Raw genomic sequence first — 50,519 nt, 5'->3', positions numbered from 1 at the left:
CCCAGGTGCGCCTGGGCCGCACGCTGCGTGACGACCTGCCGCTGACCGCCGCCGCGGCCGCAGCCGGAGAGATCGGGGTGGAGCACGCGCACGTGCTGGCCGCGCTGGCACCCACTAGCGAACGCCGTCGCGAGGCGCTGGCCAGCCCGGATGTCGAGTGCGACGAGGCGTGGCTCGTCCGGCAGGCCAAGCTCAACACGGTCGACGACCTGCGGACCGTCGTCCGGCACTGGGCCGCGGCTGCGGACACCGACGCAGACGACCGCGGGTACGTGCAGGCGTGCGAGCGTCAGCACCTGCAGGTCTCCCCAACGCTGGGCGGGTACCACGTGCAGGGGTTCCTCACCGTGGATGTGGGGCAGGCGCTGGTGACGGCACTCGAAGCCGTCACTCCGGTCCCGGCCGCCGGGGACACCAGCACCACCGACCAGCGGCGAGCGCAGGCGGTCGGCGTCCTGGCGAACCTGGTACTGGACAAGGGCCTCGCCGGTGAGGGGCGCGCGTCACGGCCCCGGCTCAACGTGCTGGTGTCCTACGAGACGCTGCAGGCCGTCACCGAGCGGGCGATGGCGCGCCAGGACGCCCGGACGTTGCCCAGGTTGGGGTCGGTACTGACGGCAGAGAGCGTGCTGCACGGTCCGCAGTTCGAGGACGGCACCCCGATCCCGCGCATTCTGCTGGACCGGCTGGCGTGCGACGGAGAGTTCAACCGCGTGATATTCGGGCCACAATCCGAGATCCTCGATGTGGGCCGGGCGGAACGGACCTTCACCCGGGCGAGACGAAACGCGATCATCGCGCGCGACCGGCATTGCCGGTTCCCTGGCTGCACAGCACCACCGACCTTGTCGGAATGTCACCACGTCCGACATTGGGCACGAGATCACGGCAGCACCTCCGTCAGCAACGGGATCCTGCTGTGCTGGCACCACCACGGCTACGTGCATGCGCGTGGCATCGAGATCCACCGGCAGGGCGGGCGGTGGGTGTTCACCGACGCCGCCGGGCGCGAGCTGGGCGATCCCTGCCCGGACGACGAGGCGGGGTGACGCCGGTCGACACCAGCGGGCCTGACCCGGGACGCCACGATCCGGCTGGTCGCCTCGGGCGCGCACCGCCGGTCGGACGCCCTCACTGCCCGAGGAGGTAGCGCAGGGTCGAGGCGTTGCGGACGGCGTTGGCGTCGCCGTCGTTGTTGAAGTACGCGAAGACCTCCCGGCCCTGGCTCTCCCACTCGCGGAGGCGGTCGGCCCACCAGCGCAGGTCGTCGTCGGAGTACGAGCCGCCGTACAAGTGGTGCTGGTCGGGACCGTGCAGCCGGACGTAGACGAACGGCGCGGTCGCGCGCAGCCGGCACGGCAGGTGCGCCCCGCTCATGACGCAGTAGGCGGCGCCGTGCCGCTCGAGCAGCGCGTAGACGTCGTCGTGGTCCCAGCTGGGGTGGCGCAGCTCCACCGTGACCCGGACCCACCACGGCAGCCGGGCCAGGAAGTAGTCCAGCCGCGCGTCGTCGCGGGCCAGGGTCGGCGGCAGCTGGACGAGCAGGACGGCGCGCTTGTCGCCGAGCTCGTGCCAGCAGGCCTCGATCCGCTCGACCCACGGCTCGGGACGGTAGAGCCGGCGCGCGTGCGTCAGCCCGCGCGGCGCCTTCACCGACAGCGCGAAGCCGGGCGGCAGCACCCGGCGCCACCGGGCGAAGCTCGTCGGGCGCGGCCAGCGGTAGAACGACGCGTTGAGCTCCGCCGTCGCGAACCGCTGGACGTAGTGCCCGAGCCGGTCCTGCGGCGGCGAGCCGTGCGGGTACAGCTCGCCGTGCCAGTGGTCGTAGGACCACCCGGACGTCCCCACCCACACCGTCACGCGGCGACTCTCCCACGCCGACCCGCGCTGCCCCTTGCTGCCCCGTGCTGCCCCGTGCTGCCGGACGCTCCGGGGCGCCCGCCGTGGCCCGCAGTGCCCGGCAGGCGTCGAAGGGCGTCGTCGGACCGGCGCGGTGATCATGGCGGGATGCGCGCGCGCCCGGACCCCGCACCGGAGCCCGCCGGCTCGCGTGGGTCCGCCCCGGACGACCGCCGGCCCGCCTTGACCGACGGGCGCGGTCACGCGGAGCGCCTGCGGGACGCCGTCGTCCGGCAGGGCGGACGCTGCTTCTGGTGCGGTCGACCGTTCTCCGACCTGGTCGCCCCGACGACCGACCACGTGGTCCCGCGCGTCAAGGGCGGACCGTCCTGGCCGGAGAACGAGGTGGCGGCGTGCCGGCGGTGCAACGCCGAGCGCGGCCACACCACCCCGGTCGACTGGCTCGAGGAGTGCGTCCGCCGGGGCTGGCCCGCGGACCCGTCAGCGCTGGACGCGACCCTCGCGACGCTGGAGACGGCCATCGTCCGGCGCGGTGGTCAGCGCCGCGCACGGCCCTACGTGCACAGCCAGCGTCGCCGGCTGTCCCGCAGCGGCCCCGGTCAGGAGCGCTCGACGTAGTACTCGGTGAACTCGCGGCACCGGCCCGCGCCGTCGAACCGCATGACGAAGCAGTTGTCGTAGACCCTGACGACGGGTCCGTCCGGCGTGTCCCGGTAGCGGGACGTCCCGGTGGCCACGACCGTGTCGCCGTCGACGGCGACGGGGGCGTAGTCCGCGTCGTAGGTGCCCGGCGCGTCGCGCGTGGAGGCGCCGTCGGGCGAGTCGGTCCCGAGCCACGACGCGACGACGGCGTCGCGCCCGGTGACCGGGTCGTCGCCGGGGTGGTAGCGGTACGCCACGTCGTCGCTGAACAGATCCCCGATGGCGTCCGGGTCGTACGTGCGCCACGCGTCGACGTAGCGCCGGAGCCAGTCCTGTGCACCCTCGCTGTCCACCCGGCCACGGTAGCCCGCGTACGGTCGCGCGGGCAGGAGGTCGTCGGACCACCGGGTTAGGTTCGTGCGGTGATCCCTGCCGACCTCGCCCTGCTGCGCACCCCCGGTACTCCCGCCCTCAGCCCGGACGGGACCACGGTGGTCGTGTCCGTCACCTCCCCCGACCCCGGGACGGACGAGTACGTGGGCCGGCTGTGGACGGTGCCGGTCCACGGCGGCGCGAGCCCGTCCCCGCTCACGCGCGGGCACCGCGACACCGCCCCCGCCTGGTCGCCGGACGGCCGGTGGATCGCCTTCCTGCGGGCGGAGCCGAAGGGCAAGCCGCAGCTGCACGTCGTCGAGGCGGGCGGTGGGGAGCCGGTCCGGCTCACCGACGCCCCGCTCGGTGTGGCCGAGCCGCGCTTCTCCCCCGACGGCACCCGGATCGCCTACCTCGCGCGGGTGCCCGACGAGGGGCGCTACGTCGAGGGCGAGGACGCCGGCGCGGAGCCGCCGCGGCACATCACGACGTACCAGTACCGCGGCGACGGCGTCGGGTTCTTCCGCGACCGCCCGCAGCACCTGTTCGTCGTCGACGTGCCCGCCGACCCCCAGCCCGGCCGGCTGCCCGAGCCGGTCCCGCTGACGGCCGGTGACGTCGAGCTCAGCGCGCACCGCTGGCTGCCCGACGGGGACCACCTCGTCGCGGTCGCCGCCGTGCACCCGCGTCGCGAGGAGGACCTGCTCGCCGACGCGGTCCTGGTCGACGCCAGGCCGTCGACACCGGACCCCGGGGTGCCCGCGCCGCTCCCCCGCCCGCTGACCGGCGCCGCCGAGCGGTCCACGCTCGCGGTCGACACGGTCCAGCCCTCGCCGGACGGCCACACGCTCTGGCTGCTCGCCTCCGACCAGGGGCCGACCGGGCTGGAGTTCGTCGCGTCCCAGACCGGTCTGTTCTCGCTCGACCTCGACGCCGCGCTGGAGTCGGACTCGGGCGGTGAGGCCCACGCCGCCGTGGTGCCGCGCCGGCACACCGACGTCGACGCCGTGGACCTCGTCCCAGGGGTCCTCGCGGTCGCCGGCGACGAGGTGCTGGTCGCGGACCAGCGTCGCGGCGCCGTCGTCCTGCTGGCGCTGCCGGCGGACGGCGCCGGGAGCGCCCCGCACCCCGGCAGCACCGCCGCCGCCGCCGAGGGCCGGGTGCTGCTGGACGCGCCCGCCGTCGTGCTCGGCGTCGCGGCCACGCCGGACGGCTCCGCGGTCGTCGTGGCCGCGGCCGCGCCGGACTCGGCCGGCGACGTGCTGGCGGTGGACCGCGCGTCGGGGGCGACCACGCGGCTGACCGACCTGTCGGCGGACCTGCGCTCGACCGGCCGGCTGCACGCGCCGAGCGAGCTGACCGCCACCGCGCCGGACGGGTACCCCGTCCACGGCTGGGTCGCCCTGCCCGACGCCGACCGGCACCCGGGCTCGCACCCGGTCCTGCTGATGATCCACGGCGGCCCGTACGCGCAGTACACCCACGCCCTGTTCGACGAGGTGCAGGTGCTCGCGGAGGCCGGCTACGCCGTCGTCCTGGGCAACCCGCGCGGCTCCGCGGGCTACGGGTCGGCGCACGGACGGGCGATCCAGCGGGCCTTCGGGACGGTCGACACCGACGACGTCCTGGCCCTGCTGGACGCCGCCCTCGCCGACCCCGCGCTGCGGCTGGACGGCGCCCGCACCGGGGTCCTGGGCGGGTCCTACGGCGGCTACCTGACCGCCTGGCTGACCACCCGGACCGACCGGTTCACCGCGGCGATCGTCGAGCGCGGGTTCCTCGACCCGGTGAGCTTCGTCGGGTCCAGCGACATCGGGTGGTTCTTCGGGCAGCAGTACGTCGGCGACACCGGCACCCCCGAGGGGGCCACCGCCGTGGCGACGCAGTCCCCGATGGCGCACGTCGGCAGGGTCCGGACCCCCACGCTCGTCATCCACTCGGAGCACGACTGGCGCTGCCCGGTCGAGCAGGGTCAGCGCTGGTTCGTCGAGCTCAAGCGGCGCGGGGTGCCCAGCGAGCTGCTGCTGTTCCCCGGCGAGGGTCACGAGCTCAGCCGCTCCGGCCGGCCGCGGCACCGGGTCGCCCGCTTCGAGCACGTCCTGGACTGGTGGTCGCGGCACCTGCCGGTCTGAGCTCCCGTTCGCAAGCGCCGAGCCCCCAGGCAGGCGGCGGAGCGCTGCGGCGGGGCGGCGGAGCCCTGCGGCGGGCGGCGGAGCGGGCGGAGCCTTCAGGCAGGGCGGGCGGCGGAGCGGGCGGAGCCTTCAGGCAGGGCGGGCGGCAGGGCGGGGCGGCGGAGCCCTCAGGCCGGGGTGAGCGCACGCACGACGGCGGCCGCGCCGTCGCCGTCGTGCAGCTGGTACAGGCACGCGGTGAGCTCGGCGAGGGCGACGAGCATCCCGTCGGGGTCGCGGGTCAGGTGCTGGACGGTGCGCGGGTCGACCTGCGCCCCCTGACCGGCGAGCTCGCCGGTCACGATCTCCAGCGCCGCCGCGCGCTGCCAGCCGCCCGGCGACCCGCCCGCGGACCCGTCCACGGCGTCGGCGGCCCGGCGCAGGAGGTCGTGCGGCTCGGGCGCGTCGGCCAGCAGCCGGGCGGCGCGGGCGCGCAGCCACACGCAGGCCAGGCCGAGGTCCACGGCGACGAAGCCGGGCCGCTGCACCGGTGACCGGTGCAGCGCCTGCGTCAGCATGGCGTGCGCGGTCAGCTCGGGTCGGTGCAGCACCCAACCGACAGTAGGCGCCGGACCACGGTGCCCGGCGCCGTCCGGGGCCCGGTGCGCCCGATCGGGCGACCGTCCGGCGGCAGGGTTCACCCGGCTACGGTCCTCGGGTGGACACCAACGCGCAGCCGGTCACGCCGACGACTCCCTCCGCCCAGCCCGCCCCGCCCGTCCCCGTGGCGACCGGCCCGCAGCCGACCGCGCACACCGGCGGCCACCCGCCGCTGCTCGGTGCGGAGACCGTGCGCTGGGGCATCATCGGCGTCGGCGACGTCACCGAGCGCAAGAGCGGCCCCGGCTTCCAGCAGGCCGACGGCTCACGGCTCGTGGCGGTGATGCGGCGGGACGGGGCCAAGGCCGCCGACTACGCCCGCCGCCACGGCGTCCCCCGCTGGTACGACGACGCCGACGCGCTCGTCGCCGACCCGGACGTCGACGCCGTCTACATCGCGACGCCGCCGGACTCCCACCGCGACCTCACGCTGCGGGTCGCGGCCGCCGGCAAGCCGGTCTACGTCGAGAAGCCCATGGCCCGGACCGCCGCCGAGTGCGAGGAGATGCTCGCGGCGTGCGACCGGGCCGGTGTGCCGCTCTTCGTCGCGTACTACCGGCGCGCGATGCCGCGGTTCGTCGCCGTGCGCGACCTGCTCGCCGACGGCGCGATCGGTGCGCCCCGGACGGTCGCGGTGCGGCTGCAGCAGCCGGCCGAGCGGTTCGACGACGGCGTGGTGCCGTGGCGGCTGCGCCCGGAGCTCTCCGGCGGCGGGCTGTTCGTCGACCTCGGGTCGCACACGCTGGACCTGCTCGACCACCTGCTGGGGCCGGTGACCGAGGTCTCGGGGTCCGCGGCGAACCAGGGCCGCCACCACGCGGCCGAGGACGTCGTCGCGGGCGCCTTCACGTTCGCCTCCGGCGTCCACGGGGTGGGGCTGTGGTCCTTCGACGCCTACGAGCGGCGGGACGAGGTGGAGATCAGCGGGACCGCCGGGACCCTGCGGTTCTCCTCGTTCGGTCAGGAGCCCCTCGTGCTCACCACGGCCGCTGGGACGCGGGAGATCCCCGCGGCCGCCCCGGCGACCGTGCAGCTGCCGCTCATCCAGACGGTCGTCGACGCGCTGACCGGACGCGGGACGTGCCCGAGCACCGGCGAGAGCGCCCTGCGGACCGCCCGCGTGGTGGACGCGCTGCTGGCGGAGCACCGGGCCGCCCTGAGGACCTCGGGGCCGGCCGCGCCGGGGAGCTGAGGGTCTGACCATGGACGGCCCCCGGTTCGCCGGAGCATGCTGACGACAGCGCCTCCACCCCCCGCAGACGTCAAGGTGAACAACGAGGTTCGACCGAAGGGCGACAACCATGAGGGTGTTCGGATCACGACGGGCGAGGGTGGGCGCGGGGACTGCGGTGCTCGCGGTGGGTCTGGCGACCGCGGGGGCGGCCTTCGACGACGGGGACGACCGCCTCACCCGGGACCGCGGCCCGCGGACGGCGAAGAACGTCATCCTCGTCGTCGGTGACGGGCTGAGCATCGCGGCACGGGAGGCGGCCCGGCTGCACTTCGTCGGCCAGGACGGCGAGCTGGAGATGGACCAGCTGCGGTACGCCGGCTGGACCCACACGGACTCCGCCGACCCCGACGACGCCGTCACGGACTCCGCGGCGGCCGCGACGGCGTTCGCCACCGGGGTGCGCACGTACAACGGGGCGGTGGCGGTCGACCTCGAGGGCGACCCGGTGCGCACGCTGCTCGAGGACGCCAAGGAGCTGCGCAAGGCGACCGGGCTGGTGACCACGGCGCAGGTGACCGACGCGACCCCGGCCGCGTTCGGGTCCCACGTCGCCGACCGGGGTGCCCAGACGGAGATCGCCCGGCAGCTCATCGAGGTGACCAAGCCGGACGTGATCCTCGGTGGCGGCGAGGACTGGTGGTACCCGGTCGGCGACCCGGGCGCCTACCCCGACGACCCCGAGGACCGGCGACCGGAGGTCAGCAAGAGCACCATCGGCAACCTCGTCACCCGGGCGGAGCAGTCCGGGTGGGACTACGTCCGCGACGCCGAGGAGCTCCAGGCCACGGACTCCGACCGGATCCTGGGGCTGTTCGCCAACGAGGAGATGTTCGAGCAGGAGCCGGAGGGCCAGGGCGACGAGTACGCCCCGGTCGTCCCGCTGCGGACCATGACCGAGAAGGCACTGGACGTGCTGTCCCGGGACCGCCACGGCTTCTTCCTCATGGTCGAGGAGGAGGCGATCGACGAGATGGCGCACAACAACAACGCCCCCCGCACCCTGCAGTCCACCCAGGCGCTGGACGAGACGGTCGCGCTGATCCGGGACTTCGCGGCGGAGCACCGCGGCACCCTGGTCGTCGTCGTCGGCGACCACGAGACCGGCGGCATGCACATCGAGAACGTCGACCCGGCCGACGAGACCGGCGACCCCGAGAACGCGAGCGAGGCGGTCCTGCAGAGCCTGGAGGACGGCCCCTTCCCGATCGCGGACTCCGAGCTGGAGTTCGTCATCGACTGGACCACCGGCGGGCACACCGGCGCGGCGACGCCGCTGACCGCCGAGGGTCCCGGTGCCGAGCGACTGGCCCGGGTGCAGGACTCGACCAACGTGCACGACGTCCTGCTGGACGTGATGGACCGCTAGACCGGCGGACGGCGGCCCCGGTCCCTGCGCGCGACGCGGGGGCCGGGGCCTCGCCCATCTCGAGCCCACGGTGAGCCACGTTGAACCCACCGTGGGCCCACGGTGACAACGCGCCCCGCTCCCACGACGCTGTGTGCATGGACCCCTCGACGGAACCCCCTGCCCTCGCCCCCCGCCCCCTGCACCTGGCGGACCTGTCCGCCCTGATCGGGATCGTCGGCACGCTCGAGGGGCGCCTCATGGCCGGTCACCTCGACGTCACGCTCGCCGGGGACCTGCGCGACCGCCTCACCCGGGACGGCCTCCTCGAGGCGGACGCCGGGACGATGGAGCTGCGCGAGGCGCTCGCCTCCCTCGCGCAGCGGCTGCACCACGCGTGGGGGGCGTACGACGAGCCACCCGGTCCGGAGACCGTCGAGCCGAGCGAGCACGACGTCGACCTGCCCCCGAAACCGTCGAACTGACCGGCGGACGCCATGATGGGCGCCGTGACCACCTTCCTCGTGAGCGTGTACCCCGCCCTGCTGGCCCCGGACCCCGTGGACCCCGGCGTCGTCCGCGACGTGTACGCCCGGCTGCGTGACGTCCCCGGCATCGGCGCGGTCGAGCTGCCGCTCGGGCCCGACGGCCGGATCCCGGACGAGGACGCGACACTGGCTCATCTCGCGCCGCACTGGGACGTCGTGCTGACGACGGTGCCCGGGACGATGGCGCGCGCCGACGACCCCGCCTACGGCCTGGCCTCCCCGGACGAGCGGGGCGGTGACGAGGCGGTCGCGCACCTGCGCCGGTGCCTGGAGACCGCCGCCCGGGTGGACGAGGCGCTGGGCCGCCGCGCCGCCGTCGGCCTCGAGGTGGTGTCCGCACCACGGCGCACGCCCGGGGACGGGGACGGCCCCGACCGGCTCCTGGCCCGGCTGCGCGGCGTGCTCGACGGGCGCCCGGGCAGCGGCACCCCGCTCCTGATCGACCACTGCGACGCGCTGGTCGCCGGGCAGACGCCGGCGAAGGGGTTCCTCGACCTGGACGAGGAGATCGCGGTGGTCGCGGCGCTGCGCGCCGACGGGCACGCGGGCACCGGCCTGGTCGTCAACTGGGGCCGGTCGGCCCTGGAGGCCCGGTCCGTCGACGGGCCCGTCCGGCACCTGGAGCGGGCCCGGTCCGCCGGCGTGCTGCACGGCCTGGTGCTCTCGGGCTGCGCGGACCGCGACAGCGGGTTCGGGCCGGCGTGGACGGACATGCACCCCGGCCCGGCCGACCTGGCGGCACCCGCGGGCGAGCCGGCGTCGCTGCTCACCGACGCCGAGATCCGGCGCAGCGTCGAGGCGGCCGGCCCGGTGGCCGTCGTCGGCACCAAGTTCGCGGTCCGCCCGCACGGGCTGGACGCCGCCGCCCGCGCGCAGGCCGTCGTCGCCGGGGTGGAGCACGTCCAGCGACTGCTCGGCTGAGCGGGTCCGGGCCACCGAGCCCGATCTGATGGGTGCGTGCGTGCCCGCGCCGGTCGTACGGTCGTCCTGACGCGCGCACGCGCGTCGCCTCGTGAGGACTCACCAGGAGGACGACCCATGGCGATCGACGGCGAGACCGGCGCTCTGACCGGCACGAAGGACAAGGACTACAACGTCATCTGGTTCGTGGAGGCGTGCCTGAGCAACGTGCTCCGGCTGCAGGTCTACATCCAGGACGCCGAGCGCGAGGGCGACACCGAGCTCGCCGAGTTCTTCCGCAAGGCGCAGGCGGAGAGCCGCAAGGGCGCCGAGCAGGGCAAGCAGCTGCTCAGGAGCCGGCTGGGCTCCGGCACGTGACACGTGCCTGACGGGCGAGCGACCGTCACGGACCCGACGAGCCCCGCACCGCCGACGACGGCGGTGCGGGGTTTCGTCATGCCGCCACGGTCCGCGGCGCAGCCGCCGTGGTCCGCGGCGCAGCCGCCGTGGTCCGCGGCGCAGCCGCCGTGGTGCGACGGCCGCGGGTCGAACGCTCGCCGGCGACATAGGATCGCCACGCGGGGCAGGGCGACGCCCTCCCCGGTGCACTGCGCACCTGCTCGCTCGGGATCCCGGGGCCGGCTCTGGCCCTGCGCGCCTGCCCCCTGCTTGGGGCGGCTGGTCCGACGCATCGCCGCTGCACGCGACGTCCGCCTCTCGACCACGGAGCCCCCATGCCCAGCCGTCCGTCCCGTCCCTCCCGTGCCCTGCCGCGTCCCCCGTGGCGGCCGGCGCTCCTGGTCGCCACGCTCCTCGGGCTGGGCGCGTGCGGTGGCGGCACCCCCGGCGCCGGTGCCGCGGCCACGGGGACCCCGGACGCCCCGGCGTCGTCGTCCGCCGCCTACCCGGTGACGTTCGACAACTGCGGCGTCGACGTCACCGTGGACGCGGCGCCGCAGCGCGTGGTGACGATCAAGTCGAGCACCACCGAGATGCTGGTGGCGCTGGGCCTCGCCGACCGCATCGTCGGCGCGGCGTTCCTGGACGGCCCCTTCCCGGACGACCTGACCGACGCCGGCGCCGACGTGCCGGTCCTGTCCGAGCGGGCTCCCGGTCCGGAGGCCGTGCTCACCGTCGAGCCGGACCTGGTCTACGCGGGCTGGGAGAGCAACTTCTCCGCCGAGAGCGCCGGCGACCGGCAGGCACTGGCGGACCTGGGCGTGAGCAGCTACGTGTCGCCGTCGGCGTGCAAGGGCGACGGGTACCAGCCGGACCCGCTGACCTTCGACGCCGTCTTCGACGAGATCACCGAGGCGGGCCAGGTCTTCGGCGCCCCCGACGCCGCGGCGGACCTCGTGGACCAGCAGCGCGGCGAGCTCGACGAGGTCGTCCCGGACCCGCGGGGGCTGACCGCGCTGTGGTACTCGTCCGGCTCGGATGTCCCGTACGTGGGCGCCGGGATCGGCGCGCCGCAGATGATCATGGACGCCGTGGGGCTGGAGAACGTCGCCGCCGGTGTCCACGACACGTGGACCGCGTTCGCGTGGGAGGAGGTCGTGGCCGCCGACCCCGACGTGATCGTCCTCGTCGACGCCGCCTGGAACACCGCCGACGCGAAGATCGCGATGCTCGAGGGGAACCCGGCCACCGCCCGGCTCACCGCCGTCCGCGAGCACCGCTACCTCGAGGTGCCGTTCGCGGCGACCGAGGCCGGGGTGCGCAACGTCGCCGCGGCGAGCGACCTGGCCGCCGGGCTCGCCGGGCTGGAGGTCGCGGGGTGACGCGGACCGCGCAGCCGCGGCCGCGGCCGGCCGGGCCTGGTCGGCCGGACGACGCCGGGCCCGGTCGGCCGGACGACGCCGGGCCCGGGGCGCTCGACCGGCTGCCCGCCGTGGTGCCCGACGCGTCGCTGCCCGCTGTCCCCGCCGTCGACCGTCGAGCCGACCGGACGGGTACCCGGCGCACCGCCCGGGTCCCCTCCCCGGCACTGCTGCTGGGCGCCCTCGTCCTGCTGGTGGTGTCCGTGGTCCTGGCGATCACCATCGGCCCCGCGCAGATCTCGCCCGTCGACGTGTGGCGGTCGGTGGCCGCGCACGCCGGGCTGGGCAGCACGCCGCTGCCGGCGTTGCGCGACGCGATCGTGTTCGACATGCGGCTGCCGCGGGTCCTGACGGCCGGTGCGGTCGGTGCCGGGCTGGCACTCGCCGGCGCGGTCATGCAGAGCCTGACCCGCAACCCGCTCGCCGACCCGTACCTGCTCGGCCTGTCCTCGGGGGCGTCGCTCGGCGCCGTCGGCGTGCTCGTGCTGGGGCTGGGCGTCGTGCTGCCCGTCGCCGCGTTCGTGGGTGCCACGCTCGCCCTGCTCGCCACCCTCGCGCTGGCCGGCTCGCTGGGCACGACGAGCCCCACGCGCACGGTCCTCGCCGGGCTGGCGGTGGCCCAGCTGTGCGCCGCCGCGACGTCGTTCGTCATTTTCTGGTCGGCGACCGGCGACTCCTACCGCGAGATCCTCAGCTGGCTGATGGGGTCCCTCGGCGGCACGACCTGGACCAGCGTGGCGATCGCCGGCTCTGCGCTGCTCCTGGTCGGCACCGCCCTGGCGACCGCCGGCGGCACCCTCGACGCGTTCGCGTTCGGCGACACCTCGGCGGCCGCGCTGGGCGTCGACGTGCGCCGCACCCGCCTCCTGCTGCTCACCGGCGTGGCGGTGCTGACCGGGGCGATGGTCGCGGTCAGCGGCTCCATCGGCTTCGTCGGGCTCGTGCTGCCGCACGCCACGCGGCTGCTCGTCGGCGCGCGGCACCGCGTCCTCCTGCCGCTCTCCGCCCTGGCCGGCGCGACGTTCCTGATCTGGGCGGACACCGCGGCGCGGACGATCTTCGACCCGCGCGAGCTGCCGGTCGGGATCCTCACCGCGGTCATCGGTGCGCCGGTCTTCGCCTGGATCCTGCGGCGGCGGCGGGCCGTCTCGTGAGCCTGGAGGTCCGCGGCGGCGGGGTGCGGATCGGGGACACCGTGGTCCTGGACGGCATCGACCTCACCGTCCCCGCCGGGACCGTCACCGGCCTGCTCGGGCCGAACGGGTCGGGCAAGTCGACCTTGCTGCGGCTGGTCGCCGGCGTCGGTGGCGCCCTGCCGGGCCGGGTCACGACCACCGGCGACGTGCGCTGGCACGGTGCCGACCTGCTCGCCATGCGCCCGCGCGACCGCGCGCGCCGGGTCGCCCTGGTGGAGCAGGACGCCCGCACCGAGGTCGAGCTCAGCGTGCGCGACGCCGTCCTGCTCGGCCGCATCCCGCACCGCTCGCGCTGGGCGGCGGACTCCGACGCCGACCGCACCGCCGCCCAGGCCGCGCTGGACGCCGTCGGGCTGACCGGTCTGGCCGACCGCCCCCTGGCCTCGCTCTCCGGGGGCGAGCGCCAGCGCGTGCACCTGGCCCGGGCGCTCGCCCAGAGGCCCGAGCTGCTGCTGCTCGACGAGCCGACGAACCACCTCGACATCCAGGCGCAGCTCGCCGCCCTGCACCTCGTGCGGGCCGCGACCTCCGGCGGCACGACGGCGCTCGTGGCGCTGCACGACCTCAACCTGGCGGCGGCCTACTGCGACCACGCGGTCGTCCTCGCGGGCGGCGCCGTCGTCGCCGCCGGGCCGGTGGCGGACGTCCTGGTGCCCGCGGTCGTCGACGCGGTGTACGGGGTCTCCACCACCCTCCTGCCGCAGCCGGGGACCGACCGGCCCGTCCTGGCGTTCCGGGCCGCCGCACCGCCGGACCTCCCAGCCGTGGGCGCCTGGGGCGGATGATCGCCGTCATGGAGTTCACCGACGTCGTCCGCCGCCGCCGCATGGTCCGCCGCTACTCCCCCGAGCCGGTGGACCCCGCCGTCGTCGACCGGATGCTGGGCAACGCGGTCCACGCGCCGAGTGCGGGGTTCAGCCAGGGCTGGGGCTTCCTCGTCCTGGACAGCCGGGCGGACGTCGACCGGTTCTGGGACGCCACGACGCCGGACGAGCTCGGGTCGCCGCTCGCCGGCTGGCTGCGGGGGATGCGGACGGCGCCCGTGGTCGTCGTGCCGTTCTCGTCCGAGGCGCTGTACCGGCGCCGGTACGCCGAGCCGGACAAGACGACCGGCGCGCGGACGCCGGACGAGGACCAGTGGCCGGTCCCGTACTGGCACGTGGACGCCGGCATGGCCGCCCTCCTCATCCTGCAGACGGCCGTCGACGAGGGGCTCGGCGCGTGCTTCTTCGGTGTCCCGGCGTCGCGGACCGACCGGCTGCGCACCGAGTTCGGCGTGCCGGGCCACTACACGCCGGTCGGGGCGATCACGGTCGGGCACCGCGCGCCCGACGAGCGGCCCAGCGGCTCCTCCGTGACGCGGCGCCGTCGTCCGGTGGAGGAGGTCGTGCACCGCGGGGCCTGGCAGGGGGCGGACGCGTCGGTGCCTCCCACCGGGCCCCTGACGCGGGCCTGACGCGGGGCCGGTCGCGTCAGACCGCGACCGGCAGCGCCGCCATGCCGGGGACCGCGGCCACCACGCGCGCGCGGACCGGCGCGGGCAGGACGGCCCAGTCCGCCACGGTGTCGAGGTCGACGGCGAGCCCCGGCCGGTCCACCTCGGCCGGCACCCAGCCCCGCCGGCGGGCCTGCGCCCGGTGGGCGGCCAGGCTCTCGGGGCCGAACGCGTACGGGAAGCCGGCCGCGGGGCGGTCCAGCAGCAGCGCGTTGGTGCCGGTCCCGGTGCGGTCGGGAGCCACGACCACCGGGCCGGCGGCGTCGACCAGGGCGGCGACATCGACGGCCGCGAGCGCGGGCAGGTCCGCGTGGACGACGAGCAGGCGGGCGTCGGCGTCCGTGAGAAGGAGCCGCTCGCGGGCGACGTCGAGCGCGGCGTTGAGGCCGGGACGGTCCGTCGGCTGGGTCAGGATCTCCACCGCTCCGCCGACGCCGCCCAGCGCCGCGTGCGCGAAGGCGGCATCCGCGGTCACCACGACGACCCGGGCGACGGCGTCCGTGGCGGCCAGCGTGGCCACGACGTGGCGGGCGAGCGCCGCGACCAGGCAGGACCGGTCGTCCGGCCCGAGGTCCCCGGCGAGCCGGGTCTTGCCCGAGCGGCCGTCCCGCAGCGGCACGACGGCGACGGTCGTCCTCACCCGCCGACCGCGGCGTCGAGCACCTCGCGGGCGAGCCGGCGCCGGTCGTCGGGCCCACCCATCACCGTGCCGGTGACCACGACGTCGAGGCCGAGGTCCCGGATGGCCGGGGCCAGGGCGCGGTCCTCCTCGTCGATGCAGAGCACGTCCAGCAGGCCGACGTACAGGCGCGCCACCCCCAGGGCCGACACCTCGTGGCCGAGGTCCGCGAGCATCTGGGCCGCCGGACCCTTGAGCGCCTGCCCTCCGACGATCGGGCTGACGCCGACCCGGCGGGCCGAGGTGCCGGCCAGCGCGTCGCGCACCCCCGGAACGGCGAGGATCGGGCCGATGCTGACGAACGGGTTGGAGGGCGCGAGCACCACGACGTCGGCGTCGGCGAACGCCGCCAGCACCCCCGGTGCCGGCGCCGCGGTCTCGATGCCGTCGAGGACCAGCCCGACGACCGGGTCCTGGTGACGCCGGCCGACGAAGTACTCCTGGAAGTCCAGGCGCCCCGCCGGGGTGTCGACCATCGTCGCGACGCGGTCGTCGGTCATCGGCAGGAGCCGTGCCCGGATGCCGAGCGCCGCGGTGAGGTCCGCGGTCACCCGCGACAGCGGCGTCCCGGCGCGCAGGCGTCCGGTGCGCACGACGTGGGTCGCCAGGTCACGGTCGCCCAGGGTGAACCACGTCCGCTCCCCCAGGCCGGCCATGGCGTCGAGCGTCACCCGGGTGTCCCCCGCCACGCCCCACCCGGTGACCGGGTTCGCGAGCCCGGCGAGGGTGTACATGACCGTGTCGAGGTCCGGGCTGATCGACAGCCCGTAGACCTCCGCGTCGTCCGCGGTGTTCACCACGACGGTGAGGTCCCGGACGAGCCCGTCCAGCCCGTGCACGAGCTTCGCCCCGCCGACCCCACCGGCCAGCGCCGTCACCGTCATGTCTGCCGCAGGCACGCGCCGGAGCATAGCCGCGGGGGGCGGGCGGCCGAGCGGTGCGGATCCACCGACGCGAGCCGCCGGTCCGGCTCGTCGGCCGGCGTCCGGCGTCAGCCGAAGGGGTACCGCTCGATGCCCGACAGCCGCAGGGCGCGCTGCACGGACACGCTCGGCTGGTACTCCGCGACCCCCGGACCGCCCGCGACCCGCTGCAGCAGCACGAGCATCCGCACGCCCTCGGCGCCGAAGAAGGTGACCTCCCGGCAGTCCACCGCGACGGGCTCGTGGGCCGCCCGGACGACCGCGAGCACCTGGTCGAACCGGGCCCGCAGGGCCGTGTCGATCTCGCCCGAGAAGCGCACCAGCAGGCGGCCGCGGCGGGTCTCCAGCGCGATCGCGTCCCGGGGCTCCGCGGGCCCGCGCGCCACCGTGAGCCCGGGGACGACCGGCCTGCCGGGCAAGGGGGCCGAGGCGATCGAGGGCACCGACGGCGCGGCGCCCTGCCGTCGGGAGACCGCGGGGCGGGAGGTGCCCGACTCCGCCGGAGCCGACCCGTGCGGGCCCGGGACCTCCGAGAGCATGTGAGCCACCGGGCTACCTCCTGACAGGCCGGACGACGTCTCCGCGTCACGTCCCCGGCGTGGGCACCGGGGCCGTCCGCACGCGCGGGGAGTCCCACTGTTCCATGTCACAGGTCGTGCTGACACGGACTCCGCGGGTTGTGACACAACCGTGACGGCAAGCCCCCGGTCAGTCGACCGGGCTGCGGCGCTGTGCCGGGGCCATCGCCTGCGCCGGCGTGGTGGCGTCCGAGGCGTCGTGGTCACCGCCGTCGTCGGGGTGCGCCGCACCGGTCCCCGGCCGGTCCGCGTCCCCGGCGCCAACCCCCGCCGGGGACCGGGACGCCGGCAGCTCCGCGCCGGTGAACACGCCGCCCGGCAGGTCGTCGCGCGCCCACTCCACGAGGTTCACCTCCTCCACGTCACCGCCGCCGCGGGGGACCCGGAAGGTCCGGATCTGGCCGGGCCCGAAGTCGGCCTCGACCACGCGGCCGAGCACGGGCAGCGCCAGGCGCGCGTGCGCGGGCCGGCCGCGCGTCTCGACAGCACGCACGACGAGGTCCACCGCTCCCGCGTCGCCGTCGGCGTCGTCCTCGCTGCCCTTCAGGGCGCTGATCATCACCGCGCCGCCGCCGTCGGAGGCGAAGGAGGCCTCGGGGGGCAGGGCGCCGTCGTGGAAGCCCTCGAGCATGGCGCGCGCCGGGGAGCCGAGCTCGGCGGCCCGGCGCGTCAGGCCCGCCTCCCGCCAGTCCCCGGCGTGCGGGACGAGCTGGTACCGGAACGACTGGCGGCCCTGGTCCTGGTAGGAGTAGACGCCGTCCGGGTCCAGCAGCCGGGGGTCGTGCCAGGAGTACACCGGGCTGCGGACGGCGGTCAGGCCGATGCTCGCGGTCGGCCCGGGCGAAGGGTCGGCCGGCAGGACGTCGTAGCCGTGCTTCGCGTCGTTCACCAGGGCCAGGCCCGCGCGCCGCCCGTCCGGCGACCCGCTCACCGACCCGCTGACGTCGACCCACGACTGCGCCGGGTTCTCCGCGCCGTCCACGGGGTGCTCGAGGGTGCCGAACGGGATCTCGTACGTGCTGACCGGCTCGTCGAGGGCGACGGGGAACCGGAGCTTGAGCAGGTGCGCCCTCTCCCGCCAGTCGAGGGTGACCCGGACCTCGAGGCTGTCGCTGCGGTGCCCGAGGACCAGCTCCTCCACGAGGGTCGAGCGGCCCCACTCCCGCTCGACCCGGAGCACCGCACGCAGCGGGCCGCTCTCGCGCAGCACCACCCGGGTGGTCCGCATCGCGGCGCCGGGCCACGCGTAGGAGACGACCCGGTGCCCCCAGGTGTCGGTCGGGTCGGCGCTCACCTGCGTGTGCTCCCCGCGGGCCCCGGCGACCAGGTCGGCGCCGGTGCGCTTGTCCCGCAGGGAGGTCAGCCAGCCGGTCGCCGGGTCCACCTCGACCCGCAGGACGTCGTTCTCCAGGACCGTCCCGCTCGCGAGCAGGGTGCCGGCCGGCTCCGCGCTCGGCCCGGCGGAAGACGGCGCCGCCCCGGCCACCAGCCGGTACAGGCGGTACCCGAACGGGGGCAGGTGCGCCTCGAGGACGACGGCCGCCCGCCCCCGGTCGTCCGTGGTCGCCACGGATTGCGTCCGCTGGGACACCGCGACCCGGCCGTCGGCGTCCACGACGTGCACGCCGGTGGGCTGGGACCCGTACTGCAGCTCCACGTGCGCGGTGACCGGCCAGGGGTGCGGGTTCAGGACGAGCACCGGCTGCGTGCCCTCCACCAGCGCGATGTCGACCTGCCGCGCCAGGACGTTGTGCACCCGGTTGATCACCCGCTTGGCGACGGCCACCGCCTCGCCGAGCTGGTCGCGCGCGTCGTCGTACGCGGGCTCGATCGCGGAGCCGGGCAGGACGTCGTGGAACTGGTTGAACAGCACGGCCTTCCAGGCGCGGCCCAGGTCGTCCCGGGGATAGGGCAGGCCGTGAGCGAGCGCCCCGACCGCGGCCCACCGCTCCGCGGACAGCAGGGCCGCCTGCGCCCGGCGCTGCCACGCCTTGATGCCCGAGTGCGCCGAGTAGCAGCCCGCCGCGTGCCGCTGCAGGTCACCGCGCCACACCGGCAGCGTGGGAGCCTGCGCCTCCCGGGCGAGCAGCCCGTCGAGGTACCGGCGCGGGTGGGACAGGGTCATCCGCCCGAAGGAGCCCATCCGGTCGTAGCGGTGGACCGACTCGATGTTCGCCCGGGTGGGGCCCCCGCCGTGGTCGCCGACGCCGTAGAAGACCATGAGGTCGCCCAGGCTCTGGTCGAGGGCCCCCAGCGACTTGTCGGTCTGGCCGGACACGTCGCCCGGCGGGCTGCCGTACTCGTACGGGATGCGGTACCCCAGCACGCGGGAGCCGTCCGGCGACTGCCACCAGAACGCGGTCCCGACCAGCGGACCCTCGTGCGGTCCGGGGCGCAGGAAGACGTAGGAGTCCATGCCCTGCAGGCGCAGGATCTGGGGCAGCATCGCGTGGTGGCCGAACGGGTCCGCGTTCATGCCGACGGTCGCGGTGACCCCGAGCCGCTCGCGCAGGTGGCGCTGGCCGTACAGCCCCTGCCGGACGAACGACTCCCCCGCCGGCAGGTTGCAGTCCGGCTCGACCCACCACCCGCCGACGAGCTGCCAGCGGCCCTCGGCGACCCGCTCGCGGATGCGCGCGAACAGCTCGGGGTCGGACTCCTCCACCCAGGACAGCAGCACGACCTGGTCGGACGTGAACACGAAGTCCGGGTACTCGTCCATGCGGTGGATCGCGGACCAGAACGTCGCCCGCGCCTCGGCGTAGCCCTCCTGCCACGGCCACAGCCACACCGGGTCCAGGTGCGCGTGGCCGACCATGTGCAGCGTGCGGTCCGGGGTCGCGGCGGGACGCCGGGCCGGGGTCGGAGCGTCCGGGGGCGGGTCCGCGGTCATGCCCCCGCCCCCGCGCTGCCCGACCTCACGGCCGCCCGTGCCGGCGGGGGCCCCGTCGACCCGCGCTGGAGGACGCGCGCGCCCAGCATCACCGTGCGCGGCGGCGCCTGCGCGGCCTCGATGCGCTCGAGCAGCCGGGTCACGGCGGTCTCGCCCAGCGCCACCGCGTCCTGCTCCACGGCGGTGACCTGCGGCGTCACCATGCTCATCCACGGGGCGTCGTCGAACGACGCGAGGCTCAGGTCGTCGGGCAGCCGGACGCCCAGGTCCGCGGCCGCCCGCCACACCGCCTCGGCGAGGAGGTTGTTGGCGGCGAAGATCGCGGTCGGCGGGTCCGGTCGGCGCAGCAGGTCGGCGGCCGCGGCCCGGGCGGCCCCGGCGTCCCACCGCGCCGCGACGACCAGCGACTCCTCGAGGGGCAGCCCCGCCGCGCGGCACGCCTCCTCGTAGCCCGCGTGCCGCTCCCGCCCGGTGGTCCACTCCATCTCGTCGATGAGCAGGGCGATCCGGCGGTGCCCCAGGCCGATGAGGTGCTCGGTCACCCGGCGGGACGCGTGCTTGTTGTCCACCAGGACGGCGTCGGAGGCGCCCTCGCCGAACTGCCGGTCCACCTCGACGAGCGGCACGCGGTGCCGGGAGAGGTAGGCGACGACGTCCGGGGCGACCGGGGTGACCACGACCCCCGCGACCCGCAGCGCGACGAACCGCTCCGCGGCCGCGACCTCGTCCGCGGCGCTGCCGTTGTCGTCGGCCAGCATCATCGTGTAGCCCCGGCGCCGGGCCTGCTGGCTGATGCCCGCCGCGAGGTCGGCGTAGAACGAGTTGCGCAGGTCCGACACCAGCACCCCGATGGACCGGGACACCTGCTGCTTGAGGTGCCGGGCCGTGGCGTCGGGCACGTAGCCCAGCCCCTCCGCCGCGTGCTGCACCCGCTCGCGCACCCCGAGGCCGACGTACCCGCGTCCGGTGAGCGCGCGCGACGCGGTCGACCGGGAGACCCCGGCGGCCTCGGCGACGTCCTTGATCGTCGCCCGGCGCACCGGCCCGGGGGCGGCGCCGTCCCGGGCGGGCACGGGGTCCGACCCCGTGCCGTTGGAGGCGCCGGCCGAGGGGCCGGTCGACGTCCCGGTCGACGTGCCGGTCGCCGGACCGACCCGGGGGCCGTCCGCCGCCGCGTACGACGTCGCCGGCCCGTGGGCCGTGCCCGTGGAGGTCGCACCGTCCACCGCGGCCCCCTAGCCCGCGTCCACGACGTCGACCAGCGCCTCGGCGTGCTGCCCCAGGTGCAGCTCCCCGATCCGGACGTCGACCGCCACCCGCGCCCGACGCTGCGGGCTGTGCCCGACGGCGACGTCGAAGTCGACGTCCACGGCACCGCCCCCCGGGAGCGGGACGACCGCGACGTCCGGCTCGGCCCGCCACCCGGTCGGCAGCACCGGACGCACGGTGGCCTTCTGCTCCTCCGTCGTGGGGTTGCGCACCGACACGGTGAACCGGGCCGTCTGCGCCGCGGGCACCTGGGACAGGTACGGGGCCACGCGCGCCAGGACGCCGTCCATCCCGAGGTCGAGGGTGCCGCCGGGCAGCAGCGCCTCGTGCAGCGCGACGAACTCCTCCGCCTCGTCGGTGAGCATGGCCAGGTACCCGGGCTCGACCCACCGCGGCTCCCAGTGCCCGGTCACGATCACGCCGGGGGCGATCCGGTGGTAGAGCGCGGCGCTGCGCCGGTAGTCGTCGAGCCGGACGATGTTGCGGTACTGGTAGTTGAGGACGTCCCGGCGCTGCCCGGGGATGCCGAGCCCCTCCTGCTGGTCCCCGGTCACCAGCACCCGCACGCCGTCGACCTCGAGCTCGAACGCCGCGGCGTACAGCGTGTGCCCGGGCAGCTCGTGCACGGTGATCTCGTACTCGTGCCAGCGGAACGTCCCTCCCAGCGGCAGCACCCGGTCGGACGGGATGGGGTCGTACCACTGGCACGGCAGGTCGTAGCGCATGGGGTCGGCCAGGATCGGCGCGACGTTCTCCGGGGACCAGATCTCGGTGCCCTCGACCTCGCGCAGCAGGTTCAGGCCGGCGACGTGGTCGTCGTGGTAGTGCGTGGGCAGGGCGACCTCGACGGACGTCACCCCGTGCCTGCGCCGCAGCGCCGGCAGCGACGCGAGCCAGGGCCGGCGGGCCGCGCGGTCCGCGCCGGGCGGCAGGCCGGTGGTCACGTCGTAGCCGAAGTCGATCATCATCGCCGCGCCCGTCCGGGACACCAGCACGTAGCTGCACGCCAGGCTCGTGCGGTTCCACAGCAGGTGCGGGGTGACCTCGACGTACGGGTCGACGAGGCGGGTCTGCAGGTCCCACGGGTACGGCCGGCGGGAGTCGACGTACGCGCGCAGGCGCTGGGCGAGCAGCCCGAGGCTGTGCTGCGGGTCCTCCATCACCTCCCCGTGCGAGGGCAGCAGCCGCGAGACGTGCCGGTCCATGAGCACGTAGCAGCTCATGACGGTCATGGCCGGGCCCTCGTTCTCGGTGTACGACCACTGCGTCGCCGCCAGGGACCACACCTTGCCGGGGCCGTAGATGAGGTCCCCGCTGAACGCCAGCCGCTCGCTGTCCCGCTCGACCAGGTAGGTCACCGACCCGACGGTGTGCCCGGGCGTCGGCAGCACGAGCACCGGCACGCCCCCGTAGGTGCGCGTGCGGTACTCCGGCACGACGTCGGCCACCGGGACCGGGTCGAGCAGGGAGAACCGGTCCTGGCGCAGGTTGTAGTCGTTGACGAGGGGGCGGGTGCGCCACATCTCGTCGACGGCGGCGAACAGGTCCCGCTCCACCGGCGGCACGTGGATCCGGATGCCTGCCGCGGCGGCCAGCGGCAGCCCCTGGCCCTGGTCCCGGTGGTGGTGGGTCATCAGCACGTCGGTGAGCCGGTCGACGCCCATCTCGGCGAGGTGCTCGAGCACCACGCCCGAGCCGAAGTCCACCGCGATCCCGGTGCGCCCACCGGCGGCGCGGATGACGTAGACGTTGCACGTGTCCCGGACGCGGAAGACGCCCGGTGCGACCTCCGACACTGGATGGTCCATGACCGCATGATATCGATCCCAGGCCCAGGTGGTCCCCCGTCCCGCTTCTCGCGTGCGGGTGGCACTTCTGTCGCCTACATCGACCTGACATCGATCCCAGCACATGGTCAGGAAACAGCCGTGGCGGGCAGCGTCGACATGGACGCGGACGGGCGGAGGTGGTGCGCCGGCCGGCCCGTCAGAGGGCGAGGACCTGACCGGCGTCGCGCAGGCGGTCCTGCAGGGTCGCGACGTCGACGGCCTGCACCGCCCGGCCGCCAGCGACGGCTGCGGCGGCGGCAAGACCGGCCGCGTGCCCGAGCATGCCGTACTGCACCTCCATCCGGACCGACGAGAACGCGACGTGCGAGGCCGACAGGCACACCGGCACCAGCAGGTTCGTGCAGTCGTCGTACCGCGGCACGATCGACCGGTACCCGATCGCGTACGGCGGCACGGGCACCGACAGGTACCCCTCCGTGACCACCGTCGGCGTCGGACCGTCGAACTCGTGCACCCACCGCCAGGTGCGCTGCACCTCGCGCACGTCGAGGTTGTACGACCCGAGCGCGACGACGTCGTGCTGCCGGCGGCCGGCCACGACGTCGTGCTCGGTGAGCACCCGCTCGCCGAGCATGCGGCGCGCCTCGCGCACGTACAGCTGGTGCGGCAGGTGGCCGGTGTCCGCGAACTCGTCGCGCGGCAGCCCCCACCGCTGCACCTCGGCGCGGACGTGGGCCGGCACGGCCGGGTCGTGCGACAGGAACCACAGGAGGTCCTGCGCGTGGTGCAGGTGGTGCCGGCGGAGCTCGTCGCGCCGCCCGGGCGACGCCTCCGGGTACTCCCACGCGGCGCCGTCGAGCACGCTGAGGGACAGCGGCCCGAGGGAGTTCGCGTCGCACTTGCCGTGCGGCAGGTTCGGCTCCAGCCCCAGCAGCTGCCCGGCGACGACCTCGGTGCCGGTCCGGCGCCACTGCGCGAACAGCCGGCGTCCCAGCTCCCAGTACTCCTCGTCGTAGCCCGCACGACGCTCGAACGGCAGCCGGTCGGCCGCAGTGGTCAGGCACACCCGGTACCCGTACGACATCACCCCGCCGTCGCCGCGCCCGACGTCGACCATCGGCCCCGGCCTGACCTGCGGCAGCACCCGACCGACGACCCCGGGCGGCGGGTCGTCCGCGAACGGGGAGACCCACGGCGGCATGGCGTGCCTGCCCGGGGCGAGCTCCTGCCGGCCGGCGAACCGCTCCCCGTGCAGCGCGCGGTCCTCGCGGCCGACGGCGTAGGGCACACCGGCCAGCGCCATGACGTCGCCCTCGTAGCCCGCGTCCACGACGACGCCCGCCCCGACGCGCTCCCCGGTGACCGTCGTGAGCTCCTCGATCCGCGCGTCCCGCACGTCGACGGCGACCACCCGCTGCCCGAACCGGACGTCCACGCCGGCGCGGTCGAGCCATCGGGTGAGGACCTCCTCGGCGACGTGCGGCTCGGGGCCCGCGTAGGTCCCGACCGGGACGCCGTAGCTGTCGGCGACCTCCTGCCGGAAGCGGGCCGGCATCCCGCCGACCACGCGCAGGTCCCCCAGGTCGGTGTAGCCCAGCCCCCCGGACGTCATCCCGCCGACGTGCCGTCCGGGCTCCAGCAGCACGACGCTGGCCCCGGCGCCGGCGGCGGCCACCGCGGCGCACACCCCGGCGAAGGTCGCCCCGTGCACGACGACGTCCGCGGAGAGGGTCACGGCCGCACGCCCTGTGGTGCGGGACCGGCGGTGCGGGTGAGGCCGGCCCGGTACTGCGCCCAGGTCCGGGCGACCAGCGCGAGGTCGTCGTCGGTCAGCGGCTCCCCCGTCCGGTCGATGCGCTCGGCGTAGTACAGCGCCGGGACCCCGAGCCCGGCCTGCGCGCGCACGTAGTCGCGCCACTGCGACCGGGTCGGCATGGGCCACTGGTCGGTGTCGACGAGGTGCCCGGGCAGCGCCGCGGTCGCGACCCTGTGCCGGAACCGGAGCTGGTCCGCGACCGCCACCGGGCCCTGCAGCGGGTTGCGCTCCAGCACGTCGTTCAGCCGCACCATGTCGCACACGTCGGCGAACCCCGGGTGCGGGGTGTGCGTCACGACCAGGGCGTCCGGCTTGGTGCCCTTGGCCGCCCGGTAGAGGGCGTCGAGCAAGGTGTGCACCCCCGCGATCCCCCAGACCGGGTGGCGTGCCGCGCCCGGCTCCGTGTCGGTGTGCGCCCGCAGCGAGCGCCCCGCGGGCGCCCGCTGGGTGAAGTCGACCTTGAGGCCGTCCGCGTCCAGCCCGTCCGGGCCCAGCAGGCGCGCGACGGTCCGGGCGAGGGTCCGGCGGTGCACCGGGTTCCCCGGGTCGACGCAGACCGGGCGACCGGTCACGTCGGTCACGCACTCCTCGGCCGGGAGACCGGTGCAGTCCCAGGCCTTCCACCACAGCAGCACCCGCTGACCCGCGGCATGGCGGTCGGCGATCCAGCCCCGCAGGTCCGGCCAGCGGTCGAGGTCCGGCTCCGCGGTGCCGTACCGGTCCTGCCAGCGGTCGTCGACCACGATCGTGCCGGGCACGACGCCGTGGGCGGCGAGGTGGCCCAGCAGCTCGTCGTAGACGTCCTGGCGGGCCAGGTCCGGGGCGATCGGCAGGCCGGGCGGCGGGACGGCCGGGCCCAGGTCCTGCAGAGAGTACGGGTGGCTCGGCGGCTCGCCGGGCATCGGCGCCCGGGCGCACTGGGCTCCCCAGCCGCAGAAGATGGGCTCGGACCACCAGCGCGCCGCTGGGTGCTGCGGACCGTCCGCCGCGAACCCGCGCGCGACGTGGTCCGCGCGGTGGTCGCGCAGGGCGGTCCACGGGTCCGCGGCGGGTCGCAGGACGAGCGCCGGGGTGGTCAGCTCGCCGTCCACCCGGGTGTGGCCGTCGTAGTCGAGCTCGAGGTGGAAGCCGCCGTCCAGCGGGGCGTACCGCAGGGTGGTGAAGGTCAGGTCGGCCACGGGCGCGACCACCCCGACCGCGAGCCACCCGCCGTCCGGGACCGACGTGGGGCCGCCTGCGGGCCCCCGACCGAGCACCAGGCACAGGGGTGGCGGGGAGAAGACGGCGTTCAGCCGGCCGGCGGTGGCGTCGCCGACGACGCCGAGGCTCACCGCGGACGCGGCCGGGCGGACGACCTGGACGGGCTCGGTGGGCGTCGGGTCGAAGACCGACAGGTACTCGATCGAGGACCGGAAGCTGCCGCAGGCGCCGGACAGCAGGACCGCCCGTCCCCCGAGCAGGCGCGTCTCGGCGAGCACGCCGTGCCCCCGGACCGTCACCTGGAGCTCGATGCGGTCCGGCAGGCACCGCAGCCGCACCGTCCGGGCGTCCCAGGCGCTGCTCCGCGTCGTCAGCAGGACGTCCACCGCGTCCGAGCCGTCGTCCGCGCGGACGACGACCGGCACCGCCGGACCCAGCGACTCGTCGGCGACGTCGGTCCGGTCCACCGAGGCCAGCAGGCTCAGGTGCGACCACAGCCGCCCGTCCGGGTCGGCCAGGATCGCCCGGGGCGGGTTCGCGCGGACCTCGAGGAGGTAGGCGGGTGCCGTCACGGTCACCGTCCCCGGTCGCGCGCTGGTGACCTGCACGCCAACGTCCCCCGTCCCTGGACCACGAACCGGCCCGGCCCGAACCGGCCCGGCCCTGTCCAGCCGGCCGGCCGTCAGCCCGCCGTCAGCCCTTGCTCCCGGTCGTGGCGATGCCCTCGACGAAGTGCTTCTGCCCGAGGAAGAACAGGATCACCATCGGCAGGGTCGTGAGGACGCCGGCCGTGACGATGATCTCCCAGCGGAACTCCCCGCCGAACCCGAACTGGTCCACGAGCGTCTTCAGGCCGCGCGGGATCGTGAAGGTCTCCGGGTCGCGCAGGTAGATGAGCGGACGCATGAGGTCGGTCCACGCCGCCTGGAACTCGAACAGGAGGGTCACGACGATCGCCGGCTTGGTGAGCGGCAGGGCGATCTGGGCGAAGATCCGCCAGTTGTTCGCCCCGTCGATGCGCGCCGCCTCGAACAGCTCGCGCGGGAGCCCGAGGAAGAACTGACGCAGCAGGAAGATGTAGAACGCGCTGCCGAACAGGTTCCCGGCCCACAGCGGGTACAGCGTCCCGGTGAGGCCCAGCGCGTTCCAGATGAGGAACGTCGGGATCATCGTCACCGCGCCGGGCAGCATCATCGTCGCCAGCACGAGCCCGAACACGGCGTTGCGGCCGGGCCACCGGAAGTACGAGAACCCCCAGGCGACCAGCGAGCTGGAGATCGTCACCGTGAGCGCGGCCAGCACCGTGACCAGCAGGGTGTTGCCGAGCCACAGCAGCATCGGCGCCTCCTGCCAGACCTGCACGTAGTTGTCCAACGTGAAGGTCTTCGGGATGAGCCGGTTGTCGAACACCTCGGCGCGGGTCTTGAACGAGGCCGAGACGAGCCACACGAACGGGTAGATGAAGACGACCGTGCAGGCGCTCAGCGCGAGCAGCACCAGGACGCGCCCGGGTGTGATCCGCTTGCTGCGGTCCCGTCGCACGCCGCCCGCGTTCGCGACCACGGCGGCGCGCCCCACGTTGTCGCGCTGCTGGGCCTCGCTCTCGATGCTCGCGGTCATCGCTGCTCCCCCTCGTAGTAGACGAAGCGCTTGGAGACCCGCAGCTGGACGAGCGTGATGACGAGGATGATCACGAACAGCACCCAGGCGAGCGCGGAGGCGTAGCCCATGTTGAGGAACTCGAAAGCCTCGCGGAACAGGTAGATCGAGTAGAACAGCGCCGCGTCGTTGCTGTACGTCGTGTTCCCCGAGCCGAAGTACGCGGTGTACGCCTCGGTGAAGGACTGCAGCGCGTCGATCGAGTTGATGATGAAGACGAAGAACAGCGCACCGCTGATCATCGGGACGGTGATCAGCGTGGTCTTCTGCCAGAAGTTCGCGCCGTCGACCTTCGCGGAGTCGTAGAGCTCGGCGGGCACGTTGCGCAGCGCGGCCAGCAGGATGATGACCGAGGAGCCGACCGACCACAGGCTCATGAGGATGAGCCCGGGCTTGATCCAGTTCGGGTCGGTGGTCCACGCCGGACCGTCGATCCCGACGAGGCCGAGCACCCTGTTGATCAGGCCGCTCTGGCCGTTGAACAGCAGCAGGAGCAGGACGCCGATGGCGACCGGGGGCGTCATGCGCGGGAGGAAGAACGCCGTCCGGAAGAAGCCCGACGAGCGTCCCGCCTGGTTCAGCAGCAGGGCCAGGGCCAGCGACACGAGGACCTGCAGCGGCACCTGGATGATCGCGAAGTAGAAGGTGTTGCCGATGGCCAGCCGGGCCGTCTCGTCGGAGAACAGCGTGCGGTAGTTCTCCAGACCCACGAAGTTCGGGGCGTTGAAGACGTCGTAGTCGGTGAGCGACAGGTAGCCGCTGTAGAGCACCGGCCACAGGGTCAGGACGAGGAACCCGACGAGCCAGGGGCTGATGAACAGCAGGGCCGCGCGGGTGTCGCGGCGCGTGTTCCTGCGCTGCGCCTGACGCGCCCGGCTGGTGCCGAGCGCGTCAGGCGGCGTCTGCGTCGTGGCGGCCACGACCTATCCCTGCTCGTCGTCCCAGGTGGCCCACGCCTCGTCGAGCGCGTCCTGCGCCTCCTGCTGCCCCTGGTCGAGGGACTCCTGCGCGCTCGCCTGGCCGTTGAGGACCCGGTTCACCGCGTCCTGCCAGGCCGTCTTGAACTCGGCGTCGGCCGGGTTGGCGGGCAGCGAGAACGCGGCGTCGTTCGCCTCGTACATCGCGTTGATCGCGGAGATCCACGGCTCCGGGGCGTCCGCCGGGACCATCTCGCGGATCTGCTCGTCCGCGTCCTGGTTGCCGGTCAGCAGACCGGTGAACAGCTGGCCGCTCTCGGCGCGCAGGTCCACGCGGGCCTGCGCGGCCTTGAGCCACGAGTCGGTCTGCGTGATGACCTTCATCAGCCGGCAGGCCGCCTCGGGGTTGGCGCTGTCGGCCGGGATGGCCCACGCCGAGCCGGTCGCGTAGGACAGCGTGTTGCCCTCGCGGTCCTTGACGGTGTCGAAGGCCATCGGGGCGGTCGGGGAGTTCTCGTTCAGCACGTTGATGTACCAGTGCTCCATCGGCATCGCGCCGAGGGTGTTCGTCGCGAACTGGTTCTCGGCGCCGAAGAAGTCGGCGGTGTCGCGGTACGCCTTCACCGCGCTGAAGCCGCCCTGCCGGTCGTAGATGTCGACGGCCCACTCGAGCGCCTCGACGACCTTGGGGTCGTTGACGTTCGCGGTGCGCCCGTCCTCGGAGAGCAGGTCGACCCCGTTGGCCTTGGCCCACAGCGGCAGGAACTCCGGCAGCTTGCTGTCGACGCCGATGGTCTGCAGGCTCCCGCCGTTGCCGACGGTCATGGCCTGGGTGGCGGCCGTCATCGCGTCCCAGTCGGACCCGTTGACGTCCTCGATGGTCAGGCCCGCGGCGGACAGCAGGTTCGCGTTCGCCATCGTGACGATGATCCCGTTGAACTCCGGGATGCCGTACACCTGGTCGTCGAAGGTGACCTGGTTCAGCGCGCTCTCGCGGTACTGCGAGGTGTCGATCCCCTCGCCCTCGATGCAGCTGTCCAGCGGGACGATCGCCCCGCGGGAGGCGAAGGTGCCGATCTGGTCGCGGTTGGCGTAGACGATCTCCGGCGGGTCGCCCGCGGCCACCGCGGACAGGAACTGCTGGATGTCGAGGTCGCCCTCGACGAGCTGGACGTCGACGTCGGGCATCGCGGCCTTCGCCTCGTCGAGGCGCACCTCGCCGATCTCGTCCCCCGCGCCGAACCCCATGATCGACAGCTCGCCGCTCACGTCCGCCGCCGAGTCGAACTCGGTCTCGTCGCTCGCCTCGCTGCCCGTCCCGGACGCACAACCGGTGAGCGCGAGACCCGCGGCGACGGTGAGGGCGGACCAACGCCAAGGTGCTCTCTTCATTGCATCGTCTCCAGCCGGTGTGAAGGGCCCCGTCGGGAGCCCCTGAGGTGTTCACCGGTCCGGTCGGACGCGGCTCACGAGTTGCGCGCCATCTTCACCGGAGAACGGTCCGACCTGCGCTCTGGCGCGCCGGGACCGTGTCCGAAGCTGGCGTCATCGCCCGCTGAGAACGTAACCACACCTCCTACGGCGGTCAACCGCGGGCAACGACACGATTCGGACACGCCGGGCGCCGGTGCCGGCCGGCGCCCGCTCCGCGAGCGGGGCCGGGGCTTCCGGACGGCCGGGCGATCGCGTCGAGGGTCGGCGCCGGAGCCGGCGGGGGCGTGGGCACCGGAACCGGAACCGGGTGGGTCCGGTCATCGGGTCCCGTCGGGTCGTGCGGGTCCGGTCGCCGCGGGGCCGGTCGCGGCGCGGACGAAGCGCTCGGCGACGGCGTCGTAGGGCCCGGCGTCGACCGGACGCGGGAGCACCTGCACCGGCAGGCGCAGGGCGCCTGCCGGAACGAGCCCCAGCCGCTCGGCGGCGAGCAGGGCGGCGCCGGTGGCGACGGGCTCGGCGGCGGTCACGAGGTGGACGTCGGCCGCGGTCACGGCCGCCTTGAGGTGCATCCACACGGTGCTGGTCGCCCCGGCGCCGCCCAGGACGAGCAGCGGCCGCACCGGGCCACCGCGCGGGTCGCCACCCGGGTCCCCCGTCCCGGCGCGGGCCAGGCGCTGCTGGACGTCCAGCATCCACCGCGCCTGCAGGGCCAGGCCCTCGAGCATCGCCACCGTCGACCGCGCTGCCCCGGCCGGGACACCGGTCCCCGGGACGGGGGCGAGCACCCGCCCGGTGACGTCCCGGTCGCCGTCGTCGAGCACCCGCACCCGGGCGGCCGGGTCCGGGACCGGTGACTGACGCCCGGACGGGTACGGCAGCACGAGCAGGCCGGTCGGGGCAGCCGGCAGCGCGTCCCCGCCAGGGAGCGCCGCCGCCAGCGCGTCCGAGACGGTCCGCCCGGGCAGGACGGTCTCCAGCCACCACCGGACCATCCCGCCGGCCGCGGGTGAGCCGGACACCACCGCCTCGTGCGCGCCGGTCACCGTGCGCACGAGGCTCATGCCCTGCGCGGCCACCGCGGCCCGGTCGACCGGTCCCCCGAGCACGGTCGTCACCGCCTCCGCGGTCCCCACGGAGTCCGCGCGGTCCCCCGGCGCGCGCATCCCGGCGGCCCAGGAGCCGACCGGGTGGTCGTGGCCGGCGACGACCACCGGCGTCCCGGCGGCGAGCCCGGCCGCGACGAGGTCCGGGTGCACGACGACGCCGGCCGCCTCGCCGGGACGGGCCACGACCGGCAGCTGCTCGGGTCGCAGCCCCACGGCGGCGAGCAGGTCGGGGTCGAACCCGTCCGGCGGCGACTCCCCCGACGCCGGGAGCCGGTAGGCCATGGTCCGTCCGGCCAGCGTGTGGTCGGTCACCAGGCGCCCGGTCATCGCCCAGCACACGAGGTCGGCCGCGCCGGCCCACCACGCGGTCCGCCGCCAGACGTCGGGCCGGGTGCGTCGCAGCCACGCCCACGTCACCAGCGGCACCTTCGCCGAGGGTCGCACGCCGGTGGCCGCGAACAGCGCGTCGCGGCCGAGGTCACCGGTCAGCGCGTCCGCGTCCCGCGTGCCGCGCCGGCTTTCCCACCGCAGCAGCGGGGTGAGCGCGCTGCGGTCCGCGCCGAATGCCGCGCCCGTCTCGGCCATCGACGCGATCCCGACCGCGTGCGGCGGGGCGTGGCCGTCCAGGACCGCCCGGACCAGGTCGACGACGACGCGCACGAGGAAGTCCGGGTCCGCCGGCGTCGGGGCTGCACGGACGGCGACCTCCGTGAGCGTGCCGGCCCCCGCGTCGGCGCTCACCAGGACGGCCTTGACGTTGGTGCTGCCCACGTCCAGGCCGAGCACCGGCACCGGCCCCGGCACGGCACCCGTCCCCGGCCCCGCGCGCCCCGTCCCGTCCCGCACACCGGCAGTCTGTGCGGATCCGCCGGCCACGACCACCCCGCGAGGCGGTCGCCCGGCGGCCGGCGACGCTCAGGCGGGCGGTGGCCCGGGCTGCGGACCGGTGACGTCGTCCACCGGTGGGGTCACCAGCGCCTCGAAGGCGTCGTCGGTGTTCGTGTCGATGATGACGCCGCCGAACTCCTCGGTGTGGCGGCGGACGCTCTCCACGACCGAGCGTGCCGCGCCGTCGCCGAGCACGGTGCTGCGGATGTCGCAGCTCAACCCGGAGCCGCCCGCGTGCTGCAGGTGGCGCATGAGCTGCTGGAACGCTGCGGCGTTGTGGACGTCCAGCCGTCCGGTGACCACCACGTGCAGCGCCGAGACGCCGGCGTCGAGCTCGAGCCTGATCTCCATGGGTGACCTCTCCGCGCTCGTCGGGCGCACCCCGGCGGGCACGCTGCCCGCACCGCCCGCCCACGTCCCGCGACGCCGTGAGGGCTGTGGCTCCTCGGCACCCGTGGGCACCGGAGCGATGTCCGGCCCGGAGGGGGCCGGTCGATCCCTCCCCAGCATAGGGAGGGGGCCCGACCTGGCAAGGACCTGCCCGGACGTGCCCGGACCTGCTCGGACCTGCCCGGACGTGCCGGCGCCTCCCAGCGCCGGCCACGGCGTGCCGGGACCTACCCTGTCCCCGCCGGCCAGGACCCGCCTGTCCCCGGCCACCGAGGGAGCGGGGCACGCATGCGCGTCGGGATCATCGGGCTCGGGGACATCGCCCGCAAGGCCTACCTGCCGGTCCTCGCGGCCACCCCCGGCGTCACGCCGGTGCTGGTGACCCGCAACCCCACGACGCTGGACGACGTCGGCGGTGCGCTGCGGGTGCCGGACCGCTTCACCTCCGTCGACGACGCCGTCGACGCCGGCCTGGACGCCGCGCTGGTGCACACCCCGTCGGACACCCACCCCGCGATCGCCGGGACCCTGCTGCGGGCCGGCGTCCCCGTGCTCGTCGACAAGCCGCTGGCGACGGACGCGGGCGCCGCGCGCGACCTCGTGGCGCTCGCCGAGCGCACCGGGACGTCGCTGACGGTCGGCTTCAACCGCCGGTTCGCGCCCGCGGTGGCCGAGCTCGCCACCTGGGACGACCGCGACGTCGTCGTGCTGCACAAGCACCGCGCGCACCCGCTGGGGCCCGCGCGCGCGATGGTGTTCGACGACTTCATCCACGTCGTCGACACGCTGCGGTTCCTCGTGCCGTCCTCGCTCGGGGACCTCACGGTGTCGGTGCGCACCACCCCGGACGGGCTCTGCCGCCGGCTCGCGGTGCAGTTCACCGGGTCGGGGCGGCTCGCCGTGGGCGTCATGAGCTGGACGGCCGGCACGGCGCACGAGCTGCTCGACGTCGTCGGCGACGGGCGCCGGCGGCAGGTCACGGACCTGGCCGACGTCGTCGACCTCGCCCATGGAGAGCGGCTCGTGCGGCGCGACGGGTGGGCGCCGGCGACCCGGCTGCGCGGGTTCGACGCGATGTGCGCGCACTTCCTGGACGCCGTCCGGTCCGGTCGCCGCCTGGACGCGACCGACGCCCTGGTCACCCACGAGCTGTGCGAGCGCGTGGTGCGCGAGGCGGAGGCCGACCCGGCCGAGGGCTGACGCCACGGCAGCACCCGGTTCGGCGGCGGCGGGAGCGGGTGGGGCACGCCGCCGTCAGGCGCCGGGCGGCCACACCCCGGACGTCCCGCGACGGTGGCTGCCCAGCAGGTGCGTGTCGACGATCCCGACCGCCTCCATGAGCGCGAACATCGTCGTGGGCCCGACGAACGCGAACCCGCGGCGGCGCAGCTCCTTCGCGAGCGCGACCGACTCCGCCGACCGGGTGGGGACGTCGGCCGCCGTGGCGGGCGCCGGCGTGCGCTCGGGGCGGAACGACCACACGAGGTCCACCAGCCCGCCGTCGGGTCGCAGCGCGACGGTCGCGCGCGCGTTGGCCAGGGTCGCGAGGATCTTCGCCCGGTTGCGCACGATCCCCGCGTCGGCCATCAGCCGGGCGACGTCGTCGGCGTCGTACGCGGCGACGACGTCGGGGTCGAACCCGTCGAACGCCTCGCGGAAGGCGGGCCGCTTGCGCAGGATCGTCGCCCACGACAGCCCGGACTGGAACGCCTCCAGGCTCAGGCGCTCGAACAGCCCGCGCTCGTCGGTGACCGGCATGCCCCACTCGGTGTCGTAGTACTCGCGCAGCAGCGGGTCGGTGGCCGCCCACGCCGGGCGCGCGAGCCCGTCGTCCCCGACGACGACGCCGGACCCGGGCGACGGGACGGCGGGTGTCGTCACGGCGGGTGTCGTCACGTCGGGTGTCGTCACGGTGGGTGTCGTCACGGCGGGGACCGGCGGTGTCACGGCACCAGTGTGCGGTCCGCGCGCGTCGGGGAGCCTCGACGGCGCGCGGATGCCCGACGGGACGCGCGGGCGCACCCTGGACGCAGACGACCGGGAGGACCCGCATGACGCTGCCCACGATCTCCACGCTCGACGACCTGGCGGAGCTGGTGCGCCAGGACGGCGGGGACGCCCAGGACCTGTTCGTCCGGTGGTCGCAGGGCCCGGACGTCGACCTGGACGAGCAGTCCCTCGGCCGGAGCCGCGACGCGCTGACCGGCATCCCGCTGCCCGGGATGTCGGCCAACTCGCTGCGCGTGGAGGAGTGGTGGGGCGACCGGCCTCTGGACCTGTGGGTGGCCCGCCGGCTGTACGACTACCGGCACCTGCGCGACCTGCGGGGCCCCGGCGTGCGGGCGTGGATCCTGCGGGGGCGCGAGTGCAGCCGCGGGCCGGACAACGAGCCGCTGGTGGTCGACGCCGTCCCCGTCGCCTGGGTCGACGACGCGGTGCTCGAGCAGGGCGAGCGGCTGGTGGAGGACCAGCGCTCGCCCGAGTGGGGGTCGCTGGACCGGCGCGGCTGACGACCGGTCGGCACGGGCCGCGCCCCACCCGCGCCCCAGCCGCGCCGCGGTGGTCGGCCGCGGTGGTCAGACGAGGGGCCGGCGCAGGGCGAGGAGCGCGACGTCGTCGCTGCGCTGCTGCCCGACGAGCTCGGTCAGCAGCAGGTCGCACAGCGAGTCGGGGTCGTGCGCCAGCCCGGTCGCCGCCACGCGCACCAGCCGGTCCAGCCCGACGGACAGCGACTCGGACCGCTTCTCCACGAGCCCGTCGGTGTAGAGCAGCAGCGTCGCCCCGGGCGGCACGGTCCCCGACCACTCCGGCGTGGGTCCGATCCGCACACCGAGCAGCGTCGTGCCCTCGACCGGCAGCAGCCGGGCGCCGGCGGCGTCCACCAGCAGCGGACGCGGGTGCCCGGCGGACGCCAGCCTGACCTCACCGGTGGCCGGGTCGAGCCGGCCGAACACCGCGGTCGCCATCCGCTCCAGCCCCAGCACCGGCCAGCTCGCCTGCAGCCGGTCCACGACCTGCGCGGGCCCGGCGCCGTCCGACATCAGCGCCCGGTAGACGCTGCGGATCTGGCCCATCGTGGCGGCCGCGGTCAGGTCGTGCCCGACGACGTCGCCGACGGCGAACGCCACCGACCCGTCGGCCAGGGGCAGCACGTCGTAGAAGTCCCCGCCCACGTCCGCGTACAGCGACGCAGGCAGGTAGCGCACCCCCAGCTCGAGCCCGGGGATCGGCGGGGGCTGCGGCGGCAGCAGGGCCGCCTGCAGGGCGTGCGACGCCCGGTACTCCACGTCGAACCGCTCCGCGCGGGCCGCGACCAGCGCCACCTGCTGCGCCAGCTCACGCGCGAGCTCGACGTCCTCCCGCGTGAACTCCGGGCGCTCGGGGCCCTCGGCGAACGTGATGACCCCGAGCATCCGGCCCTCGGCGAGGAGCGGGACGGCGACGAACCCCGCGAACCCGGTCGCGAGCGCGAGGTCGAGGTGCCGCTGGTCGCGGGTCGCCCCCCGGAGCCACTCCACGTCCACGCGGGGCTGCCACAGCACCTCACCGCCGGCCAGGGCCAGCGCCGCCGGGGAGCCGTCGCCCAGCACCGGCGCGTAGTCGCGCACCACCTCGTCGACCAGTGGCTGGAGCGCGGGGTCGCCGTGCCGACCGACCATCCGGACCGGGCCGGCGTCGGTGACGATGTCGATGAGGCAGATGTCGGCCAGCTCGGGCACGGCCACCTCGGCGAGCCGCTCCAGGGTGTCCCGGAAGTCGGTCGCGGCCGCCAGCACGGTCGCGGCCCGCAGCAGGAACGCCGAGCGTCGCGCCCCGGCCGCCTCGCTGTCGCGCAGGCTGGCGCGCTCGAGCGCCTGCCCCGCCTGGCGGCCGAGGGTGCCGAGCAGGCTCTGGGCCGTCTCGGTCAGGTCGCGGCCGGGCGGCAGCTCGACCGCGAGCACCCCGAGGGACCGGCCATGGGCCACGAGCGGCACGAGTGCGAGCCGGCTCACCCCGGGTGTCGTGGTGACCGGCTCGAGCCCGAGGGCCCAGGTCCCCTCGCCGGGCGGGTCCACCACGTGCACCTCTCCGTCCCGGGCGGCCGCGGCGTGCGGGAGCGAGGAGTCCAGGCCGATCCGGCGGACGGCTGGCGGCTCGACGCCGGTCCACGCGACCAGCGCGAGCGTGTCACCGTCGGGACCGTCGGGACCGTCAGGACTGGTGGGACCGCCGGGACCGGGGTCCGGGGCCCCGGACGCGCCCGGCCGGGTCAGCCAGACCGTCGAGCCGCGGGCCGCCAGCGCCGGCCCGGCGGCGGAGGCCACCACGTCGACCACCTCGGTGGAGGTCGCGGCCGCCGCGAGCCGCTCGACGACCTCCTGCAGGGCGCGCATGCGGGACTCCGACGCCTCGGCGCTGCGTCGGGCCGCCAGCAGGTCCTGCTCGTAGCGGCGCCGGTGCGTCGCGTCGAAGACCGTCGTCCGGACCAGGTCCGGTCCCCGGCCCTCGCCGGACCGGCGCACCGCGCTGACGAGCACCGGCAGGGTCGTGCCGTCCGCCCGGACGACCTCGAGCGCAACCTCGCGCACCTGGCCCTGCATGCGCAGCAGCGGCGCGTAGTGCGTCTCGTGGTAGATCCGGCCGCCGACGGTCAGCAGGTCGGAGAACCGCCGCAGGCCCACCAGGTCCTCGCGGCGCAGGCCGGTCCAGCGCAGGAAGGTCTCGTTGACCCGGACGAGCGTGCCGTCGTCCGTCATGGTCAGGTACCCGCACGGGGCGTCGTCGTAGAGCTCGGCGAGCGACTCGTCCGGCAGGACGGTGGCGTCGGGGCGCTGGGTGGGCGGGGTGCCGGTCACGCGAGCCCCGCCAGGTACGCGCGGATCGCCGCGATCGTCTGCTCGGGTGCGCTCAGGTGCGGGGTGTGGCCGACCGTGTCGAGCACCGTGAGGGTGCTGCCGCGCACGTGCTCGTGGACGTAGGCGCCCACCGGCGGCGGTGCGATGGCGTCCTCGCGGCACTGCAGGACCAGGGTCGGCACCCGCACGGCGTCCAGGTCGGCACGGTTGTCCGACCGGAACGTCACCTCGGCGAACTGACGCGCGATCCAGGGGTCCGTCCGGCAGAAGCTGTTCGTCAGCTCCTCCCCCAGCTCGGGCCGGTCCGGGCGCCCCACGATCACCGGCGCCATCTGCGCGGACCAGCCCAGGTAGTTGCTGTCCATGGAGTCCAGCAGCGCGTCGATGTCCGCCGGGGTCATCCCGCCGACGTAGTCGACGTCGTCGACGTAGCGGGGTGAGGGCGAGACCATCACCAGCGCCGCGAACAGCTCCGGAGCACGCGCCACGGCGAGCACGCCGATCATGGCGCTGACCGAGTGCCCCACGAGCACCACGTCGGTCAGGCCCAGCTCGCGGCAGAGCTCCACCACGTCGTCGGCGTAGCCCTCCAGGGAGGCATGCCGGACGGGGTCGTAGGCGCGCAGGTCCGACGACCCGGCACCCAGGTGGTCGAAGACCACCACGCGGTGGTCCACCTCGAAGTCGGGCGCCACGAACCGCCACATCGCCTGGTCGCAGCCGAACCCGTGCGCGAACACCATGGGCCGCCCCGACGGGACGCCGGTCACGCGCGCATGGTGCCGCTCGGCCGCAGACATGGGGCGAGAGTACGCAGATGGGCCGCCCGGACCCAAGGCACCCGCCGGTCCGGCGGACGCCCCGCCCGGGTCCGGGCCGCGTGGAGGCCGGACAGGTCCGGTGCCGGACCGGCGTGGGACCCTCGGTCAGAGGCGGTCCGGGTCGTCCCAGGACTCGCCGGCCAGCTCGTGCTGGTGCCACTTGGCCTCGGTGTCGGCCAGGGACCGGGGGCCGTCCTCGGGGTGGCCGCCGGAGCGGACGTCGTCGCCGGGCTCGGGCTGGGCGTCGGCGATCCCCCCGGCGTTGGTGCCCTCCGGCTCGACGAGGTCGCCGTCGTGCGCGTCGGTGTCCGCGGGTTCGGGGATGGGCGTGGTCATGGCCTCTGTCCTACCCCGTCCGGCGTCGCCCCGCATCCCTCAGGGCGCGCCCGGCGCCGCCCCCGGCCGGTCGCACGGGGCCCGTGGGCGAGGGGTGCGGTCCCGGCGGCCCGACGGGCGCCGCGCGGCCGGGTGGGAAAGGATCGGTGCCGTGGGTCCCCGCGGGGGCCCGACCTGAGCACGTGATCCACCGACCGGAGGACCGCCATGACCGATCTCCCGAAGTTCACCGTCCCGGGCCTGAGCACCCAGGACGCCGCGACCATCGCCGACGCCCTGCAGGGCCGGCTGCACGCCCTCAACGACCTTGCGCTGACGCTCAAGCACATCCACTGGAACGTCGTCGGACCGCACTTCATCGCGGTGCACGAGATGATCGACCCGCAGGTGGACGCCGTGCGCCTCATGGTGGACGCGATCGCCGAGCGCATCGCGACCCTCGGCGCCGAGCCGCAGGGCACGCCCGGCGCGCTCGTGGCGGCCCGCAGCTGGGACGACTACTCCATCGGCCGCGCCGGCGCGATCGAGCACCTGGGCGCGCTGGACGTCGTCTACCAGGGCGTCATCTCCGACCACCGCAAGGCGGCGAAGGAGGTCGACGACCTCGACGACGTCACCCACGACCTGCTGGTGGCGCACCTGGCCGAGCTCGAGCTGTTCCACTGGTTCGTCCGGGCGCACCTGGAGAGCTCCGGCGGGACGCTGAGCACCGACGGCGCCACCGGCGAGAAGGACTCCGCGCAGCAGGCCGGCGAGACGGCCCAGCTCGGCACCACGGAGTAGCGCTCGACCGGCACCGACCGACGGCCCGCCGGACGCGGGACGGCCGAAGCCCCCGGGACCCATGAGGTCGCGGGGGCTTCGCCGTGCTGCGGCAGGTGCGTCAGGCGGTCTTCGCGCCGGACGCCTCCTCGCCGATCTTGTGCACGAGGATCGAGTTGGTCGTGCCGGCGACCCCGACCGGGGCACCGGAGACGACCACCACGTAGTCGCCCAGCTCGGCCAGGCCGTTGGCGCGCAGCGTCTGGTCGACCTGAGCCACCATCTCGTCGGTGGAGCCGACCTGGGCCACCTCGAAGCTCTGCACGCCCCAGCTCAGCGAGAGCACGTTGCGCACGGTGGTGACCGGGGTGAACGCGAGCAGCGGGATCGGGGACCGCAGGCGCGACATGCGGCGCGCGGAGTCACCGGACTGCGTGAACGTCACGAGGAACTTCACGCCGACGATCTCGCCGACCTCGGCCGCGGCCCGGGTGATCGCGCCACCGCGGGTGTGCGGGGTCGAGCCGAGCGGCGCCATGCGCTCCCGGCCGAGCTCCTCGGTGTTCTCGATGATCCGCGCCATCGTGCGCACGGCCTCGATCGGGTACTCGCCCACGCTGGTCTCGCCGGAGAGCATGACGGCGTCCGCCCCGTCCAGCACGGCGTTGGCGCAGTCCGACGCCTCGGCCCGGGTGGGACGGGGTGCGGAGATCATGGACTCGAGCACCTGCGTCGCCACGATGACCGGCTTGGCGTTGCGGCGGGCGAGCTCGACGGCGCGCTTCTGCACGAGCGGGACCTGCTCGAGCGGCAGCTCCACGCCCAGGTCGCCGCGGGCGACCATGATGCCGTCGAACGCGTCGACGATCTCGACGAGGTTCTCGACCGCCTGCGGCTTCTCGATCTTGGCGATGACCGGGATGACCCGGCCCTCCTCCTCCATGATCCGGCGGACGTCGGCGTAGTCGGCCGCGCTGCGCACGAACGACAGCGCGATGAGGTCGGCGCCGATCTGCAGCGCCCAGCGCAGGTCGGACTCGTCCTTGTCCGACATGGCGGGCACGGAGACGGCCACGCCGGGCAGGTTGATGCCCTTGTTGTTGGAGACGGGGCCGGGGACCTCGACGCGGGTGACGACGCGGGGGCCCTCCACCGCGGTGACGCGCACGAGCACCCGGCCGTCGTCGATGAGGAGCGGGTCGCCGACACGCGCGTCGCCCGGCAGGCCCTTGTGCGTGGTGGAGACGAGCTCCTTGGTGCCCGGCACGTCCTCGGTGGTGATCGTGAAGACGTCACCCTCGGCCAGCTCGTGCTTGCCCTCGGTGAACCGGCCGAGGCGGATCTTGGGGCCCTGCAGGTCGACGAGCACGGCCACGGACCGGCCCGAGGCCTTCGCCGCGGCGCGCACGTTGTTGTACACCCGCTCGTGCACCTCGGTGTCGCCGTGGCTGCGGTTCAGCCGCGCCACGTCCATGCCGGCGTCGACCAGCGCCTGGATCTGCTCGGCGGACTCGGTCGCGGGTCCGATGGTGCACACGATCTTCGCTCTACGCATGGCTCCAGCCTATGTCGGGGTCGTCGGAAGGGTCCGTCCGGGCGCCGTCGCGGGGCCGGGACGGTCCCGGCCCCTCGCGACGGCGGCCGGCTACGGGTGCAGCGAGACGGTGCTCGCCGTGATGGGGGTGGGCAGCTCGCTCTCGCCGCCCGAGAGGTAGGCGTCGACCGACGCCGCGGCGGCGCGGCCCTCGGCGATCGCCCACACGATGAGGGACTGCCCGCGGCCGGCGTCCCCGGCGACGAAGACCCCCGGCAGGTTGGTCGCGTAGTCGTCGCTGCGGGCCACCACGCCGCGCGGGGTGACCCCTGCGCCGGCCTGGGCCGCAAGTGTGTCGGTCTCCGCGCCGGTGAAGCCCATCGCGATGAGGACGAGGTCGGCCGGGATGTCGCGCTCGGTGCCGCCGGCGGGGACGCGTCGTCCGTCCGGGAGGTACTCCGTGCGGGCCACCCGCAGCGCGGTGACGCGCCCGTCGGACCCCTGGAACGACACGGTGGACGCGAGGTAGTCGCGCTCGCCGCCCTCCTCGTAGGACGTGGAGACCTCGAAGACGGTCGGGTCCATGGGCCACGGCTGGTGCGCGGGACGCTCGGTGGGCGGCTGCTTGCCGATCGCGAGGGTGGTCACGGACGCGGCCCCCTGGCGCAGCGCGGTGCCGACGCAGTCCGACCCCGTGTCCCCGCCGCCGATGACGATGACGTGCTTGCCCTGGGCGGTGATCTGGTCCGGGACGTCCCGGCCGGCCACGACGGCGTTCGCCTGGTGCAGGTACTCCATCGCCGGGTGGATGCCGGCCAGCTCGCGACCGGGCAGCGGCAGCTCGCGCGGGACCTGGGCGCCGGTCGCGACGACGACGGCGTCGTACCGGGCGCGCAGCTGCGGCCAGGTGATGTCCTTGCCGATCTCCACCCCGGGACGGAACCGCGTGCCCTCGGCGGACATCTGCGCCAGCCGGCGGTCGATGACCCCCTTGTCGAGCTTGAAGTCCGGGACGCCGTAGCGCAGCAGGCCGCCGATGGCGTCGTCGCGCTCGTAGACCGCGACGGTGTGGCCCGCGCGGGTCAGCTGCTGGGCGGCGGCCAGGCCGGCCGGGCCGGAGCCGACGACGGCGACCGTGAAGCCGGTCAGCCGCACCGGGACCTGCGGGGTCACCAGCCCACGCCAGAACGCCTCCTCGGCGATGGTGACCTCGACGTTCTTGATGGTCACCGGGTCCTGGTTGATGCCCAGCACGCACGCGGACTCGCACGGCGCCGGGCAGATCCGACCGGTGAACTCGGGGAAGTTGTTGGTCGCGTGCAGCCGGTCGATCGCGTCGCCCCACTGCCCGCGCCGGGTCAGGTCGTTCCAGTCCGGGATGAGGTTGCCCAGCGGGCAGCCCTGGTGGCAGAACGGGATGCCGCAGTCCATGCAGCGCCCGGCCTGCCGCTTGACCAGGCCCTCCTCGTCCGGGTTGTCCAGGCGGTACTCGTGCACCTCCCGCCAGTCCATCAGGCGGATGGGCACGGGACGGTTGGCGGGGAGCTCGCGCTCCCGCACCTTCAGGAAACCGCGGTGGTCAACCACGGGACACCTCCAGGATGTGCTCCCACACGCCGGGCTTGGTCGCGTCGAGGCCCTCGGCCTCGGCACGCGCCATCGCGACGGTCATGCGGGCGAACTCGGTGGGCAGCACGCGCGTGAAGCGCGCGCGCAGGGCAGCGGTGTCGGCCAGCAGCTCGTTGGCCAGCGGCGACCCGGTCTCCTCGTGGTGCCGGCGCAGCAGCGCCTCCACCGTGACGAGGTCGGCGTCGTCCAGCGGGTCGAGCAGCAGCTCGCCGGCCGCGAGGGCGGCCCCGTTGACCGCGCCGGGGCGCAGGTCCAGCACGTAGGCGGTGCCACCGGACATCCCGGCCGCGAAGTTGCGTCCGGTCCGCCCGAGCACCAGCACCGTGCCGCCGGTCATGTACTCGCAGCCGTGGTCCCCCACGCCCTCGACGACCAGCGTGGCCCCGGAGTTGCGCACCCCGAACCGCTCGCCGACGACGCCGCGCAGGAAGATCTCCCCCGACGTCGCGCCGTAGCCGATGACGTTGCCCGCGATGACGTCGCCGTCGCCGAGCTGGGCGTGCCGGTCGGGGCGGACGACGATCCGGCCGCCGGACAGGCCCTTGCCGACGTAGTCGTTGGCGTCGCCGTACAGCCGCAGCGTCACGCCGCCGGGCAGGAACGCGCCGAGGGACTGGCCGGCCGAGCCGGTCAGCGTGACGTCGATGGTGTCGGCGGCCAGCCCGGTGCTGCCGTACCGCTTGGTCACCTCGTGCCCGAGCATCGTGCCGACGGTGCGGTTGACGTTGCGGATCGGCAGGTCCACGCGGACCGGCTCGGCCCGCTCGAGCGCGTCGGCCGACAGCGCGATGAGCTGGTTGTCCAGCGCCCGCTCCAGGCCGTGCTCCTGCCGGCGCCGCTGCTTGAGCGACGCGGGGTCCGCATCCGGCCTGGTCAAGACGGGACCGAGGTCGAGGCCGTCCGCCTTCCAGTGCGCGATGGCACGCCGCGCGTCCAGCACGTCGACCCGGCCCACGGCCTCGTCGACGCTGCGGAACCCGAGGGCGGCGAGGTACTCGCGCACCTCCTGGGCGATGTACTCGAAGAACGTCACCACGAACTCCGGCTTGCCGGTGAACCGGGCACGCAGCTCGGGGTTCTGGGTGGCGACGCCCACCGGACAGGTGTCCAGGTGGCACACCCGCATCATGATGCAGCCCTCGACGATCAGCGGAGCGGTCGCGAAGCCGAACTCCTCGGCGCCCAGCAGGGCGGCGATCACGACGTCGCGGCCGGTCTTCATCTGCCCGTCGACCTGCACGACGATCCGGTCCCGCAGGCCGTTGAGCACGAGCGTCTGCTGGGTGTCGGCCAGGCCGATCTCCCACGGGCCGCCGGCGTGCTTGAGGGACGTCAGCGGGCTCGCGCCGGTGCCGCCGTCGTGCCCGGAGATGAGGACCACGTCGGCGTGCGCCTTGGACACCCCGGTGGCCACGGTCCCCACGCCCACCTGGCTGACCAGCTTGACGTGCACGCGCGCCGCCGGGTTGGAGTTCTTCAGGTCGTGGATCAGCTGGGCGAGGTCCTCGATGGAGTAGATGTCGTGGTGCGGCGGCGGCGAGATCAGCCCGACACCGGGGGTGGAGTGCCGCGTCGCGGCGATCCACGGGGACACCTTCGGGCCGGGCAGCTGCCCGCCCTCACCGGGCTTGGCACCCTGCGCCATCTTGATCTGCAGGTCGTCGGCCGACGTCAGGTAGTCCGAGGTGACCCCGAACCGGCCCGACGCGATCTGCTTGACCCGGCTGCGGCGCTCGGGGTCGTGCAGGCGCGCGGGGTCCTCCCCGCCCTCGCCGGAGTTCGACCGCCCGCCGAGGCGGTTCATCGCGATCGCGAGGGTCTCGTGCGCCTCGGCCGAGATGGAGCCGTAGGACATCGCGCCGGTGTTGAACCGCTTGACGATCTCGCTGACCGGCTCCACCTGGTCGACCGGGATGGCCGGTCGCGCGCCGTCGCGGAACTGCAGCAGCCCGCGCAGGGTCATCAGGCGCTGGGACTGGTCGTCCACGCGACGGGTGTACTGGCGGAAGACGTCGAACTGGCGGGTCCGCGTGGAGTGCTGCAGCCGGAAGACCGTCTCGGGGTCGAAGAGGTGCTCCTCGCCGTCCCGGCGCCACTGGTAGTCCCCGCCCTCGGCGAGGCGCTGGTGCGGCTGGCGATTGCCGCTGCGCGGGTACGCGTCGGCGTGCCGCGCGGCGACCTCGGCCGCGATGACGTCGAGCCCGACGCCGCCCAGCCGGCTGGTGGTGCCGGTGAAGTAGCGCCCGACGAAGTCCTCCGACAGGCCCAGCGCCTCGAACACCTGCGCGCCGCGGTAGGAGGCGATCGTGGAGATCCCCATCTTGCTCATGACCTTGAGCACGCCCTTGCCGAGCGCCTTGATGAGGTTGGCGACCGCCTTGGGCGGCGTGACGTCGAGGTAGCCGGACTTGGCCAGGTCCTCGACGGACTCCATGGCCAGGTACGGGTTGACCGCCGCGGCGCCGTAGCCGATGAGCGCGGCGACGTGGTGCACCTCGCGCACGTCCCCGGCCTCGACGACCAGCGACACCCGGGTCCGGGTGCGACGGCGCAGCAGGTGGTGGTGGACCGCGCTGACCAGGAGCAGCGACGGGATCGCGGCGCGGTCGGCGTCGCCGTCGCGGTCCGACAGCACGATGAAGCTGACGCCGTCGTCCACGGCGCGGTCGACGATCGCGAAGATCTCGTCCAGGCGCTCCTGGAGCGCCGCACCTCCGCCCGCGACCCGGTACAGGCCGCGCACGGTGATCGCCTTGAACACGCCGGCCAGCCGCGGGTCGCGGTGCACGCGCGCGATCTTGGCCAGCTCGTCGTTGTCGATGACCGGGAACGGCAGGAACAGCTTGCGGGCGTGCTCGGGCGCGTCGTCGAGCAGGTTCGGCTCGGGACCGATGGCCCCGCCGATGCTCGTGACCAGCTCCTCGCGGATGGCGTCCAGCGGCGGGTTGGTGACCTGGGCGAACAGCTGCGTGAAGTAGTCGAACAGCAGCCGCGGGCGCTGGGACAGGACGGCGACCGGCGTGTCCGCGCCCATCGCGCCCAGCGGCTCCGCGCCGGCGTTGGCCATCGGGGTGAGCAGGACCTTGAGGTCCTCCTCGGTGTAGCCGAACGCCCGCTGGCGGCGGCGGACCGACGCCGAGGAGTGCGCCACGTGCTCGCGCTCCGGCAGGTCGGACAGCGCGACCTTGTTCTCCCGAACCCACTGGGCGTACGGGCGCTGCGCCGCGAGCTGGGCCTTGATCTCGTCGTCCTCGACGATGCGGCCCGCGCCGGTGTCCACCAGGAACATCCGGCCGGGCTCCAGCCGGCCCTTGCGCACCACGGTCGCCGGGTCGATGTCCAGCACGCCCGCCTCGGACGCCAGCACGACCAGACCGTCCTCGGTGACCCAGTACCGGCCAGGGCGAAGGCCGTTGCGGTCCAGGACCGCCCCGATGAGGGTGCCGTCGGTGAAGTTCAGGCAGGCCGGGCCGTCCCACGGCTCCATGAGCGTGGAGTGGTACTCGTAGAACGCGCGGCGGGCCGGGTCCATCTCGGCGTGGTTCTCCCACGCCTCGGGGATCATCATCAGCACCGCGTGCGGCAGCGAGCGGCCGCCCAGGTGCAGCAGCTCCAGCACCTCGTCGAAGGTGGCCGAGTCGCTCGACCCCTCGCTGACGACGGGCAGCAGGGGCCCCAGGTCCCCGAGCCTGTCGCTGGACAGGGTGGACGTGCGGGCGGCCATCCAGTTGCGGTTGCCCTTGACGGTGTTGATCTCCCCGTTGTGGGCGATCATCCGGAACGGCTGGGCCAGCGGCCAGGACGGGAAGGTGTTGGTGGAGAAGCGCGAGTGCACCAGGGCGAGCTCGCTGGCGTAGCGCGGGTCGGACAGGTCCGGGAAGAACGGCTCGAGCTGGCCGGTCGTCAGCATCCCCTTGTAGGTCAGCGTGCGCGCCGACAGGGAGGCGAAGAAGATGCCCTGCTCGTGCTCGGTGCGCTTGCGCAGCCGGTAGGTGCGACGGTCCAGGTCGACGCCGTGCAGCTCGCGGGACGGGTCGGCGACGACGAGCTGGCGGAACACGGGCATGGACGCCCGCGCGGTCGGCCCCACCAGGTCGGCGGTGACCGGCACGTCGCGCCACGCCAGGACGTCGAGCTTCTCCTCCGCGGCGATCTCCTCGATCGCCCGCACGGCGGCGGCCTGCCCGGCCTCGTCGACGGGCAGGAACGCCATCCCGATCGCGTAGAACCCGGCCGGCGGCAGCTCGGCGTCGACGACGTCGCGGACGAACGCGTCCGGGATCTGGGTGAGGATCCCGGCGCCGTCACCGCTGTCCGCCTCCGCGCCGACGGCGCCGCGGTGGTCGAGGTTGAGCAACGCGGTGAGCCCGGCGTCGACGATGTCGCGTCCGGGCGTGCCGCGCAGCGTCGCCACGAAGGCGACCCCGCAGTTGTCGTGCTCGTTCGCGGGGTCGTAGAGACCCTGGCGCGGCGGAGCGACGAGCGCAGCGGAGTGCGTCGACGACGAGGGCATAGAAACCGTCCTCACAGGGAGTCCCGATTGCCACGGGGGCGGGTGGGGGAACTGGGGGAAACGGCGGGACGTCGTCGGCCCGGGCGTGTGGCGACGATACATGCCGGGAACAGGCTCCCCGCACGTCGTCTCAGCCGGCTCGCGTGCACCCGTCAGGTGGTGGGCTCCGCGGCCTGCTGGTGGTCGTCCCGGGCCGGCCCCCGAGATCGGGGTCGGTCCAGGTCGAGAGTCGTCTCGCGCCCCGGATGACGGCGGCCGAGCACCAGGAAGAATATCAGCGCGACCAGCCCCACGATGAGGGACGTCCAGACGTTCAGCCGCAGCCCGAGGACCTGCTCCGCGGGGTCGATCCGCAGCCACTCGATCCAGAGCCGGCCCACCGTGTAGGTCAGGACGTACAGCCAGAACACCCGCCCGTGGCCCAGCCGGAGGCGGCGGTCGAGCCGGACGATCAGCACCGCGCCGGCGAGGTTCCACAGCAGCTCGTACAGGAACGTCGGGTGGAACAGCGTCCCGGCGTCGTACCCCGTGGGGAACGTCACGCCGGTGGGGTCGATCTCCAGCCCCCAGGGCAGCGTCGTCGGCCCCCCGAAGAGCTCCTGGTTGAACCAGTTGCCCAGCCGGCCGATCGCCTGGGCGACGAGCAGACCAGGCGCGAGCGCGTCCGCGAACGGGGCGAGCCGCACGCCCTGGCGCCGGCAGCCGATCCAGGCACCGACCGCGCCGAGGGCGATCGCGCCCCAGATCCCCAGGCCGCCCTCCCACACGTACAGGGCCCGCACGGGGTCGCCGCCCGGCCCGAAGTACGCGTCCGGCGAGCTGAGCACGTGGTAGACCCGCCCGCCGACGATGCCGAACGGCACGGCCCAGAAGGCGATCTCCAGGACGGTGTCGTCACCGCCCCCGCGGGCGACCCAGCGCCTGGTCGTCAGCCACAGGGCGGCCGCGATGCCGGCGAGGATCGCCAGCGCGTACGCGCGCACCGGGAACGGGCCCAGGTGCCAGACCGACTCCGGCGGGCTCGGGATCGCCGCGGGCAGCAGGCCCGTCCCCGGGACCGCGAGCCTCAACGGGGGACGCGGACGGCGCGGCGCACGCCGGCCGACAGGTCGGCCGCGACCGCGGCCACCGCCTCCAGCCCCTGCGCGGGGCCTGACGCGCGCACGAGCGGGCCGACGAAGGCGGAGCCGACGATGACGCCGTCCGCGTAGGCGGCGACCTGCTCGGCCTGCTGCCCGGTGGACACCCCGAGACCGACGCAGACCCGCTCGGCGCCGGCCGCGCGGGTGTCCGCGACGAGGTCGGCGGCCCGGTCCCCCAGGGACGTCCGCTCCCCGGTGACCCCCATGGTCGAGGCGGCGTAGACGAAGCCGCGCGAGGCGGCCGCGGTGGACGTGAGGCGCTCGGGGGTGGAGGACGGCGCGACCAGGAACACCCGGTCCAGGTCGTGCGCGTCGGACGCGGCGATCCACTCGCCCGCCTCGTCCGGGATGAGGTCGGGGGTGATGATCCCGGCGCCGCCGGCCGCGGCGAGGTCGCGCGCGAAGCGGTCGACGCCGTAGCGCAGGATCGGGTTGAAGTAGCTCATGACCAGCACCGGCGCACCGGTCGCGGCGATGCCCTCGACCGCGCCGAACACGTCGCGGACCCGCACGCCGCCCGCCAGGGCGCGCTCTACGGCGTCCTGGATGACGGGGCCGTCCATGACGGGGTCGGAGTACGCGATGCCCAGCTCGATGACGTCGACGCCGGCCTCGACCATGGCGACGGCCGCGGCGACGGAGCCCGCGACGTCCGGGAACCCGACCGGGAGGTAGCCGATCAGCGCCGCGCGACCCTCGGCGCGCAGGGCGTCGAGGCGCTCCCCGGACCGGTTCCGCGAGGGGGCGCTCACTTCTCCTCCCCCGGGATCTCGGCGACGTTGGCCGCCGGGTCGTCGTCCAGCATGCCGAACCAGCGCGCCGCGGTCTCCACGTCCTTGTCGCCGCGCCCGGACAGGTTCACCAGGATCACCGCGTCCGGGCCGAGCTCCCGGCCGAGCTGCATGGCGCCGGCCAGCGCGTGGGAGGACTCGATGGCGGGGATGATCCCCTCCGTCCGGCACATCACCTTGAACGCGTCCATCGCCTGGGCGTCGGTGATCGGCCGGTACTCCGCGCGGTGGATGCTCGCCAGCCACGAGTGCTCGGGCCCGACGCCGGGGTAGTCGAGCCCCGCGGAGATGGAGTGGCTCTCGATCGTCTGGCCGTCCTCGTCCTGCAGGAGGAACGAGCGGGCGCCGTGCAGGACGCCCGGGGCGCCGGCGGTGATCGTGGCGGCGTGCCGCCCGGTCTCCACGCCGTCGCCGCCGGCCTCCAGGCCGATCAGCCGCACGGACGCGTCGTCGAGGAACGCGTGGAAGATGCCGATCGCGTTCGACCCGCCGCCGACGCACGCCGCGACGGCGTCGGGCAGCCGCCCCACGAGGTCCAGCACCTGGGCGCGCGCCTCCTCGCCGATGATCCGCTGCAGGTCCCGGACCATGGCCGGGAACGGGTGCGGGCCGGCGACCGTGCCGAAGACGTAGTTCGTCGTCTCGACGTTGGTCACCCAGTCGCGCAGCGCCTCGTTGATCGCGTCCTTGAGCGTGCGCGAACCCGTGGTCACCGGGATGACCTCGGCGCCGAGCAGACGCATGCGGGCGACGTTGAGCGCCTGCCGGCGGGTGTCCTCCTCGCCCATGTAGATCACGCAGTCCAGGTCGAAAAGCGCGGCGGCGGTCGCCGTGGCGACGCCGTGCTGCCCGGCGCCCGTCTCGGCGATGACGCGCGTCTTGCCGATGCGCTTGGTGAGCAGCGCCTGGCCCAGCACGTTGTTGATCTTGTGCGACCCGGTGTGGTTCAGGTCCTCGCGCTTGAGGATGACCCGGGCACCGCCCGCGTGCTTCGCGAACCGCGGCACCTCGGTGATGATGCTCGGCCGGCCGGTGTACGTCCGGTGCAGGCGGGCGAGCTCGCCGGTGAAGCCGGGGTCGACCTTGGCCTTCTGGTACTCGGTGTCCAGCTCGTCCAGGGCCGCGATGAGCGCCTCGGGCACGAAGCGGCCGCCGAAGTCCCCGAAGTACGGGCCCTCGAGCGTGGCGAGCGAGTCTGCGATCGACCGGTCGGGGTGGTCCACCGGTGGTCTCCTTCTGATGGGATCAGTCGTGGGTGTGCGTCCGGCGCCGTGCCATCGGTGTCGGCGTCAGCGGCGCACCGCACGCAGGGACGGGTGCGCCCCCGCAGCCACGAGGTCGGCGACCGACTGGCGCGGGGCGTCGTCGGTCACGAGGGCCTCGCCGACCAGGACGGCGTCCGCGCCGGCGCGGGCGAAGTCCATGACGTCGTGCGGCCCGCGGACCCCGGACTCGGCGATCTTGACGATGCCGGCGGGGATGGACGGCGCCACGCGGGCGAACGTGTCCCGGTCGACCTCGAGCGTCTTGAGGTCGCGGGCGTTGACGCCGATGACCCGCGCGCCGGCGTCGGCCGCGCGGGCGACCTCCTCGGTGTCGTGCACCTCGACGAGCGCGGTCATGCCCAGGGAGTGCACGCGCTCGACGAACGAGGTCAGCACGGTCTGCTCCAGCGCCGCCACGATGAGCAGGACGACGTCGGCGCCGTGCGCCCGCGCCTCCCAGATCTGGTACGGGCTGACGACGAAGTCCTTGCGCAGGATCGGGATGTCGACCGCCCCGCGGACGGCGTCCAGGTCCGCCAGGGAGCCGTTGAAGCGGCGCTGCTCGGTGAGCACCGAGATGCAGTGCGCGCCGCCCTTCTCGTACTCCGCGGCGAGCGCGGCGGGGTCAGTGATGGTGGCCAGCGGTCCGCGGCTGGGGCTGGAGCGCTTGACCTCGGCGATGACCGCGACCGCCTCGTCGTCGCGCAGCCGGCTCACGCACTCCTTGGCGCCGGGGACGCGCGCGGCGCGCTCCTTCACCAGGTCCAGAGGGGTTGCCGCCTCGCGGACCGCCAGGTCCTCCCGGACTCCCGCAACGATCTCGTCGAGCACCGTCATCGTGACCACACCTCCCTGGAGCGAACCGCCCACCGACTCCCGTGCAGCTTCGTGGGGACCGCCGCAGGCTGGACAACATCGTAAAGCCGTCCGGGTGTGACACCGACCACGGCCCAGCACCCGGGACCCCGCCCGGCGGCCGCCCGGGACCCCGCCCAGCGGCCCCGGCACGGTCCGGCCGAGGCGTCGTCCCTGGTCAGGCGCACGTCGGACCGCGTCACGGCCCGAGCGCGGGCGCGAGCGCCGGGACGTTGCGCAGCACCCCGAACGCCAGGACGACGACGAGCAGGGCCCACGGCGACCCGGCGGAGGCCAGCGCCCGCACCCGG

Annotated in this window: 42 protein-coding genes and 1 pseudogene (1 of these 43 cut by a window edge); 15 read left to right on the top strand and 28 right to left on the bottom strand. The window is 74.9% G+C overall.

Going from position 1 to position 50,519, the window contains the following annotated elements:
* On the top strand, positions 1–1,049 hold a 1,049-nt coding region (locus CAE01nite_RS15880), incomplete at its 5' end, for an HNH endonuclease signature motif containing protein (RefSeq protein ID WP_146906490.1).
* Positions 1,050–1,131: 82 nt separating this feature from the next.
* On the opposite strand, the gene CAE01nite_RS15875 is transcribed toward CAE01nite_RS15880, so the two are convergent.
* On the bottom strand, positions 1,132–1,860 hold the full coding sequence (locus CAE01nite_RS15875) for a DUF72 domain-containing protein (protein WP_146906489.1): 729 nt from the start codon (positions 1,858–1,860) through the stop codon (positions 1,132–1,134).
* Positions 1,861–2,007: 147 nt separating this feature from the next.
* Between CAE01nite_RS15875 and CAE01nite_RS15870 the strand changes: the two genes are divergently transcribed.
* Positions 2,008–2,478, top strand: coding sequence for an HNH endonuclease (locus CAE01nite_RS15870; RefSeq protein WP_146906488.1), 471 nt, complete (start codon positions 2,008–2,010; stop codon positions 2,476–2,478).
* Here CAE01nite_RS15870 and CAE01nite_RS15865 read toward each other — a convergent pair.
* Positions 2,460–2,855 carry a nuclear transport factor 2 family protein gene (locus CAE01nite_RS15865; protein ID WP_186816623.1) on the bottom strand — a complete coding sequence of 132 codons (396 nt, stop codon included), beginning with the start codon at positions 2,853–2,855 and terminating at the stop codon, positions 2,460–2,462. The two genes, CAE01nite_RS15870 and CAE01nite_RS15865, sit on opposite strands and share 19 nt — an antisense overlap.
* 69 nt (positions 2,856–2,924) lie before the next feature.
* Here CAE01nite_RS15865 and CAE01nite_RS15860 point away from each other — a divergent pair, with 69 nt between their 5' ends.
* Complete coding sequence (locus CAE01nite_RS15860) at positions 2,925–5,006, top strand: S9 family peptidase (protein ID WP_146906486.1); 2,082 nt, start codon at positions 2,925–2,927, stop codon at positions 5,004–5,006.
* 167 nt (positions 5,007–5,173) lie between these two features.
* Here CAE01nite_RS15860 and CAE01nite_RS15855 read toward each other — a convergent pair whose 3' ends face one another.
* Positions 5,174–5,596, bottom strand: coding sequence for a hypothetical protein (locus CAE01nite_RS15855; protein WP_146906485.1), 423 nt, complete (start codon positions 5,594–5,596; stop codon positions 5,174–5,176).
* Between the two features lie 107 nt (positions 5,597–5,703).
* On the opposite strand from CAE01nite_RS15855, the gene CAE01nite_RS15850 reads away from it, so the two are divergent.
* The 9 genes and pseudogenes from CAE01nite_RS15850 to CAE01nite_RS15810 all read left to right on the top strand — a co-directional run bounded on the left by CAE01nite_RS15850 (position 5,704) and on the right by CAE01nite_RS15810 (position 14,144).
* Positions 5,704–6,837, top strand: a complete 1,134-nt coding sequence (locus CAE01nite_RS15850; protein ID WP_222595955.1) for a Gfo/Idh/MocA family protein — start codon at positions 5,704–5,706, stop codon at positions 6,835–6,837.
* A 166-nt stretch (positions 6,838–7,003) separates the two neighbouring features.
* Positions 7,004–8,245, top strand: a complete 1,242-nt coding sequence (locus CAE01nite_RS15845) for an alkaline phosphatase (RefSeq protein WP_246131267.1) — start codon at positions 7,004–7,006, stop codon at positions 8,243–8,245.
* A 137-nt stretch (positions 8,246–8,382) separates the two neighbouring features.
* Positions 8,383–8,709 carry a hypothetical protein gene (locus CAE01nite_RS15840; RefSeq protein WP_146906483.1) on the top strand — a complete coding sequence of 109 codons (327 nt, stop codon included), beginning with the start codon at positions 8,383–8,385 and terminating at the stop codon, positions 8,707–8,709.
* A gap of 24 nt (positions 8,710–8,733) precedes the next feature.
* Positions 8,734–9,693, top strand: coding sequence for a DUF4862 family protein (locus CAE01nite_RS15835; RefSeq protein WP_186816622.1), 960 nt, complete (start codon positions 8,734–8,736; stop codon positions 9,691–9,693).
* A 117-nt stretch (positions 9,694–9,810) separates the two neighbouring features.
* Positions 9,811–10,050 carry a hypothetical protein gene (locus tag CAE01nite_RS15830; protein WP_146906481.1) on the top strand — a complete coding sequence of 80 codons (240 nt, stop codon included), beginning with the start codon at positions 9,811–9,813 and terminating at the stop codon, positions 10,048–10,050.
* A 356-nt stretch (positions 10,051–10,406) separates the two neighbouring features.
* Positions 10,407–11,453, top strand: a complete 1,047-nt coding sequence (locus CAE01nite_RS15825; RefSeq protein ID WP_146906480.1) for a putative F420-0 ABC transporter substrate-binding protein — start codon at positions 10,407–10,409, stop codon at positions 11,451–11,453.
* A 101-nt stretch (positions 11,454–11,554) separates the two neighbouring features.
* Positions 11,555–12,646 carry a putative F420-0 ABC transporter permease subunit gene (locus tag CAE01nite_RS15820; RefSeq protein WP_371862911.1) on the top strand — a complete coding sequence of 364 codons (1,092 nt, stop codon included), beginning with the start codon at positions 11,555–11,557 and terminating at the stop codon, positions 12,644–12,646.
* Positions 12,643–13,179 (top strand): annotated as a pseudogene (locus tag CAE01nite_RS18985) (ABC transporter ATP-binding protein); the annotation flags it as partial. The gene CAE01nite_RS15820 and the pseudogene CAE01nite_RS18985, both read left to right, overlap by 4 nt.
* Before the next feature lie 302 nt (positions 13,180–13,481).
* Positions 13,482–14,144 carry a nitroreductase family protein gene (locus CAE01nite_RS15810; protein WP_146906478.1) on the top strand — a complete coding sequence of 221 codons (663 nt, stop codon included), beginning with the start codon at positions 13,482–13,484 and terminating at the stop codon, positions 14,142–14,144.
* 16 nt (positions 14,145–14,160) lie between these two features.
* On the opposite strand, the gene cofC is transcribed toward CAE01nite_RS15810, so the two are convergent.
* The 13 genes from cofC to CAE01nite_RS15745 form a co-directional block, all read right to left on the bottom strand.
* Positions 14,161–14,823 (bottom strand): 2-phospho-L-lactate guanylyltransferase, encoded by a 663-nt coding sequence (cofC, locus tag CAE01nite_RS15805; protein ID WP_146906477.1) that lies wholly within the window; start codon positions 14,821–14,823, stop codon positions 14,161–14,163.
* Positions 14,820–15,761, bottom strand: a complete 942-nt coding sequence (gene cofD, locus CAE01nite_RS15800) for a 2-phospho-L-lactate transferase (protein WP_246131266.1) — start codon at positions 15,759–15,761, stop codon at positions 14,820–14,822. Before cofD ends, cofC begins: the two co-directional genes overlap by 4 nt.
* 92 nt (positions 15,762–15,853) lie before the next feature.
* The gene (locus tag CAE01nite_RS15795; RefSeq protein ID WP_503826109.1) at positions 15,854–16,324 is read right to left on the bottom strand and encodes an STAS domain-containing protein; all 471 of its coding nucleotides are present in this window, start codon (positions 16,322–16,324) and stop codon (positions 15,854–15,856) included.
* 169 nt (positions 16,325–16,493) lie between these two features.
* Complete coding sequence (locus CAE01nite_RS15790; protein ID WP_146906474.1) at positions 16,494–19,256, bottom strand: alpha-mannosidase; 2,763 nt, start codon at positions 19,254–19,256, stop codon at positions 16,494–16,496.
* Positions 19,253–20,482: a LacI family DNA-binding transcriptional regulator gene (locus CAE01nite_RS15785; RefSeq protein ID WP_246131265.1), complete on the bottom strand. Its 1,230-nt coding sequence runs from the start codon at positions 20,480–20,482 to the stop codon at positions 19,253–19,255. The genes CAE01nite_RS15790 and CAE01nite_RS15785 overlap by 4 nt, the downstream gene beginning before the upstream one ends.
* A gap of 9 nt (positions 20,483–20,491) precedes the next feature.
* On the bottom strand, positions 20,492–22,333 hold the full coding sequence (locus CAE01nite_RS15780; RefSeq protein WP_146906472.1) for an MBL fold metallo-hydrolase: 1,842 nt from the start codon (positions 22,331–22,333) through the stop codon (positions 20,492–20,494).
* 178 nt (positions 22,334–22,511) lie between these two features.
* Entirely contained in the window at positions 22,512–24,050 is a 1,539-nt protein-coding gene (locus CAE01nite_RS15775) for an FAD-dependent oxidoreductase (protein WP_146906470.1), read from the bottom strand.
* Positions 24,047–25,903 carry an alpha-galactosidase gene (locus CAE01nite_RS15770; RefSeq protein ID WP_246131264.1) on the bottom strand — a complete coding sequence of 619 codons (1,857 nt, stop codon included), beginning with the start codon at positions 25,901–25,903 and terminating at the stop codon, positions 24,047–24,049. The genes CAE01nite_RS15775 and CAE01nite_RS15770 overlap by 4 nt, the downstream gene beginning before the upstream one ends.
* 121 nt (positions 25,904–26,024) lie before the next feature.
* Positions 26,025–26,951 carry a carbohydrate ABC transporter permease gene (locus CAE01nite_RS15765; protein WP_146906466.1) on the bottom strand — a complete coding sequence of 309 codons (927 nt, stop codon included), beginning with the start codon at positions 26,949–26,951 and terminating at the stop codon, positions 26,025–26,027.
* Entirely contained in the window at positions 26,948–27,910 is a 963-nt protein-coding gene (locus CAE01nite_RS15760; protein ID WP_146906464.1) for a carbohydrate ABC transporter permease, read from the bottom strand. The genes CAE01nite_RS15765 and CAE01nite_RS15760 overlap by 4 nt, the downstream gene beginning before the upstream one ends.
* Positions 27,911–27,913: 3 nt before the next feature.
* Positions 27,914–29,299 (bottom strand): ABC transporter substrate-binding protein, encoded by a 1,386-nt coding sequence (locus CAE01nite_RS15755; protein WP_146906462.1) that lies wholly within the window; start codon positions 29,297–29,299, stop codon positions 27,914–27,916.
* Positions 29,300–29,658: 359 nt separating this feature from the next.
* Entirely contained in the window at positions 29,659–31,293 is a 1,635-nt protein-coding gene (locus tag CAE01nite_RS15750) for an FGGY-family carbohydrate kinase (protein WP_186816621.1), read from the bottom strand.
* A gap of 69 nt (positions 31,294–31,362) precedes the next feature.
* A complete protein-coding gene (locus tag CAE01nite_RS15745; RefSeq protein WP_146906459.1) occupies positions 31,363–31,686 on the bottom strand; it encodes a hypothetical protein in 324 nt (107 codons plus the stop codon).
* Positions 31,687–32,013: 327 nt separating this feature from the next.
* Between CAE01nite_RS15745 and CAE01nite_RS15740 the strand changes: the two genes are divergently transcribed.
* Complete coding sequence (locus CAE01nite_RS15740; protein WP_146906457.1) at positions 32,014–32,925, top strand: Gfo/Idh/MocA family protein; 912 nt, start codon at positions 32,014–32,016, stop codon at positions 32,923–32,925.
* A 54-nt stretch (positions 32,926–32,979) separates the two neighbouring features.
* Here CAE01nite_RS15740 and CAE01nite_RS15735 read toward each other — a convergent pair whose 3' ends face one another.
* Positions 32,980–33,606, bottom strand: a complete 627-nt coding sequence (locus tag CAE01nite_RS15735) for a DNA-3-methyladenine glycosylase I (RefSeq protein ID WP_186816625.1) — start codon at positions 33,604–33,606, stop codon at positions 32,980–32,982.
* 170 nt (positions 33,607–33,776) lie between these two features.
* Here CAE01nite_RS15735 and CAE01nite_RS15730 point away from each other — a divergent pair, with 170 nt between their 5' ends.
* Entirely contained in the window at positions 33,777–34,235 is a 459-nt protein-coding gene (locus CAE01nite_RS15730) for a DUF6098 family protein (RefSeq protein WP_146906453.1), read from the top strand.
* Between the two features lie 66 nt (positions 34,236–34,301).
* On the opposite strand, the gene CAE01nite_RS15725 is transcribed toward CAE01nite_RS15730, so the two are convergent.
* The 3 genes from CAE01nite_RS15725 to CAE01nite_RS15715 all read right to left on the bottom strand — a co-directional run bounded on the left by CAE01nite_RS15725 (position 34,302) and on the right by CAE01nite_RS15715 (position 37,717).
* The gene (locus CAE01nite_RS15725; protein ID WP_222595954.1) at positions 34,302–36,560 is read right to left on the bottom strand and encodes a SpoIIE family protein phosphatase; all 2,259 of its coding nucleotides are present in this window, start codon (positions 36,558–36,560) and stop codon (positions 34,302–34,304) included.
* Positions 36,557–37,360, bottom strand: coding sequence for an alpha/beta fold hydrolase (locus tag CAE01nite_RS15720; RefSeq protein ID WP_146906451.1), 804 nt, complete (start codon positions 37,358–37,360; stop codon positions 36,557–36,559). Before CAE01nite_RS15720 ends, CAE01nite_RS15725 begins: the two co-directional genes overlap by 4 nt.
* Before the next feature lie 126 nt (positions 37,361–37,486).
* Positions 37,487–37,717 carry a hypothetical protein gene (locus tag CAE01nite_RS15715; protein WP_146906449.1) on the bottom strand — a complete coding sequence of 77 codons (231 nt, stop codon included), beginning with the start codon at positions 37,715–37,717 and terminating at the stop codon, positions 37,487–37,489.
* A 207-nt stretch (positions 37,718–37,924) separates the two neighbouring features.
* On the opposite strand from CAE01nite_RS15715, the gene CAE01nite_RS15710 reads away from it, so the two are divergent.
* Positions 37,925–38,500, top strand: coding sequence for a Dps family protein (locus CAE01nite_RS15710; RefSeq protein WP_146906447.1), 576 nt, complete (start codon positions 37,925–37,927; stop codon positions 38,498–38,500).
* A 100-nt stretch (positions 38,501–38,600) separates the two neighbouring features.
* On the opposite strand, the gene pyk is transcribed toward CAE01nite_RS15710, so the two are convergent.
* The 8 genes from pyk to CAE01nite_RS15670 all read right to left on the bottom strand — a co-directional run.
* On the bottom strand, positions 38,601–40,034 hold the full coding sequence (gene pyk, locus CAE01nite_RS15705; RefSeq protein ID WP_146906445.1) for a pyruvate kinase: 1,434 nt from the start codon (positions 40,032–40,034) through the stop codon (positions 38,601–38,603).
* Positions 40,035–40,124: 90 nt separating this feature from the next.
* Entirely contained in the window at positions 40,125–41,600 is a 1,476-nt protein-coding gene (locus tag CAE01nite_RS15700; RefSeq protein WP_146906443.1) for a glutamate synthase subunit beta, read from the bottom strand.
* Positions 41,593–46,155: a glutamate synthase large subunit gene (gene gltB, locus CAE01nite_RS15695; RefSeq protein ID WP_186816620.1), complete on the bottom strand. Its 4,563-nt coding sequence runs from the start codon at positions 46,153–46,155 to the stop codon at positions 41,593–41,595. Before gltB ends, CAE01nite_RS15700 begins: the two co-directional genes overlap by 8 nt.
* Before the next feature lie 152 nt (positions 46,156–46,307).
* A complete protein-coding gene (gene lgt / locus CAE01nite_RS15690) occupies positions 46,308–47,225 on the bottom strand; it encodes a prolipoprotein diacylglyceryl transferase (protein WP_246131263.1) in 918 nt (305 codons plus the stop codon).
* A complete protein-coding gene (trpA, locus tag CAE01nite_RS15685; protein ID WP_146906439.1) occupies positions 47,222–48,049 on the bottom strand; it encodes a tryptophan synthase subunit alpha in 828 nt (275 codons plus the stop codon). The genes lgt and trpA overlap by 4 nt, the downstream gene beginning before the upstream one ends.
* On the bottom strand, positions 48,046–49,311 hold the full coding sequence (gene trpB, locus CAE01nite_RS15680) for a tryptophan synthase subunit beta (RefSeq protein ID WP_371862909.1): 1,266 nt from the start codon (positions 49,309–49,311) through the stop codon (positions 48,046–48,048). The genes trpA and trpB overlap by 4 nt, the downstream gene beginning before the upstream one ends.
* Positions 49,312–49,377: 66 nt before the next feature.
* A complete protein-coding gene (trpC, locus tag CAE01nite_RS15675; protein ID WP_146906438.1) occupies positions 49,378–50,190 on the bottom strand; it encodes an indole-3-glycerol phosphate synthase TrpC in 813 nt (270 codons plus the stop codon).
* 217 nt (positions 50,191–50,407) lie between these two features.
* Positions 50,408–50,519: the 3' end of a DUF2752 domain-containing protein gene (locus CAE01nite_RS15670; RefSeq protein ID WP_146906436.1), read on the bottom strand. Its footprint extends 395 nt past the window's final position; 112 of the gene's 507 nt are visible here — the last part of the coding sequence; its start codon lies off the right edge, out of view; it ends in the stop codon at positions 50,408–50,410.

Source organism: Cellulomonas aerilata (assembly GCF_007991755.1).
Lineage (GTDB): Bacteria > Actinomycetota > Actinomycetes > Actinomycetales > Cellulomonadaceae > Pengzhenrongella > Pengzhenrongella aerilata.
The sequence above is the reverse complement of the archived record's forward strand: the minus strand, read 5'-3'. Positions and strand labels throughout refer to the sequence as shown.

Coding starts and splice junctions, on each gene's coding strand:
- CAE01nite_RS15870 (WP_146906488.1), top strand. CDS start 2,008: ATGCGCGCGCGCCCGGACCCCGCACCGGAGCCCGCCGGCTCGCGTGGG.
- CAE01nite_RS15840 (WP_146906483.1), top strand. CDS start 8,383: ATGGACCCCTCGACGGAACCCCCTGCCCTCGCCCCCCGCCCCCTGCAC.
- CAE01nite_RS15830 (WP_146906481.1), top strand. CDS start 9,811: ATGGCGATCGACGGCGAGACCGGCGCTCTGACCGGCACGAAGGACAAG.
- CAE01nite_RS15825 (WP_146906480.1), top strand. CDS start 10,407: ATGCCCAGCCGTCCGTCCCGTCCCTCCCGTGCCCTGCCGCGTCCCCCG.
- CAE01nite_RS15810 (WP_146906478.1), top strand. CDS start 13,482: ATGGAGTTCACCGACGTCGTCCGCCGCCGCCGCATGGTCCGCCGCTAC.
- CAE01nite_RS15795 (WP_503826109.1), bottom strand. CDS start 16,324: ATGCTCTCGGAGGTCCCGGGCCCGCACGGGTCGGCTCCGGCGGAGTCG.
- CAE01nite_RS15790 (WP_146906474.1), bottom strand. CDS start 19,256: ATGACCGCGGACCCGCCCCCGGACGCTCCGACCCCGGCCCGGCGTCCC.
- CAE01nite_RS15780 (WP_146906472.1), bottom strand. CDS start 22,333: ATGGACCATCCAGTGTCGGAGGTCGCACCGGGCGTCTTCCGCGTCCGG.
- CAE01nite_RS15765 (WP_146906466.1), bottom strand. CDS start 26,951: ATGACCGCGAGCATCGAGAGCGAGGCCCAGCAGCGCGACAACGTGGGG.
- CAE01nite_RS15755 (WP_146906462.1), bottom strand. CDS start 29,299: ATGAAGAGAGCACCTTGGCGTTGGTCCGCCCTCACCGTCGCCGCGGGT.
- CAE01nite_RS15745 (WP_146906459.1), bottom strand. CDS start 31,686: ATGGAGATCAGGCTCGAGCTCGACGCCGGCGTCTCGGCGCTGCACGTG.
- CAE01nite_RS15740 (WP_146906457.1), top strand. CDS start 32,014: ATGCGCGTCGGGATCATCGGGCTCGGGGACATCGCCCGCAAGGCCTAC.
- CAE01nite_RS15730 (WP_146906453.1), top strand. CDS start 33,777: ATGACGCTGCCCACGATCTCCACGCTCGACGACCTGGCGGAGCTGGTG.
- CAE01nite_RS15720 (WP_146906451.1), bottom strand. CDS start 37,360: ATGTCTGCGGCCGAGCGGCACCATGCGCGCGTGACCGGCGTCCCGTCG.
- CAE01nite_RS15715 (WP_146906449.1), bottom strand. CDS start 37,717: ATGACCACGCCCATCCCCGAACCCGCGGACACCGACGCGCACGACGGC.
- CAE01nite_RS15710 (WP_146906447.1), top strand. CDS start 37,925: ATGACCGATCTCCCGAAGTTCACCGTCCCGGGCCTGAGCACCCAGGAC.
- pyk (WP_146906445.1), bottom strand. CDS start 40,034: ATGCGTAGAGCGAAGATCGTGTGCACCATCGGACCCGCGACCGAGTCC.
- gltB (WP_186816620.1), bottom strand. CDS start 46,155: ATGCCCTCGTCGTCGACGCACTCCGCTGCGCTCGTCGCTCCGCCGCGC.
- trpC (WP_146906438.1), bottom strand. CDS start 50,190: ATGACGGTGCTCGACGAGATCGTTGCGGGAGTCCGGGAGGACCTGGCG.